Raw genomic sequence first — 54,823 nt, 5'->3', positions numbered from 1 at the left:
CCCATGTTGAAGCTGGAAGAGGGTGTGCCAGCAACGGTTGTAACGCCTAGTGGAAATGTAAGGGCTGAAAAAATAGTTTTGGGCATCAACGCGTGGATGGCGCGTTCATTTCCTCGCTTCGAGCGTACGATCGCTATTGTCTCTAGTGACATGATTATTACTGAGTCCTGTCCAGAAGTTCTGGAAAAAATTGGATTAACAAGTGGGGTGAGCGTCCTGGATTCAAGAACATTTGTTCACTACTATCACAGAACACCAGATGGGAGGATTATGCTAGGAAAGGGGGGTAATACTTTTTCTTATGGAGGAAAGGTTTCTCCAGTTTTCGATAAGCCCTCTCCCTATAGAAATTATCTCCATAAAAGTCTTGTAAGCTTTTTCCCTGAGCTGAGTGGGGTAGAGATTGAAGCGTCTTGGAATGGTGCTTCAGATCGTTCAGTAACTGGGTTGCCATTCTTTGGAAAGCTAAATAATAGCAGTAATATTTTTTATGGATTTGGTTATTCTGGAAATGGAGTTGGACCATGCCATATGGGCGGTCAAATCCTATCGTCTTTAGTTTTAGGTTTGGATAATGATTGGGTGAAATCACCACTTGCTAGAGGACCTTTGGGTTACTTTCCGCCAGAACCTTTCCGTTATTTTGGATCATTGATGGTCCGAAATGCAATTAGGCGTAAAGAATACGCGGAAGATGTAGAGAGAAAGCCAAAATTCTATGATATACGATTATCAAAACTCGCCGCGGCAGCAGGTAAGTCGGATAAAAGTTAAAAAACTATTTATTAGAACAGGGGCTTGCAGCCCCTTTTTTATTTTTTTGGTTTGTCTTTAGATTTTTAATGAGAGCTCTCTTTTTCAAGAGGTGTAAGATGTCTTTAACTGCAATTATTATTGTTGTTATTTCCGCTGCACTTCATGCTGGGTGGAACGCTGTAGGAAAGTTTTATCAAGCATCTGGTACTGCTTTTCTACTCTCTGCAACCACAGCTGCTTCAGTGTTGCTTACACCTTATATAGTATGGTTTGGCACAAGGTTCCCTGTAGAAGAGATTTCCATCCAGTTTTGGTGGATTTTGGTTGTTAGTGGGCTGTGCCAAATGGTGTACTTAACGGGGCTTGTGTACGCTTATAAAAATGCAGATGTGGGTATTGTCTATCCTCTGGCGCGTGGCTTTCCAGTTTTACTAGTTGGAGCTGCGATATTTCTTATGGGGTATTCTGTCAGCAGTAACCAGTGGATAGGTTTTTTTGTATTATTTATTGGCTGTATTTTTCTTCCTGTGACCAGTTTAAAGGAGTTAAGGTTTAGAGACTATTTACAGCCAGGGATCCTTTGGGCTAGTATTGCAGCACTTGGCACAGCAGGATATTCAGTTCTCGATAAAGAAGCTTTGAATGTTTTAACTCATGCTATGGGACTGTATGTTTCGAATGAATATTCTGCCATTTACTATCTGGCATTGCAGTATTGGGCCATGTCAGTTCCGATTGCCTTATGGATGATTTGCACTCGTCAATACCAACAATTTGAAACAGCCTGGTCAATAAAAGGAGTTGCTTCAATAGCTGGAATCATGATGTCAACTACTTATGGGCTTGTATTAGTGGCAATGAGCTTTACTGAAAATGTTAGCTTGGTTGTTGCTCTACGGCAAGTTAGTATTATATTTGGACTTGTTATAGGTGTTTTTTGGCTAGGGGAGAGGTTTTATATCCCCAGATTTTTTGGTGCTTTATTTATTATTGTTGGGCTAATGGTTGCGCTAACTTGACTTTCTTAGGAGTTGAAAGCCCCCTGCTTTCATCATGTTATATTGCTATGAAAAATTAAGAGGGCTTGCAGATAATCGGGTTTAAGATGGAGGATGTCAGAGCTAACTATTTCGTACCCAAGTATGATTCCGTTGAAGTCACGGTGCCATAGCCGAACTCAAATGCCGCCATCGTTGCCGCTTGCACCTGCGCCGCAGGTACAGTCACGCCGTTGAAATCTAGGTCCAGCGTAGTGCAAGCGTCGTGTAGCACTGTGACTGGGTAACCCATATCAACTGCAGCGCGCACGCAGGCATCGATACACATGTGACTCATAGCACCCACAATGACTAGTTCTTCAACACCGTGAGCATCGAGCTGCTGCTTGAGGTCTGTACCGCGAAATGCGTTGATGTGGTTTTTGACGATGACTGTCTCATTATCGGCTGGAAGAAGATTAGGTTGTATTTCTACGCCCTCTGTGCCTGGTACAAATGCCGGCGCTTCACCATTGGCGAATTCATGTCGAATGTGAATAATGGGGATGTTTTTATCTCTAGCATCGAAAAGAACCTTGGCTGCGTTGTCTGCTACAGTCTCGATGTTATTCAGGGGTAGCTTACCAGTTGGAAGATACTCTTTCTGCAGGTCAATGATGATCAAACCAAGATTTTTCAAGGTGCAACTCCATCGATGGATTGGGAGATGTTATGTTTGCCTATGTGTGGCATGAGGGGAAGTGGCGGAAACGACATTTTTGGTGTCAATGACGCCATCAGTTGTTGCCAAACTGAAGTGGAATAGACCTGGTTTTTATTATTCGCTCTGAATTTTTGTGAAAAAGCGTTGCCGATACGCACTAGGTGACAGGCCTACAATGCGTGTAAAGATCTTACGGAAGGCACCAGTATCGTTATAACCGACTTGCCATGCTATTTTTTCAATAGTTGTTTTTTCGAATTGTAATAACTCACGGGCTTGGCCTATGCGTAGTTGTTGGCAGTACTCTGTCGTTGTCATGCCTGTGGCCTTTCGGAAGCGGCGCATGAAGGTGCGCTCTTCCAAGCCTGCCCGTGCTGCCAAGGAGGGTAATACCACGCTCTTGGCTTGGGTTGCCTGTAGCCAGTGTTGCACTTTGAGTATCGCACTATCTCCATGGGTCAAACGAGGCGAAAAGGCGCTATAGTAGCGCTGCTCCCGACCGGGAGGGTCTACAACTAACATACGCGACATCTCGACCATTACAGTTGGACCCAGTAAGCGATCCACCAGCTTTAATCCTAAGTCTGTCCAAGCCATAAGGCCACCAGCAGTAATGACGTCCCCGTCATCAATAAGTAACTGGTCGGCGTCTACATGTATATTGGTGTGGCGAAGCTGAAGTAAATCGGCATAAGTCCAGTGGGTTGTCATTCTGCGGCCGGCCATTATACCTGTTGCGGCTAGCGGGAAGGCTCCGGCGCACACGGACCCCAGTACGGCTCCGTCTGCATGCCGTTGGTGAAGCCACTTCGAAAGAGCCGACGCTTTATCCTCTTTGTGTGGCTCGTTCAGGGTGGGTGGTAGGATTAACGCTGATAACACGGAGGGCGCGCCTGGGGCGCTATTAAAAATGCACACGGGTGGAGTATCTGCAGCACTTTGTTGCCAATGTGTGACCAGTAATGGGGGAGCGGGGCTCTGAAGACGCGATGATGCCATACGGCTAGCGACACAAAAGAGGTCGGTCAGGCCTAACACAGCTGCTTGTTGCACTCCAGGATATAGCACCAAACCTATTTCGAGCGTCTGCGCTTTATCCATTTGGCTCAACGCCCCTTTTCGAAGAAGATAACGGCATTTTCATTTTTTCTGGGTTGTATAAAGCTAAACTCGCAGAAGTGAATTAATAATGACTTAGTCCTCCACATCCTCAAGGCACTTATAGTAACTTCGAGGATGGAGTAGTGTCATGGTTTCTGCTTGTTACTGGTCTCCTCTACCGGGGTAAAGTCGCCCAGCACCATCATGTGCCCCAGCTTGCCGGCCTTGGTGGAGAGGTAGTGCTCGTTGTGGGGGTTGAGGCCGGTGGTCAGCGGCACCCGCTCCGCGACGTTGATGCCGGCCTGGCTCAGGGCGTCTACCTTGCGCGGGTTGTTGGTCATCAGGCGCAGGGCCGCGATGCCCAGATGCTCGAGCATCGGCACGCAGAGGTCATAGCGGCGCAGGTCGGCGGCAAACCCCAGTCGCTCGTTGGCCTCCACGGTATCGGCGCCCTGGTCCTGGAGGTGGTAGGCGCGAATCTTGTTGAGCAGCCCGATGCCGCGCCCCTCCTGGCGCAGATAGAACAGCACCCCGCGGCCCTCCTCGGCGATGCGCTTGAGTGCCTCCTGCAGCTGGTAGCCGCAGTCGCAGCGCATCGAGAAGAGCGCATCGCCGGTCAGACACTCTGAGTGCACCCGACCCAGCACCGGCTGGCCATCGGCCACGTCGCCCAGGGTCAGGGCGATATGATCCTTGCCGGTGGCCTCGTCTTCGAAACCGTGCATGGTGAAGGTCGCCCAGGGGGTGGGCAGCCGGGAGGCGGCGATAAAGCGAATCGTCACGGGTTACCTCGTTATCAGGCCGCGGGCGGCGCCGCTGGAGTAGGACGCCATTCTATCAGGAAGGCGAGCGAGGCTCACGACCGGGGCGCAGGGATCGGGTACAATGCAGAATACATTTCATCGTGGATGACCTTCTGCATGGAACTCAAGAACGATCGCTTTCTGCGCGCCCTGGCGCGTCAGCCGGTGGACCGCACTCCGGTCTGGATGATGCGTCAGGCAGGTCGCTATCTGCCGGAGTATCGCGCCGCCCGCGCCGACGCCGGCAGCTTCATGGATCTGTGTCGCAATCAGGACCTGGCCTGTGAGGTCACCCTGCAGCCGCTGGAGCGCTTCCCGCTGGATGCCGCGATCCTCTTCTCGGACATTCTCACGATTCCCGATGCCATGGGGCTGGGGCTCTACTTCGAGACGGGCGAGGGGCCCAAGTTCCGCAAGCCGATACGCACCGCCGAAGAGGTGGCGGCGCTCAGCGCGCCCGACGCCGAGCGCGATCTCGACTACGTGATGCGGGCGGTCTCCACCATCCGTCGCGAGCTGAACGGGCGGGTACCGCTGATCGGCTTCTCCGGCAGTCCCTGGACGCTGGCGACCTATATGGTCGAAGGCAGCTCCAGCAAGGACTTCCGCCACGTCAAGACCATGCTCTATGACACGCCCAGCGTGATGCATGATCTGCTCGACACCCTGGCCACGGCCGTGACCGACTACCTCAACGCTCAGATCCGCGCGGGTGCACAGGCGGTGCAGATCTTCGATACCTGGGGGGGTGTCCTCACTACGCCGGCCTATCTGGAGTTCTCGCTGCGCTACATGGAGCAGATCGTCGCCGGACTGATCCGTGAGCATGAGGGGCGTCGGGTACCGGTGATCCTGTTTACCAAGAACGGCGGCCACTGGCTCGAGGAGATCGTTCAGGCCGGTTCCGATGCGGTGGGTCTGGACTGGAGCACCGAACTCTCCAGTGCCCGCGCTCGGGTGGGCGACAAGGTGGCCCTGCAGGGCAATCTCGACCCCAACGTGCTGTTCGCTCGCCCGTCGGCGATTCGTGCCGAAGTCGGCCGCATCCTTGAAAGCTACGGGGAAGGGCCTGGGCATGTCTTCAACCTGGGGCACGGTATCAGTCAGTTCACCAACCCTGATAACGTCACCGCCTTCATGGAGGCGTTGCACGACCTGAGCCCGGCCTATCACCGCAATATCTCCCATGGCTGAATGGGCAGGGCTTGCTGGCCTGAGACGACTGCACGACCGGCGCCGCCTATGGGCGGCGCTGGCCGTTGTGGCGGCGCTGATTATCGTCATCGGTAGTCTGACACCGGGCAACGAGATGCCAAGGCAGTTGCCCTGGGACAAGCTCAATCACTTCATCGGATATGCGGGTCTGGCGGGGCTGCTCGGCCTGGCCGGCGTGCGCCTGCCAGTTACCCTGCTGCTCGTCGTCGGCTTCGGAGGCATTATCGAGTTCGCCCAGCTTCTGGTACCGGGGCGTAGCGGCGGCGACTGGGCCGATATCCTGGCCAACGGCCTCGGTGCCGCAACGGCCGTGCTACTGTTGGCCGGCTTGCGCCGGCTGTTGTGTGCCGCACGACCAGAGTGAAGAGAGGGTGACGGGATGTCGGCCAAGCATGACGGATCGAAGGATCAGCGGCGCGTTGCTCCACCCGGGGGCTCGTCATAAGGGGCGTCAACGGAGTCCGGCGTGGGCTTGCGGCCGCTGCGGGAGCGTAGCGGCTCGGCGGGTCGGGTTACCCGGGGGCTGCCCACCGCATCGTCCGTGGCGGTCAGTGGACGCGCCTCGCTGGTCCAGGCGGACTGAGGGTCATGCACCGCCGGACGGCGCTCCCAGGAGCGGGTGATGACCGGACCGGCGCGGAGCTGGCCGGCCAGATGGTGGGGCAGCAGCGAGAGCTCGGCCACCAGGCGCAGCAGCATGGCGGCCAGCAGCCACAGGCCGGCGCCCATTGCCAGGACGGGCCAGCCTTCCTGCCAGGTCGTGGCGGCCAGCCAAGGGGTGCGGGGGGCGAGCCACAGCCCTGCACCGAGGGCGAGGCCGCCCTGCAGCAGCAGATGACAGGCGAGCAGGGTGCCGCGGGATAACGGGCGGCGGGGGAACAGTAGCTGACGCATCGGGGCCTCCCGGGCCACATCGTGGCGATAGGTGTGCCGGCATCCCTGCCGGTCAGTGGAAATGCTACCCCAGAACAGACACCGCTGCAGTTGTCGCCATTTACCGTCGGTGCGGGTTGACCCGCGTCAAGGCGCTTGCCATTGTTGAACCATAGCGGTCGGCGTGGCGCCGGCCGTCGTTCCACCGGTATCAAGGAGTGACTATGACAACTTATATCGTGGTGGCGGATGCGGCGCGGGCACGGATCTTCACTCGTGACGCGCTCAAGCTGGTCGAGCAGGAGAGCCTGGTGCATGCGGCGAATCGGCTGCATGAGGGTGACCTGGTCACGGATCGCGGTTCCGACGTACATGAGTCGACGTCAACCAGTTCGCGCTCTTCCGGTGGCGAGAGCACGGCGCGTACCCATGAAGAGCAGGTGTTCGCCAAGCAGGTTGCCGAACGGCTCTATCGGGCACGCGTCGACAACAGCCTGGAGAAGCTGATTCTGGTGGCCCCGGCCCGCTTTCTCGGTCAATTACGTGACAAGCTCGACGCTCCCACCGCGAAGTTGGTGATTCACTCCCTGACCAAGGATTTTACCAAGGCGGGTCTCGAAGAGATTCAAGAAGCGGTCAGCGATATGCGCTGATCACTCGACTGATCCTCGGGTGTATTCATCGGGCCCGGCACTGCCGGGCCCGATGTTGTTGAAATGCAGCGTTCAGGGCACCTTCGGCAGGTCAATCTGGTCGCTGCGGGTGGCGCCCTCGGTCATCTGTCGGCATAGCTTGAGAAACTCACGCATGCCGGAGTCGAGATACTTGTGGCGGTGCCAGATGAAGGTGAACTGACGGCTAAGGTCCAGCTCCGGCGTGGCGATGGGCACCAGGCTGCCGCGCCGGAAGGCATCACGTAGCGCGAGCCGGGAGACACAGCCGATGCCCAGGCCTGACTCCACCGCGCGCTTGATCCCCTCGGTGTGCTCAAGTTCCAGCAGCACATTGAAGCGACTGCGCCGATGACGGGCCGCCTGCTCCAGGGTCAGACGCGTCCCCGACCCCTCTTCGCGCATGATCCAGGCCTCGTGCAGTAGTCGCCCCAGTTCCACCTCTCCGGCCGTTGCGAGGGGATGACGGGGCGAACAGAACACCACCAGTTCATCCTCCACCCAGGGTTGGGAGATCACGTCCTCCTCCTCGCACTGGCCCTCGATCAAGCCCAGGTCCAACCGATGGTGGCGCACGCTATCGACGATGGTGCGGGTGTTGCGCACCGCCAGGCGGACCCGACTACCGGGATGGCGCTGCATGAAGTCGCTGATCAGCAGGGTGGCCAGGTAGTTGCCGATGGTCAGGGTGGCACCCACATCGAGCACACCAATGCCCTGCTGACCATGGAGCAGCTCCTCGACCTCCTCGGCGCGATCCAGCAGCGCTACCGCCTTGGGCAGCAGCTGAAAGCCCAGGGCGTTGAGGCGCAGGCGCTTACCGTGGCGATCCAGCAACTGGCAGTCGAATTGCTTTTCCAGCTCGGCGAGGGCGCTGCTGGCGGCAGACTGGGAGAGCGCCAGGGCACGAGCCGCTCGGGACACGCTCTCGTGCTGGGCCACCGCGACGAAAACCTCCAGCTGGCGAAGGGTAAAACGCATGGACAAGCTCCGATGACCTATATCAATGCTGTCAATAAAGGTTATTTATACAATCCATTTAACAGATAACGCCTCCTGCCTTAGAATTCAAACCAAATCTTTATCCAATATCTATTCTTTTTTGGAATATGAAAGGTGCCGGTATGAGCAAGTTTGCCCTCGAAGAGGTTCTCAGCGTCCATCACTGGAACGATACCCTGTTCAGCTTTCGCACCACTCGCGAGCGCAGCCTGCGTTTCAAGAATGGTCAGTTTGTGATGATCGGGCTGGAAGTGAGCGGCAAACCTCTTATGCGCGCCTACTCGATCGCCAGCCCCAATTATGAGGATCACCTCGAGTTCTTCAGCATCAAGGTGCCCGATGGCCCCCTGACCTCACGACTCCAGCACCTCGCCGTGGGCGACCAGATCATGGTGAGCCGCAAGCCCACCGGCACCCTGGTCACCGATGACCTGCTGCCCGGGCGCAATCTCTACCTGCTCTCCACCGGCACTGGCCTGGCTCCGTTCATGAGTCTGATTCAGGACCCCGAGGTCTATGAACGCTTCGAGAAGGTGGTGCTGGTGCATGGCGTGCGCAACGTCAGCGAGCTGGCCTATGCCGACTTTATCCAGCAGGAGCTGCCGGCCCATGAATATCTGGGCGAGGAGATCAGCGAAAAGCTTGTCTACTATCCGACGGTGACCCGTGAAACCTTCCATACCATGGGCCGGCTGACCGATCATATCCGCAGTGGCAAGCTCGCCGAGGACACCGGCCTGCCGGCACTGGATCCCAAGCAAGATCGCGCCATGATCTGCGGCAGCCCCTCTATGCTGGAGAGCACCAGCGAGCTGCTCGACGAGCTGGGCTTCAAGATCTCGCCACGCATGGGAGAGCCCGGTGACTACGTGATCGAGCGGGCGTTTGTCGAGAAGTAAGCCGAAAGCTGGAAGAGCGGCGCTTCGCGCCTGGAAGCTGGAAGAAAAGCCGCCCCCGTGGCTCTTGCCACGGGGGCGGTGTCGTTAAGTCTGGCTTCGAGCTTCGAGCCTAGACCGCGTCCTTGCCGGTTTCGCAGGTGCGGATCCGGATCACCTGCTCCAGCGGTGTCACGAAGATCTTGCCGTCACCGAGCTTGCTGAAGATATAAGCGCCACGCTGGTGATGGCCTTAGACGGCGTCTTTGCCGGTTTCGCCGGTGCGGATCCGGATCACCTGCTCCAGCGGTGTCACGAAGATCTTGCCGTCACCGATCTTGCCGGTATTCGCCACGCTGGTGATGGCGTCGATCACCTTCTCGGCCATCTCGTCATCCACGGCGACCTCGAGCTTGACCTTGGGCAGGAAGTCCACCACGTACTCGGCGCCACGGTAGAGTTCGGTATGACCCTTCTGACGGCCGAAGCCCTTCACCTCGGTGACGGTGATGCCCTGTACGCCGATCTCCGAGAGGGACTCCCTGACGTCGTCGAGCTTGAAGGGTTTGATGATGGCGGTCACCAGTTTCATGATTGGTTCCTCGTCGGTTCCTGGGCGGACGTGCCGCCGTCGATAGGCGGGTTGCTTCTAGGATACACGCCGCCGGCGGGGAAGAAAAAAAGCCCCCATTCGGGGGCAAGTGGAGCACGCCTGCTCACTTCGGTGCATGGCCTTCACTGCTTGGCCACGCTGAACTCGGGGTAGGCCTCCATGCCGCATTCGGCCAGGTCGACACCCGCATACTCCTCCTCCTCGCTGACCCGGATGCCGATCAGCGCCTTGAGGAGGCTCCAGACCCCCAGGCTGGTCAGGAAGACCCAGGCGAAGATCCCGACGATGCCGAGCAGCTGGGCGCCGATGCTGGCCCCGCCATTGCTGAGCGGCACCGCCAGCAGGCCCCAGATGCCGACCACCCCATGCACCGAGATGGCACCGACCGGGTCATCTATCTTCAGCTTGTCGAGGGCCACGATGGCGGCGATCACGATGGCCCCACCCACGGCGCCGATCAGGGCGGCGCCCGGTGCGGTGGGAGCCAGCGGTTCGGCGGTGATGGCCACCAGGCCGGCCAGGGCACCATTGAGGGTCATGGTCAGGTCGGCCTTGCGGAACCATAGCTTGGCCACGATCAGGGCGGCGATGACCCCGCCGGCAGCGGCGGCGTTGGTGTTGACCAGCACCTGGGCGACGTTGTTGGCGGAGGCCACGTCGGAGATCTTCAGCTCCGAGCCACCGTTGAAGCCGAACCAGCCCATCCACAGGATGAAGGTACCCAGGGTGGCCAGCGGCAGGTTGGCGCCGGGAATGGCGTAGACGCTGCCGTCCTTGCCGTACTTGCCTTTGCGCGGGCCGAGCACCAGAACACCGGCCAGGGCCGCCGCCGCACCGGCCATATGCACGATGCCGGAGCCGGCGTAGTCGGAGAAGCCGGCGGCGGAGAGCCAGCCACCGCCCCAGGTCCAGTAGCCCGAGACCGGATAGATCAGGCCGGTCATCACCACGGCGAAGGCCAGGAAGGCCCATAGCTTCATGCGCTCGGCCACGGCGCCGGAGACGATCGACATGGCGGTGGCCACGAATACCACCTGGAAGAAATAGTCGGCGCGCATGGCGTAGTAGGGGGCGTCATCGCCGCCGGTCAGCACGGCATCCACGCCGTTCTCACTGCCCAGCAGTCCACCGATGCTGGGAAGAATGCCGCCATCGGGGCTTGCGTACATGATGTGATAGCCCACCAGCAGATACAGGGTGCAGGCGATGGCAAACAGGGCGATGTTCTTGGTAAGGATCTCGGCGGTGTTCTTGGCGCGCACAAGACCCGCCTCGAGCATGGCGAAACCGGCGGCCATCCACATCACCAGCACGCCGCAGATCAGGAAGTAGAAGGTATCGAGCGCATAGCTCAGTTCGATCAGGTCACTCATGGGGCTTTCTCCAGACAGTTAAGCCGCAGGCGCCTCCAGGCAGGTAAGTGGCAGGCGACTTCAGGTGGGTCGCGGCGATCAGACGGCATCGGTGCCGCGTTCGCCGGTGCGGATGCGGATCACCTCCTCGAGGGCGGTGACGAACACCTTGCCGTCGCCGATCTTGCCGCTGCCGGCGGCGGTACAGATGGCGTCGAGCACGTCCTCCAGACGCTCGTCTTCCACGGCGATCTCGAGCTTCACCTTGGGCAGGAAGTCGACAACATACTCGGCGCCGCGATAGAGCTCGGTATGCCCCTTCTGGCGTCCGAAGCCCTTGACCTCGGTAACGGTGATGCCCTGCACGCCGTTGTCGGCGAGTGCTTCGCGGACGTCGTCCAGCTTGAAGGGCTTGATGATCGCGCTGATCAGCTTCATGGCCTGTCTCCTCGTTGGCGATGAGAGGCGACCCGATGGGGTGGCTGATCAGCACCATGCGCATGGCATGCCAGCGAACAGAAAGTCCATCCAATATCAGCATGTTGCGTAACCGCTCTCGGCCAAGAGCGGCTCCTTGTCAGGCCGTCTAACAGGCCCATGCTCTGTGATGGTGCCGAGGCTCATGCCATATGCCCTGCAAGAGGGCATGCGTCCCGGAGGTGCCACGCGTATCCTGTAGGCCATCATTCCCAATCAGGAGAATCACCATGGTGACCCACGACAGAATCGGCCGGCTGGCCCAGCAGATTGGCGAGCGTCTTCAGGGGGCTTCCCAGGCGCCCGAAGAGGTGCAGAAAGGTGTCCAGCAGGTGGTGAGGGGCGCCTTCGACCGCCTGGAGCTGGTCTCACGCGAGGACTTCGATATCCTGATGGACGTGCTGCAGCGCACCCGAGCCAGGGTCGAGTCGCTGGAGCAGCAGGTGGCGGCCCTGGAGGCACTGGTGGAGGCCCAGGCCGGCGGTGATACCGTCTCCCGTGATGCCGGCTCCGCCGACAAGCCCCAGCCCACTGCTACGGACAAGGCGTCGACCCCTCCTGAAGAAGGCGCCGGCGAAGCGGGACGCTGAGACGCGCGTTCCCTCGCTGGCCCTCGCTGGCTAGGCTAGCCTGAAGGCATTCCATTCGCGAGGGAGCGCCCATGACGCTGGCGATCGTGCACACCCGGGCCGGCCTCGGTCTTGAGGCACCCGAGGTGCAGGTGGAAGTGCACCTCTCCAACGGCCTGCCCAGCATGACGCTGGTCGGCCTGCCGGAGACGGCGGTGAAGGAGAGCCGGGAGCGGGTGCGCAGCGCCCTGGTCAATGCCGGTTTCGAATACCCGCTGCGGCGTATCACCCTCAACCTGGCTCCCGCCGACCTGCCCAAGGAGGGTGGTCGCTTCGATCTGCCCATCGCCCTGGGGCTGCTGCTCGCCTCGGGACAGCTGCCTCCCGCCTGTCTGGAGAACACCGAGAGCGTCGGCGAGCTGGCGCTGGACGGTGCACTTCGCCGTGTGGAGGGGGTGTTGCCGCTGGCCCTGGCGGCGCGTCGTGCGGGGCGGAGGCTGATCGTGCCATGGGCCAATGCCGATGAGGCGGCGCTGGCCGGTGAGCTTGAGGTACTGCCCGCCGATCATCTGCTCGAGGTGGTGGCCCACCTGCTGGGCCAGACTCCGATCACGCCCCATCGCTTGATGCGCCCGCCCGAGGCGACACGGCCGCTGCCCGACCTGGCCGAGGTACGCGGACAGTTTCAGGCCCGCCGCGCCCTGGAGGTGGCCGCCGCCGGCGGCCACAACCTGCTCTTCGCCGGCCCGCCCGGCACCGGCAAGACCATGCTGGCCAGTCGCCTGCCGGGCATCCTGCCGCCGCTGACCGACGAGGAGGCGCTGGAGGTGGCGGCGGTACGCTCGGTCAGCGGGCTGCCTCTGCGCGCCGAGTGGGGCCGTCGGCCCTTCCGCTCGCCGCATCATACCGCCAGCGCCGTGGCGCTGGTGGGCGGCGGTACGAGGCCGCGCCCCGGCGAGATCTCCCTGGCCCACCACGGCGTGCTGTTCCTCGATGAGCTACCGGAGTTTCCGCGTCATGTGCTGGAGGTGATGCGCGAACCCATGGAGTCGGGGCGTATCCATATCGCTCGGGCCAGCCACGAGCGCCGCTATCCGGCGCGCTTCCAGCTGGTGGCGGCGATGAATCCCTGCCCCTGTGGTCACCTGGGCGATCCGCGCCAGGCCTGTCACTGCACGGCGGCACAGATCCAGCGCTACCAGTCGCGCCTCTCGGGTCCACTGCTCGATCGTATCGACCTACAGGTGGAGGTGCCGGCGCTGCCGCCGGAGCAGTTGACCGCCAACCAGGCCGGCGAGGACTCCGCGACGGTCCGCCGGCGGGTGCTGGCCGCGCGCGAATGCCAGCTGGCGCGGGGTGCGCTCAATGCTCATCTGGCCGGGCGTGAACTGGAGGCGGCCTGTGGCCTCTCGGCGGCCGATCGCGCCTGGCTGGCCGAGGTGCTGGAACGGCTACGGCTCTCGGCGCGGGCCTACCATCGTGTGTTGCGGGTGGCCCTGACCCTGGCCGACCTGGCGGGGGCGTCAGCGCCGGAGCGTGAGCAGCTGATCGAGGCGGTGGGGTATCGCCAGCTCGACCGATTGCTGAAGGGGTGAGTTATAGCGCCGTGGCGTCCAGGGCCCCCTGGAGGCTGGCTTGCCAGCGAGCCGCTTCCTCGCCGGGGCGGCGCAGTGTCAGCTTCAGGCGGTAGGGCAGAAGCTCCCGGTCGGAGAGGGTGAGGCGTGGGCCGTCCGCCTCGAGGTGGCTCTCGAGCTGCCACTGATTATCACCGCCCTCGCTCAGGCCATCGCCCCAGTCGAGCACCTGAGGACCGTCGCTGACCGCCAGCAGGGCGCGAACCAGGCTCTCCTGGAAGCGTTCGTCCTCGATGCCGAGGCTGTCGTCGACTTCGGAGGGGGAGAGCAGCAGCACCTGGTCGCTCGGAGGGCGAGGGAGTTCCGGCGCGGCCATTACCCGCGTCGCGGCGCGCTCGCCAAGGTTGAACAGCGCCTGACGAATGGTGCTGTCGGGTCGCTCCGGGGCGCCGGCGCAGCCGGTGAGCAGCGCCAGCAGTGCCAGCAGGGTCAGGCGTGAGGGGGGGGTCATGGTGGCGTGTTCTCCGCTGCGGGGCTGGGGGCCAGGGCGTCGATGAAACGATCCAGATTGTCGAAGAGCGCCTGGCGGATGGGCTCCGCCTCATTGACCAGGTGGTGGCGTGCCTCGGGGTGTAGATGGACCTCGGCATTGGGGAATTTCTCCTTGAGTACCTCCAGGTTCCATACCCAGTCCACGGTCAGGTCCTGCTCTCCCTGCAGGATCAGGGTCGGCACCGGGGTGGGGGGCAGTGCCAGCAGGCGAGGCATCCAGCGACGCATGGCGCTGACCCAGTCCACCGCCAGGCGATCGGCCTGCAGCGGATCCTGCTCGCGAAGGAAGGTCGCGAATTCGGCATCGGTGGAGTTGTCGCGGAACTTGCGCGGGATGGAGCGCACGAAGGGTCCCACCAGCAGGTGAAGCCAGCTCGACTGCCGCCAGCCCCAGGGCCGCACCAGGGGGGCCAGCAGGGCCAGACCGGCCCAGTGGCTGTCCGTGCCGCGGGTCAGGGCGTCGGTGGCGAGTATTGCCGCCCCGGTGCTCTGGCCGATGCCCAGCCAGGGGTGGGGCGCCAGCCCTTCACGCTGCAGATGGTCCTGGAGGGCGCGCAGGCAGGCACCATAGTCGTCGAAGTCCTCGATGGAGGCGCGCCGGCCACTGGAGAGTCCGTGGCCGGGCAGATCCCAAAGCACCACCCGCCAGCCTCGATCGAGCAGTCTCTCCAGCAGGTGACGATAGAGTCCCAGGTGGTCGAAGTAGCCGTGAACCACGAAGACCGTGCCGATGGGCTCGGCGGGGCTCCATAGCGAGGCCCACAGGCGGAAGCCATCGGCGTCCAGGAAGCCCAGGTGCAACCCCACGTGTCTGGCGAGCAGCGGTGCCAGACCGTAGTGGCCCAGATAACGCTCCAGATGATCGCCACCAGGCAGCTCGGCCGAGGGGTCGACCTTGCGAAATGGGCCTAGCGCCTGCAGGGGGGTAAAGTCACTCATCAGATTCTCCACGGTGTTCCACCATGCTAGCGCCAAGCGCGAGGTGTCACCATGCGTGCCGGATGGGTCGGTCTTGCAGCATTATCTTTTGGTCGAGTCTCGCCGGGGAGGAGGCTCTCTTCGCTTTACATGTGGAAGTATTTTCCACAAACTGGTAGCTACGCAGTCACCCAACCCTGTTGATGGCAGCGCGGTGTGCACCCGCCGTCTGCCCCGTGTGAGGAGATTCACCATGACCCAGCGTGTCACACGCCACCGTCTCCAGGTGGCCGCCGAACTGGACCGCTTTATCAACGAGCAGGCGCTTCCGGGCACGGGCATCGATGCCGAGGCCTTCTGGGCCGGCGTCGACGCCCTCTTTCATGATCTGACCCCGAAGAACCGAGAACTGCTCGCCGAGCGCGACCGTCTTCAGGAGAAACTGGACGTCTGGCACCGTGAGAACCCGGGCCCGGTGCGTGATATGGCTGCCTATCGCGGCTTCCTCGAGGAGATCGGCTACCTGGTGGCATCTCCGGCTCAGGTTGAGGTGAGTACTGCCAACGTCGACCGCGAAGTCGCCGTCCAGGCAGGCCCTCAGCTGGTGGTGCCGGTCGACAATCCGCGTTACGCGCTGAACGCCGCCAACGCTCGCTGGGGCAGCCTCTACGACGCCCTCTATGGCACCGACGCCATCTCCGAGGACGATGGTGCCGAGAAGGGAAGCAGCTTCAACCCCAAGCGCGGCGAGAAGGTCATCGCCTACGCCCGAGGTGTGCTCGACCGTGCCGCGCCGCTGGCGACCGGCTCTCATCGCGACGCCACTCGGTATGCCCTGCGTGATGGCCATCTGGTGGTCACCCTGGAGGGAGGCCGCGAGACCGGGCTCAAGGACGCCGGCAAGCTGGTGGGCTTCAACGGCCCGGCGGAGAGCCCCGAGGCGATCCTGCTGAGCAATCACGGCCTGCATCTGGAGATCCAGATCGACCCGACCCACCCGATCGGCAAGACCGACCCGGCCGGCGTCAAGGACGTGATGGTCGAGGCTGCCCTGACCGCGATCATGGACTGTGAAGACTCCGTGGCGGCCGTGGATGCCGAGGACAAGGTCAGCGTCTACTCCAGCTGGCTGGGCCTGATGAAGGGCGATCTGCAGCAGGAGATGGAGAAGGGCGGCAAGACCTTTACCCGTCGCCTCAATGCCGACCGCACCTGGCAGAATACCGACGGTGACAGCATCACCCTGCCGGGTCGCTCGCTGATGTTCGTGCGTAACGTCGGCCATCTGATGACGACCCCCGCGGTACTCGACGCCGAAGGCAACGAGCTGCCTGAAGGCATCCTCGATGGCATCGTCACCAGCCTGGCGGCCCTGCACGATCTCAAGAAGGGCGAGGGCGACCTGCGCAACTCGCGTGAGGGCTCGGTCTATATCGTCAAGCCCAAGATGCATGGCCCCAGGGAAGTGGCGTTCTCCAACGAGCTGTTCGGCCGTATCGAGGACCTGCTGGGCATGGAGCGCGATACCCTCAAGATGGGCATCATGGACGAGGAGCGCCGCACATCGGTCAACCTCAAGGCCTGTATTGCCGAGGCGTCCTCCCGTGTCGTGTTCATCAATACCGGCTTCCTCGACCGCACCGGCGACGAGATGCACACCGCCATGGAAGCGGGCCCGATGATCCGCAAGGGTGACATGAAGGGCGCCGCCTGGATCCAGGCCTACGAGAAGAACAACGTTCAGGTGGGTCTGGCCTGTGGCCTGCGTGGCCGTGCCCAGATCGGCAAGGGCATGTGGGCGATGCCTGACCTGATGGCCGCCATGCTCGAACAGAAGATCGGTCACCCCAAGGCGGGTGCCAACACCGCCTGGGTACCGTCGCCCACCGCTGCGGCACTGCACGCCCTGCACTACCACCAGGTGGACGTCAGCGCGATTCAGCGCGAGATGGAAGCGCAGGGCGAGGCCGACTGTCTCGATGATCTGCTCACCGTGCCGGTCGCCGAAAACACCGACTGGAGCGATGAGGAGCTGCAGCAGGAGCTCGACAACAACTGCCAGGGCATCCTCGGTTACGTGGTGCGCTGGGTCGAGCACGGTGTGGGCTGCTCCAAGGTGCCGGACATCCACGATGTGGGCTTGATGGAGGACCGTGCCACGCTGCGCATCTCCAGCCAGCACATCGCCAACTGGCTGCACCATGGTGTGGTCGACGCCGCCCGCGTTGAGGAGACCCTAAAGCGCATGGCCAAGGTGGTCGACGAGCAGAATGCCGGTGACCCGGACTACACGCCGATGAGCGCGGACTTCGAGGGCTCCAGCGCCTTCCAGGCCGCCAGCGATCTGGTCTTCAAGGGCCGCGTACAGCCCTCCGGCTACACCGAGCCGCTGCTGCACCACTGGCGCGCCGTGGACAAGGCGAAGTAAGCAATCGGGACCTTGGCGTCTTCGGTCGAGGTTTCGATCGAGCGCCCCCGCGGTCATCATGCCGCGGGGGCGCTTTCGTTGATGAGTGTAGGGGGTGGCACTGTCGGCGTCGCGGCCAGTCGGCTAAGGTGGTGCCTGATGCACTCACCATCGTCACTCGCTACCGCAGGGAGGCCCCACCATGCCCGTGATGACAGCTGCCGCCATCGAAGACTTCCTCGACGAGGTTTTTCCCCAGCGAATCGGCACCATCGAGGCCGTCGATCATATGAAGGCCACCATGAGCCTGGCCATCGATGACGAGCATCTGCGTCCCGGTGCCAGCGTCTCCGGCCCTACCCTGATGGGCCTGGCCGACGTCTGCCTCTATGTGGCGATCCTCGCCGAGATCGGCCCCGAGCCCATGGCGGTGACCAGCGATCTGCATTGTCGCTTCCTGCGCCGCCCACGGGGCGATCGCGATATCATCGCCACCGCTCGCCTCCTCAAGCTGGGTCGTCGCCTGGCGGTGGGCGAGGTTCAGCTCTTCTCCGCCGGCCAGGAGGAGCCGGTGGCCCTGGTCACCGCCACCTATGCCCTGCCGGATCGTGACTGATGGGCCTCAGCCACGGGGCGGTGCGCGCAGAATCGCGGCCGCCAATGCCAGCCAACCACCGATCATCAGGGTGCCCCCGATCGGCGTGATGATCCCCAGCCGTGTCACACCGCTGAGTGCCATGGCGTAGAGCGAGCCGGAGAAGAGCGCGATGCCGGCCGCCCATAGCCCCATGGCCAGCCGTTGTCCGGGCAGGCGAGCGCTGCTGCGCCAGGCAAGCACCGCCAGCAGTGCCAGGGTATGCCACGCCTGGTAGCGCACCCCGGTCTCGAAGGCCGCCGACAGTCGTGGGGTCAGCTGCCCCTCCAGGGCGTGGGCGGCGAAGGCGCCGGCGATCACCACCAGGGCGCCGGAGAGCACCGCGGTCAGCCACCATCTCCTGTCCTGCATGGGGAGTCCTCGTTATCCATATAGAATCGGTCGCTACCGTACCCCGGACGAGAGTTAGCCGCTACAATACGCGCCCCCGATTTATCCAAGCCCAGAAAATCCGCCCAGAAGATTCCGTTCAGAGAGCAGTCCCGCGCCATGACCGACCCCCACCATGATGACAAGACGACCGGCCCGGAGGGAGCGGATGCCCCGCTGCATCGCCGCGGCATCAAGAGCTATGTCCTGCGCGCCGGGCGCATGACCCAGGCCCAGACCCGCGGGCTCGAGGAAGTATGGCCGCGACTCGGCCTGACCCTGGCCGACGGCCGCCAGGACCTCGATGTCCTGTTCGGCCGCGAAGCCCCTCGTGTGGTGGAGATCGGCTTCGGCATGGGGGCCTCGCTGGTGGAGCAGGCCGAGACTCATCCCGATACCGACTTCATCGGTATCGAGGTGCATGCGCCGGGTGTTGGCAAGCTGCTCGACGAGGTCGACAAGCGTGGCCTCACCAACCTGCGTGTCTACCGTGAGGATGCCCTGGCGGTGCTGGAGCAGTGCCTTCCCGAGGCGAGCCTGGATACCGTGCAGCTGTTCTTCCCGGATCCCTGGCCCAAGAAGAAGCACCACAAGCGGCGCATCGTTCAGCCCGCCTTTGTCGAACTGGTACGTACGCGGCTGAAGGCCGGTGGTACCTTCCACCTCGCCACCGACTGGGAAGCCTATGCCGAGTGGATGGCCGAAGTGATGGATGCCGCCGATGGCTTCGCCAATACCGCCGATGCCGATATCTCACCCTATGTGCCACGTCCGGCGTTTCGACCGCTGACCAAGTTCGAGGCCCGCGGCGAGAAACTGGGCCACGGGGTCTGGGATCTTATCTATCGTCGAGTTGGATGAAGCTGACGCTACTTCGCGGGGCCAGGCTGTCAAATGAAAATAGGTCATGATGCACCTCAGGTTTCACCAGATATGGGGCTTGCTGACCGGATATGGACTATATATGGTAGTCTGGCCGCGGGTAAGGATGAGGCCTGCCACCGACATGATGCATGTCAGTGCAGCCCCGGGAGCAGCGGCCTAGGATGAACGGTTCGGCGGCCTGGGGGCCTGTCGGATTTGACCGATCGCAACGAGAGATTCGGATTTCGGAGTAGATCAGCGTCAAGTCCGGCAGGCTCTTGGTCGCATGGTTCCCCTTCAGGAGAGTTGTCATGTCCCTGCCGTTGTTGCCTTTACCGTTACATGCCCTGCCGCATCCTCCCGCACCCGCCCAACTGATTCGCGCCATCGATCCGCGCGTGCCGGTCGGCATTAAGCGCCGTCTGGTGGAGCCGTTGCTCAATCGCACCTTCGCCGAGCCTCTGGCCGAGGGGGAGTTCGACGCCCTGGAGGGGCGCCGTATCACCCTGGCCATCGAGGACATCGGCATGTCGTTGACGCTCACCCAGGAGAACGAGCGCCTGCTGGTGTGTCATGAGCCCGGTGAGGCCACCATTCGCGGTGGCTGGCGAGAATTCCTCTGCCTGGCGACCCGGCGAGAGGATCCCGACGCGCTGTTCTTCCAGCGCCGGCTGCTGATCGAGGGCGACACCGAACTGGGCCTGATGGTCAAGAACCTGCTCGACGGACGCGAGGAGGGCTTGGCCCAGGGGCCCTTCGGCGAATTGCTGGTCCGCCTGGAGCGACTGGCAAGACGCACGAGCTGACATTTTTCGATTAACGTATTTCTTCCGGAGCCATCCGAATGAGCACTTCCACCAAGGCAGTGAAGTCATCCAACGAGGTGCCCCTGCAGGGGCCGTCCCGTGATATCTGGGACTCCAAGTACCGCCTCAAGGACCGTCACGGCAAGCCCGTGGACCAGGACGTGGCCGCCACCTGGGACCGCGTGGCCCGGGCACTCGCCGCGGTGGAAGGCAAACAGGCCGATGCCTGGCTGCCGAAGTTTCGCTGGGCGCTGGAGAATGGCGCCATTCCTGCCGGCCGCATCATGTCCAACGCCGGTGCCGAGGCCTACAAGCCGGCGGTAAGCCTGATCAACTGCACGGTATCGCGCACCATCCGCGACTCCATGCACGATATCCTCGGCTCGGTGGTGGATGCCGGCATGACCCTCAAGGCGGGCTGCGGTATCGGCTATGACTTCTCCACCCTGCGTCACAAGGGTGCCTTCGTGTTCGGCGCCGGGGCGGGCACCAACGGCCCCCTGGCGTTCATGGATATCTACGACAAGATGTGCTTCACGGTGGCCTCCGCCGGCGGTCGCCGCGGCGCCCAGATGGGCACCTTCGATGTCGGCCATCCCGATGTGCGCCAGTTCATCGAGGCCAAGCGCGAGGCGGGCCGCCTGCGCCAGTTCAACCTCAGCCTGCTGATCACCGATGAGTTCATGGAAGCGGTGAAGAACGACAGCGACTGGCCGCTGGCCTTCCCGCTGCATGCCGGCGAGAAGGATGACGTCGACGAGAGCGAGCTGATCTACCGGGACTGGCCGGTGGTGGAAGAGGGCTATACCGTCGATGCCGAGGGTCGTGTGGCCTGCCGTATCGTCGAGGTGATCAAGGCTCGCGAGCTGTGGGACACCATCATGAGCTCCACCTACGACTACGCCGAGCCGGGCTTCATCCTGATCGACCAGGTCAATCGCATGAACAACAACTGGTTCTGCGAGGAGATCCGCGCCACCAATCCCTGCGGCGAGCAGCCGCTGCCGCCGGAGGGCGCCTGCCTGCTGGGCTCGGTCAACCTGACCCGCTTCGTCATCGACCCCTTCGGCAAGAAGCCGCGCTTCGACTGGGCGCGCTACCGTGAGGTGGTGGCGATCTTTACCCGCATGCTGGACAACGTGGTGGAGATCAGTGGGCTGCCGCTCGAGGGGCAGCGCCGCGAGATCGAGGCCAAGCGTCGTCACGGCATGGGCTTTCTGGGCCTGGGCTCCACCCTGACCATGCTCAAGATTCCCTATGGTTCACCGGAGTCGCTCGCGTTCACCGAAGAGGTGAGCCGCAACCTGGCCATCGAGGGCTGGAAGCAGGCGCTCGAGCTCTCCCGCGAGAAGGGCATGGCACCCGCGCTCGCCGAGGATTACGAGATCACGCCGAAGATGCTGCGTGAGCGCCCCGAGCTCAAGAAGGACGGCTACGAGGTCGGCGACAAGGTCCCCGGTCGCATCCTGCATGCGCGCTACAGCCGCTACATGCAGAAGGTCGCCGAAGTGGAACCGGAACTGGTCGGCCAGCTGGCCGAGCACGGTGCGCGTTTCACCCACCACAGCTCCATCGCGCCGACCGGCACCATCTCGCTGTCGCTGGGCAACAATGCCTCCAACGGCATCGAACCATCGTTCTCGCACCGCTACTTCCGCAACGTCATCCAGGCGGGCAAGAAGACCAAGGAGCAGGTCGAGGTTGTTTCCTTCGAGCTGGCGGCCTATCGTCACTTCATCGCCGCCGATGCCGTGGAGAGTGACCTGCCGGACTACTTCATTACCGCCGATGCCGTCTCGCCGAAGCAGCACGTCGCGGTGCAGGCCGCCGCTCAGACGTGGGTCGATTCGGCGATCTCCAAGACGGTGAACGTGCCCACCGAGTTCCCCTTCGAGGAGTTCAAGGATCTCTACCTCGACGCCTACGCCAGCAAGCTGAAGGGCTGTACCACCTTCCGCTTCAACCCGGAAGCCTTCCAGGGGGTGCTGGTGCGCGAGGACGACCTCAAGAACACCACCTATGTGTTCGAGCTGGAGAACGGCGAGAGCGTCGAGCTGGCGGGTGACGAGAAGGTCATCTATGACGGTGAGGAGCACAATGCGGCCAACCTCTATGACGCGTTGAAGGAAGGCACCTATGGCAAGTGGTAAGCCGAGCCTTTCAGCTGCCGCGTGCCAACTGACAATTTATCGGAGGAGCCCCTGATGGCCGTCGAGATCAATTCCAAGATCGTTTCCTACAGCGTCAAGAAGGCGGTGGAAGAGCCACCGCTGGCCGAGGAGAACCCGCTCACGGTCCGCATTCCCTCGCGTCCCGAGGGGACCCTGGAGGCCGTGTCGGAGAAGATCTCCTATGTCGGCGCCGAAGGCCGCAAGAAGGTCTACCTGCTGGTGTCGTTCATGCCCGTCGAGGGCGTGCTCAACGGCAAGCGCGTGGTGATCGAGCGTCCGGTGGAGTTCTTCTTCCCCTCTGGCCAGCTCTCCAGCGAGCACCAGTGGATCACCGCTACCATGCGCAGCCTGTCGCTGGCGGCCCGTGGCGGCTATGTCACCCAGGCGGTGGCCGACCTGCGCAAGGTGGCCTGGGACAAGGGCCTGGTGCGCTGCGGCATGAACCGCTGGGGCAAGCCGATGTTCCACGACTCCGAGGTCGCGGCCATCGCCTGGTCGATCCAGCAGATCCTCTATCGGCGTGGTTTCCTCGACCAGGACGGCAACCAGGTCCCGGTGGAGGAGCTGGTGACGCGCTACGCCCAGCGTCAGGCCAGCGGCCACCTCTGGGTGCCGCCTACCGCGGAGGAGATCGAACAGGCCGAACGCAAGACCCAGGAGGCCGCCAAGGCCAAGGGCGATGGCCCCACCGTGGTCGGCCACTGCCCCGAGTGCAATGGTGAGCTGGTGATGATGGATGGCTGCCCCACCTGCTACTCCGGCTGCGGCTGGTCCAAGTGCGGATAACAGCAGTGCGGCCAGGCTGACCGCCAGCCTCGCACCCTCCACCACCCCGGGTCACGAGAGTGACCCGGGGTGGTGCGTTTGGGGGCGTCAGCCGCGTAGCTCGACCCGTTCGAAATGAGGGCGCAGCCGCCTGACCAAGGTTTCCAGCGCCTCGCGGGGCGGGGCATCCTCCACCGCACCACGATAGGCCGGATCCAGGCAGCGTTCCAGGCGGGCGAGCTGGATGGCGTAGCGACGCACCCCGCAGTCGGCCAGGGTCATGGCCAGCTGCTCGAGGGCATCGAGGCTGAAGTCGCGCCAGTGCAGCGTGGTGCGGCACTCGAAGGGCCCCCCGGCCTCCAGCAGCAGCGCCAGGCTGAGCGCGTGCCGGCGCCAGATACCCGCTCGACCTGCGATGCGGTCGAAGTCGGCCCCGCGCCCCTTGGTATCCAGGGCCACCCAGTCGAGATGCGGCAGCAGCCGTTCCAGGCGCTCGGGGTAGGCGCCGGCGGTGTGCAGCCCCACCGCCAGCCCCAGTGCCCGGCAGGCCTCGGCGGCGGCGGGCAGGTCCGGGTGCAGGGTGGGTTCGCCACCGCTGAATACCACGCCATCGAGATCGCCGACCCGGGTGGCCAGCAGCCCCTCGATGGCATCCCACTCCCCCGCGGCGGCTCGCCGTGCCGGCCCCATGCTGCTCGCCGTCTCGCAGTAGCCACACTGCAGGGGACACCCCTGCAGGTAGACCACCGCCGCCCGGCGCCCCGGGAAGGCGTGGTCATCGCGCGCCTCGAAACCCGCGATGGGTAGCCGAACAGGGGCCTGCGGGGCGGGCGCCAGGGGGATCTGCATGGTGCCTACCCGAGACCGGCGGCCCGGCTGTGATCCATGCCGGGGCGGGCGTGCCAGTAGCCGTCGCAGATCTCGGCGTCGACCAGGCTGAGCGGGTCGGGAGCAGGCAGTTCACCCCGGCGCGCGGCATCGAAGGCCGTGACCACCTCTGCCATGCCCTTCGGGCGTGGGCTCAGGCGTGCCACGCCGATACCCATCTCGGCCATGCCCGATACCTCGTGGCGCAGGTCCTGACAGGCTCCGGAGAGGGTCTGGATGCCGTTGAGGGTAAACACCTGATGGGACGCCTCTTGAGTGCGCAGTGCCAACCCCTCGGGGTGTTTCTGGCAGACGAACTGGCAGCGGTCCTTGGGCTTCTGGTAGCGCCGTGCCGTGAAGCAGCGCGACGACCAGGCCAGCGGCAGATGGCCATAGGCGAACACCTCACAAGGGGCGTCGAGGCCCTGCTGGCGGCAGTCGTCGAGCAGCCGGGCCAGGTCGTCCCGGGACATCTCCACCGGGGCCTGCCAGCGCCGCATGCCGGCGCGGGAGAGTACCGCCAGGGTCGCGGGGTTGTAGAGGTTGAGGGCGGCGCCGGCCACGAAGGGCCGGTTCGCCGCCGACAGGCGTTGCAGGGCACTCTGGTCGTTGGCCTCGACCAGGAACTCGCCGTTGTCGCACAGCTTGCGCAGATCGCGCAGGTCGGCCTCGGACTCGATCAGGGTCTGGCTCGAGAGCACCACCTGCTTGCCGCTCTGGGCGAGTTCACGGCCTATGCCTAGCCAGTCGTCGAGCTTCATGTCGCGGCGCCGCGAGCAGACCGACTCACCGAGATGAACGATCTCCACCGGCCAGTCGGCGGCCTCGCGATAGAAGTCGGCATAGTGCTCGCGGGTCCAGTAGAAGAGCACCGGGCCGAGCGACAGCTGAAGCGTGGGGGTAGCGGGCATGGGGCTCTCCTATTTCCAGCGGCGCTCGTAGGCGCCCAGAGTGGTCGTGCTGCCTTCCGAGACCTCGCCCAGACCGGTCATCCAGGCGGGCTCGGTGTGGAAGCGTCCCGGGGCTCGTGCCAGGCGATCCAGGGCCTGACGCCAGATGCCGGCCACCTTCGAGACATAGGCCGGGCTGCGCTGGCGCCCCTCGATCTTCACCGCGGCGATACCGAGCTCCGCAAGCTCCGGCAGCAGCTCCAGGGTGTTGAGGCTGGTGGGTTCCTCGATGGCGTGATAGGTCTCGCCCTCTACCTCGAAGCGCCCCTTGCACAGGGTGGGGTAGCCGGCGTTCTCGCCTTCGCCGTAGCGGTCGATCAGCACGCCGTTCAAGCGCGACTCGAGGCCCCCCGGTGTCTCCTCCCAGCGTACATGGGCCGCCGGGGAGCAGACGCCGCGGGTGTTGGGTGACTCGCCGGTCAGGTAGGAGGAGAGATAGCAGCGCCCCTCGGCCATGATGCACAGGCTGCCGAAGGCGAATACCTCGAGCTCCACCGGGCTCTGCTTCGCCAGGTCGCGTACCTGGGTCATGGAGAGCACCCGGGGCAGCACGGCGCGCTTGATGCCGAACTGGTCGTGGTAGAAGCGCAGCGCCTCATGACTGGTGGCCGAGCCCTGCACCGAGAGGTGGCGGGCGAGATTCGGGTGGCGGCGGGCGGCATAGTCGAGCAGCCCCATGTCGGCCATGATCAGGGCGTCGACGCCGAGATCCGCGGCCTGGTCCACGGCACGGGTCCACATCGCCCAGCCGTCCGGCTGCGGATAGGTATTGATGGCGCAGAAGACCCGCTTGCCGCGGGCGTGGGCGTAGTCGATGCCCTCCCTGGCACGCTTGTCGGTGAAGTTGAGGCCGGCGAACTGGCGGGCGTTGGTGGTGTTCTGAAAGCCGAAATAGACGGCATCGGCCCCTTCATCCACGGCGCGCTTGAGGGCGGGCAGGTTGCCGGCGGGGCAGACGAGCTCCATGGTGAGCCTCCTGTGGTGGGAATTCCGACCATGCTAGTCGACTATCCCGCGCGGCCTTTTGACTCGGATCATAAGGAGGCGTAGTCGGGTCTGGCGTCGCAGAGCGGGCAGAAGTCGGCCTGCTCGCCGTGCCCCAGGCGCAGGCCGGTGTGATGGTCGGCGATCTGGCGGTAGAGCCGCTGGAAGCCGGTGCTGCCCTCTGCTGGGCTTGCCAGGGAGAGGTGGGGTACCAGGCTGTCGAGCTCAGCGGCAGGGATGCAGCGCTCGATCAGCGGATAGACGTGCCGCTCCTCGCTGTAGAGGTGGTGGCGGTAGAGCTCGCTGAAGGCGAGGGCGAGGTTGAGTCGGTTGAGATCGAGCTCGGCCTGAGGGGCATCGCTGGCCTGGCGATGGAAGGTCGTCTCGAGCTCCTTGCCGTTACGGGAGATCCGCCGGTGCTCCTCGGTAAGCACGGCAAGCAGCTCGGCGCTCTGCGTATCGCAGCCGGCCAGGCGCGCGAAGAGGGCATCCTCGACCGGATGGTGCCACTCCTCGGGCTGATGGGTCAGGTAGTGGCAGAGCCCGGCCAACAGGCGGTAGTCGGGGATCTCGTCGCAGGTGGCGATATGCAGCTGGCGGTCAAGGATGCACAGCAGTGCTGCATAGCGCCGATGGTCGGCATGCAGGCGTTCCAAAATGATGGCTTTCATGGTGGCCTCCCGGGTGCGGCCGGTCTAGCCGGCCCGTTCGAAGAGCAGGTTGTTCTCCAGGTGGATGTGCTGCATCAGGTCGTCGCGGAACTCCCGAAGACCGGTGTAGAGGGCGCGCCAGGTGGTACAGGCCCCCCGGGGTGGGGTGATGTCGTCGGTCAGCGCGGCCAGCTGCTCCAGGTGCTCGCCGTGGTCATCGTGCTCATGACGCATCACCGCGATAGGGCCCTGGGCCTGGGCGGCCATGCCTCGACGCAGCATCGGGAAGAGGATCTGTTCCTCCTTCTGCATATGGCTCTCCATCTCCTGGTGGAGGGTGGTGAGCAGGTCGGCCAGGCCGTTGGGGCAGGTGTCTCGCTCGCCATGGACCTGTTCGACGCGACGGGCCATGCGCACAAGCTCGGGCAGTTGCTGGCGATGGACATCGTGGTAGCGGGTCAGGATATGCTCGACCAGCTCGTCGTTGCTGGCCGACTGCCAGTCGCGTGCGTCGCTTTCGCCGGCGGGCAGCGCCTCGAGCTCGCTCACCAGCGCCTCGGGTGCCAGGCCGATACGTTCGGCGGCCTCGCGCAGGCTGATGCGGCCGCCGCAGCAGAAGTCGATATTGTGGTCGCGAAACACCCGCGTGGCGCCGGGCAGGGTCAGGGCGGTGCGGCCGACGGTCTGTTCGATCAGGCTCATGGGAGAAGCTCCTGGGGCAGATGGGAAAGGGTAAAAGGGAAATAGAGCTGATTGGCATTTCTTATCAAGCAAACCTCGTGCCAGATTCCAGAGGCCGCTGCCATGGGGTTGTTGAAGTGGCAGTGGTGAAAAGTACCCGGGTCGATTAGGGTTGTTTAAACCCGTTGAGGTAATTATCACCATGCTTGACGACACCCTGCTGGCCGACCTGGTCGCCGACCTGCCCAGTGCGGTGCGCCTGCAGCGTCTGGTGCGCACCCTGCGCGAGAGCTTTCGATGCGGTGCCGTCTGCCTGCTGCGCCTGGAGGAGGGCTGCCTGGTGCCGCTGGCGCTGGACGGTCTGGTACGAGAGGCCCTGGGACGGCGCTTCGAGGTGGCCCAGCATCCCCGGCTGGCCACCATCCTCGCCAGTCGCTCTACCACCCTCTTTCTCCCCGATGCCAACCTTCCGGACCCCTATGATGGCCTGGTGGAGCAGCAGCCCGGCCAGCCCCTGCATGTCCACGACTGCATGGGCATCAGTCTGCATGTGGAGGGCGAGCCCTGGGGAGCACTGACCCTGGATGCACTGGAGGCGGGGACCTTCGATGCCGTCGACTGTGCCGCCCTGGAGCGCTATGCGCTGCTGATCGAGGCCGCGGTAAGGGTCAGTCGTCTGGAGCGCGATCTGCGCGCCCTGCGCATGGCTCAGCAGGAGAGTGGTCTGCCGCTGGCGGCCCCCGAGGCTCGGGATATCCTCGGGCATAGTGAGGTGCTTCAGCGGCTGCTGCGTGAACTCGATGTCGTGGCGAGAGCGGATCTGTCGGTACTGCTCAGTGGCGAGACCGGAGTCGGCAAGGAACTGTTTGCCCGTCGCCTGCATCGCCGCTCGGCACGACACGCCGCACCGCTGGTGCAGGTGAACTGTGCGGCGCTGCCCGAATCACTGGCCGAGAGTGAGCTCTTCGGCCATGTGAAGGGAGCCTTCTCCGGCGCCAGCGCCGAGCGCGCCGGCCGCTTCGAGGCGGCCGACGGCGGTACCCTGTTTCTCGACGAAGTGGGCGAGCTGCCGCTGGCGGTGCAGGCCAAGCTGCTGCGCGCGATTCAGGAAGGCGAAGTTCAGCGGCTGGGCGAGGATCTACCGAGGCGTGTCGATGTGCGCATCATCGCCGCCACCAACCGTCAGCTGGCCGAGGCGGTGCGTGCCGGCAGCTTTCGCGCCGACCTCTATCACCGCCTGTCGGTCTATCCGGTGGCCATTCCGCCGCTGCGCGAGCGGGGCAGCGATGTGTTGGTGCTGGCCGGCCACTTCCTGGAGATCAACCGCACTCGGCTCGGGGTGCGCAGCCTGCGCCTCTCCCCGCAGGCGGAGGAGCGGCTGCTGGCCTATGCCTGGCCGGGTAACGTGCGTGAACTGGAGCATGTGATCAGCCGCGCGTCGATCAAGGCCTTGAGCCACGGGGCACGACGCGACGAGATCATTACCCTGGAGCCGGCCTGGCTCGACCTGCCTCTCCCCGAGGGGAGGGGCGATAGCGTGCCGCAAGGATCGGAGAGCCCGGCGCCGATCGGCGCATCGAGCCTGCGCGAACGGGTGGAGATGAGCCAGCGTCGAGCGATTCGCGAGGCTCTGGACGCCTGTGAGGGTCGCTGGGCGGCGGCGGCGCGCCGCCTGGAGCTGGATCCCAGCAACCTGCACAAGCTGGCCAGGCGGCTGGGGATGAAGTAGGTGTTAGCCGTCCGGCGGCGGGTGCCCCTTGCGTATGCGCAGGCTGTTGGCGAGCACGCACAGACTGCTGAGCGTCATTGCCACGGCGGCGATCACCGGAGCGATCCAGCCGGCGACGGCCAGCGGGATCGCCAGGGTGTTGTAACCGATCGCCCAGCCCAGGTTGCCGCGCATCAGGCGGCGCGCACGCCGGGCCAGGCGCAGGGTATCGGGAATGCGCGTCAGGCCATCCGGCAGCGTCACCGCGGCGGCCTGGCTGGCCGTCGTGGTGGCCGCCCCCACGGCGATACCCAGGCGAGCGCCGGCCAGCGCCAGCCCGTCGTTGACGCCATCACCGATAAAGGCGACGCCCGAACGGCGCTCCAGCGCCGTGACGAAGTCTGACTTCTGCTCGGGTGAGTGGCCCGTCAGTACGCGCTCCGGCGGGATGCCCAGGGTCGCGGCAACTTCCCCGCAGGCCTGGGGAGTATCGCCGCTGAGCAGGTAGATGGGGTAGCCGTCGGCCTGAAGGCGTCGCACCGTGGCCGGCGCCTCGGGGCGCAACGTCTCCCGGAACAGCAGACGCCCCAGGTAGCGGCCGTCCCGTGCCAGGTGGAGCACCATGCCATTGTCTTCACAGGCGGGTACCGCGACGCCTCGCTCGCACAGCCAGCCGCGTCGTCCCGCCAGCGTCAGCGTTGCCCCTCGGTACCAGGTGACGCCAGCACCGGGATGGACCTCGCGCCGCCCCTGGTCGGCGTCCGGCGATGAGAAGGCACTGGCCTCGAGTCCCTTGGCGATCGGATGGGCGACGCCGTGCAGGGCATCGACCGCCAGCTGCGTCAGTGCCATCGAAGATATCGTGCCGGCCGGCTCCACCGACGCCAGGGAGGGTGTGCCGGTGGTCAGGGTCCCCGTCTTGTCGAAGACGACGACCTCGGTCGCCGCGGCGGCCTCCAGGGCGGCAGGGTCGCGAAACAGGATGCCCAGCGTCACCAGGCGGGCGTGGCCCAGCACTACCACCAGCGGAATCGCCAGGCTAAGCGCACAGGGGCAGGCGATGATCAGCACCGCCAGGCCGTCGACGACGAGTTGGTCGAGTGGCTGCCCCTGTGCAATACCTAGCCCTACGGCCAGGGTTGCGGCCACGAATATCAGCGGCAGCAACCATCGGGCAAGGCGGTCGGCGAGGTGCTGCATGGCGCTCTTGCGACTGAGCAGGGCGCGAACCGAACGCGCGATGGCGTCGAGCCGGCGCGCGCCGACCCCGGCAGTGACGCATAGCTCCAGGTCACCGGTGAGCAGCCGGCAGCCCGCCTCCAGCCGATCGTTCTGGCCGACGGGGCGCGGTGCGGTTTCGCCGCTGAGCGGCGAGAGGTCCATCTCGCCTGTGCCCGCCACCACGCGGCCATCTAGCGCCAGCTCCTCGCCGGCCTGCAGACGCAGGCGCTGGCCGACCGTGACTTGGCCAGTCGCCATCGGCCGCCAGCCACCACCCTGCCAGATTTTCACCTCTTCCGGTGTCAAGCTCAGGTAGCCGCGAATGATCGCCGAGGCGCGCCGACGCACCCCGCTGTCGATCAGGCGTGCCAGCAGCTGGAAGGTGATCAGCATCACCGCGGCGTCGAAGTAGACATCCGCAGAGCCGTGCAGCAGGTGCCAGATCGAGACCAGACTGGCCGCCATCACCGCCGTGCCGATCAGGGTGTCGAGACCGGGCGCGCCGGCCCGCAGGGTGCGCCAGCCGACGCGGTAAAAATGGCTGCCCGAATAGAGAATCACCGGCGTGGCAAGCACCCCGGCGGCGATGGCCAGGGGCCAGGTGACGCCGGGTTCCACCAGGCCCAGGGGAGCGAGATAGATCAGCAGCGACGGCATCATGCTCCACATACCGAAGAAGATGGCGACCGCCAGTCGCCACTGCAGCGAACGCCGCACGGGATCGATATCGTCGTCTGCCTCTGCGTTGGCGTCAGGGTCGCACAACCGATAGCCGAGCCTGGCCACGACGCGCTGCAGTCGAACAAAGGAGGTCGTGGCTGACTCCCAACGCAGCACGGCGGAGTCGGCAGTGAAGTTGACGGCCGCCTCGATCACGCCGGGCTGGCGGCGTAGTCGCGCCTCTACGGCAGCCGCACAGGCGGCACAGTGCATCCCTTCGACCGTCAGCACTCGTTCGATCACGGTGAGTGGTGCGTCATTCGCCATGCCAGTGGGCGAGTTCGACATGACACTGCTCATTCGGGGAGTGAAAAGCGCTCACCGAGCGTCTCTACGCTCCAGGCGTCGTGGTCGCCGTAGCGCTCCCGGTGCTCCTTCACCAGCGCCGGCTCGATCGCCGCGGCGTCGTTGTCCCAGGCGCCGCGGACATAGCTCAGCACCGCGGCCAGCTCCTCGGCGGAGAGCTTGTCGCCGAAGGCCGGCATGTTGCCCTGGTACTCCTCGCCGTCCACCGTGATCGGTCCGCTCAGGCCATCGTTGACGATCGCTATCGGCAGGCTGGGGTCGCTCAGCAGCCAGCGGCTGCCGACCAGCGGGGGAAAGGTGCCGGCCACACCCTGGCCGGTCGGTTGATGGCAGGCGACACAGTGGGTGGTGAAAAGCTTCTCGCCGTTCACACCACTACTGGCTGGCTCCTGCACCACGGCGGTGCGGCTGTCACCGCCCGTCAGCGGGGCACCGATGTTCCAGGTGTAGTAGCCGACGCCCCACAGCAGGAGCACGCCGATCCACAGCACTATCAGGCGTGGAACCGGACGCTGCCCCTCGCTGGGCTCGGGGTTTTCGCGCCGCTGGGCGCGCTGCGTATCACGAGAACTCATTGGCCTTCTCCTTGCGCCTGGCTCGTCTCCGCCTGGGGCAGAGTCGAGGCGGGATAGGTGCGGTCCAGGGCCAGCAGGTAGGAGGTCAGCTCCAGCGCCTCGCGCGTCGCCACCACGGTGCCCGACTCGGGACCGTAGGGCTCGGGAATCTTGACCACATGGTCTCCCTCGGCGGGGGTATCGACCACCCGGAACAGGAAGCGGTAGGCGGGCATGATGCTGTCCTCGACCACCGCGCGTGGGTTGTAGAGGTGCAGCAGGTGCCAGTCCACGCTTGGCTGGCGCGCCCCGATATTGAACAGGTCGGGCCCGGTACGCATGGTGCCCATCAGGTGGGGTTGGTCGAAGGTGTAGTCGCCGGGCACCGAGGGCCGTCCCCAGCCGCGCTCGCCGTCGGCGCTGGAGAAGCCGGGGTCGCGGGGCTGCTGGCTGTGGCAGTAGACGCAGCCGTTGGCGATGTAGAGATCCCGGCCGCGCTGCTGAGCCGTGGTGTAGGGCTCGAGCTGTTCGGGGACGGCCTCCGAAGAGAGCTGAATATAGGGCATGGCCACCAGGGTGAGCATGGCCAGCAGCAGGATGAGTGCCGCCCCGACCATGATCGCTAAGGCACGCTTCATTGCTGGGCCTCCACGCTGCTGTGCTTGTGCTGGCGCTCACCGGCGCGGAACAGCGTCGGCTGGCGCCGGTCCTTGCCGCGACGGGTCAGCATGGCCACGAAGTGTACGGCGAATATCAGGTGACCCAGGGCCATCATGGTGCCGCCCAGGGTGCGCGCCTCCAGGTAGGGCAGGGTGAGGCGCACGATGTCCATGAATGGCGTGTCGGCGTCGAGCAGCGCCAGGCCCTGTAGCCAGCCGCCGACGGAGAGCGCCACGACGTAGATCAGGATGCCGATCGAGACCAGCCAGAAGTGCAGGGTGATGAGGGGCCGCCAGGGCCACTCCCAGTTCAGCAGGCGGGGCATGATGAAGTAGATGGCGCCGAACAGGATCATGCTGAGGAAGGCGTACATCCCCAGGTGAGCGTGACCCACGGTGTAGTGGGTGAAGTGGGTGATGACATTGACGCTACGTAGCGCCTCCATGGAGCCCTGCAGCGACGAGACGGTGTACATCAGCGCTCCGATCCAGACGAAGCGCAGGGTGGGCGAGCGCCGCAGCATGCCGAAGTGGCCCCACATGGTGCCGTGGTGGTTGATGGCGACGGTGATCACTGGTATCGACATCATCACGCTGTGCACGATGGAGAGTGTGACCAGCCAGGTCGGCACCGGCCCGCCCACCAGATGATGGATGCCCACCTGGCTGTAGAACAGCGCCAGCGACCAGAAGCCGATCAGCGACAGCTGATAGGAGATGATCGGCCGGCCCAGGATCTTGGGAATCATGTAGTAGGCGATGCCGACCCCGATGGGGGTCACCCAGAGCCCCAGCACGTTATGGGCGAACCACCAGTTGACGGTGGCACCGGAGGCGCCGGGGAAGAGGCCGGGCAGGTTGGCCAGCAGGAAGAGGATGGGAAACCATACCAGAGCGGCCAGCAGGTACCAGCTGGTGACATAGAGGTGCGAGACACGCCGATTGGCGGCCGTCAGCACCAGAGGAATGGCACACAGGCCGCCGCCGATCACGAACAGGATGTCGACCTGCCAGGGGAATTCCAGCCACTCCTCTCCGTCGGAAAGCCCCAGGTTGATCGCCACCAGACCCAGAATCATGCCGAGGTTCCAGAGGCCGGCCCCCGACAAGGCGTATCTGCCGCCCACCAGTGCCGTCTTGAACAGTCGCGGAATCAAAAAGATCGCGACCCCGACGCCGGCCATGGACGCCCAGCCGTAGGCAACGGCATTGAGGTGCATGGGGCGAACCCGACCGAAGGTGAGCCATTCGCTGTCGGCCAGCAGCTCGGGCCAATGGAACTTCCCGGAGGTCAGCAGGCCGTAGGCGGAGCCCACCAGGAGCCAGAAGACCGCCGAACCCAGCCAGGCGAGTGCTGCCTGGCGGGATGACTGGTCGGCAACTTCACGAGTCTGGAGCTCCTCGTGGCTGATGTCGGCATCGGCCTGGTCCGACCCTGCGTCGCTGGCGGGGTCCTCGCCGTGCCCCTCCTCGCCCTCGAGGAAGATGGTGCGGGCGGCGAGGCGGCCGTGACCGAACTGATTGGTGGCGATGGACCAGATCAGCAGGAGCAGGCCCGCTGCCGACACCACAAACGTGATGATAAGCAGGATAGCAATGGTGGGGGTCATGGAGTGCCTTCGATACTGTCCGGCCCTGCCGCCGCCTTGCATGGGCCGGGCAGGGCTGGTTTTTGTCAGGGGGAGGCGGTGCGTCACCCCCTCAATCTAGAGCGATCATATGTTGATGTATAATGAATAGTTTGCCGGTTTTTCATCAAAGATATTGATCCAGGGGGCGTATGGATATCGAGCTTGCCAGGACATTCCTGGGAATCCTGCGCTACGGCAGCTTCAGTGAGGCGGCCGAGTCGCTGCATGTCACGCAGACCACGGTCACCATGCGGATGCGCAAGCTGGAAGAGCGTTTCGGTTGCCGGTTGCTGGAGCGCAATCGCGGTGGAGTGGCGATGACCGCCGATGGCGAGCGCTTTGCCGAGCATGCCGCACGACTGGTGCAGGTATGGGAGGCCGCGCAGCGCGAACTGCCCCTGCCCCAGGGCATTCGGCGAGTGCTCTCGCTGGGAGGCGAAACCAGCCTGTGGGACCCGCTGCTGACAGGCTGGCTGAATGCCCTGCGGGAGTCACAGCCTCAACTGGCGGTACGCATCGAGGTGGGTGCCCGCCGCGAGCTTCAGGAGAAGCTCACCCAAGGCATGCTGGATGCGGCTCTGGTGCATCAGGTGGACTACTGGCCCAGCATGCAGGTTGAACTCCTTCAGGAGGAGAAGTTGGTGTTGGTGCGCACGCCGGGAGCCGATGCCACCAGCCCCTATCTTTACGTGGACTGGGGAGAGCCTTTCCGTCGTGAGCATGATGCGGCTCTACCTCAGTTTGCCAGCCCGGTGATCGAGGTAAATCTGGGACCGCTGGCCCTGCACTACCTGCTCAGCCATTCGGGAATGGGCTACTTCCGGCTGGGCGTCGTTCAACCCTACCTCGACCAGGGAGTACTCGAACGAGCCCCTGGCATGCCGGAGTTTTCCTACCCCGTCTATCTGCTCCATCCGCGCGAGCGCAGGCCGGCGGGACTCGATGACGCTCTCACGCTTCTGTATCGACAAGTGGGTAGGGTGGAATGACGGGCGACCGATGTAGGATGTCGCCAGTCGCCATCGTGATGGCGAAGTATCCCGGAAAGAGCCCTGCCTCGGCGCGGTCGAGCAGCATGGCACTGCGCCTGAGCAGGGCCGGCATCAGCTCCCCGGCTCCGGGTCCAGCGCCTGGTGCAGGTCGGCAAGCAGGTCCTCGACATCCTCCAGGCCGACAGAGAGGCGCAGCATGCCGTCGCTGATGCCGCGTCGTGTGCGCTCCTCGGCCGAGAGGTCCGCATGGGAGGTGGTACAGGGCTGGGTCACCAGGCTCTCGGCACCCCCGAGGCTCGGGGCCAGGGCGAAGAGTGTCAGCCGGTCGGCCACGGCGGTGGCCGCATCGCGCCCGCCGGCAATCTCCAGGGTGAGCATGCCGCCGAAACCACGCATCTGTCGCCTTGCCAGCGAATGCCCGGGGTGTGAGGGCAGGCCGGGATAGAGCACCCGGTCGATGGCGGGATGATCCAGCAGTGCCTCGGCGATGGCCTGGGCGGAAGCCTCATGGCGCTGCATGCGCAGCGGCAGGGTACGCAGGCTTCTCGACAGCAGCGAGGCTATCTGGGGGGAAAGGGCGCTGCCCAGGTTCTGACGCCATCGCCACATCGGCTCGAGCAGTCTGGCCGGCCCCATGGCGGCACCGGCGGTCAGGTCGCTGTGCCCGCCCAGGTACTTGGTGGCGCTGTGCACCACGATATCGGCGCCCAGCGCCAGCGGCTGCTGGTTGATGGGGGTAGCGAAGGTGGCATCCACCGCCACCAGAGCGCCGTGGAGGTGGGCCTGCTCGGCCACCGCCGCGATATCGATCAGTTGCAGCGTCGGATTGGTCGGTGTTTCCAGGTAGATCAGCCCCGTACCCGACGCCAGCAGACGTTCCAGCGTATCGGGGTCATGCCCTTCCGGCATGACGTGCGTCTCGATGCCCAGTTCGGGAAGCTGCTGCTCGAGCAGGCCCAGGGTGCCACCATACACCTCGCCCAGGCAGACGATGCCGCGCCGACCATGACTCAGGAACAGGGTGCTGATGGCGGCCATGCCGGATGAGAAGGCCCATGCCGCCTCGGCTCCCTCCAGCGCGGCCAGTGTCTCCTCCAGGGCAAAGAGAGTGGGGTTGAGGCCATAGCGGGAGTAGAGAGGGCCGCGGCGGCGGCCTTCGGTCACCTCCAGCAGCGCGGCGGTGTCCGGATAGGCGAAGGTGGTGGTGTCGTAGATCGGCATGTGCGGGCTGCCGAAGGCATCACGCTGCCGTTGGCCATGGATGGCCCGGGTGGCGGGCCCGAGGTGGGACGAGCGAGTCTGTGGCATCCTGATTCTCCGACGAGTCTTTCCTGAATCTAGCCCTGTTTTCCCATGCTATCCATTTGCTTTCAATAAGTTAGGTTTGTTTTGAAAGGCAGGATCCATGGGATTCAGTGACTTTCCCGCATAAATTGACCGTGGTCAGAGGTGTGACAACGAGGCCTGGCAGAGCGACAGGCGATCGCTTAAGTTAGTAATCGATTACTATCTTTGGAGGCTCCAACATGCCTCAACGTCAGCACCTCCCCGCCGACGAGCGACGGGAGCGCACCGTGGAAGCGGTGATCGAGCTATGCGGCCATGAGGAGCCCGCCACCCTGACGACCGGGTGCATCGCTCGGCACATGGGCGTGACCCAGGGGGCCCTGTTTCGCCACTTTCCCAACAAGGAGGCGATCTGGGAGGCCGCCGTGGCCTGGATCGCCGAGCGGGTCATGGCACGGGTCGCCGCCGCTGCCGAGGGCATCGAGGACCCCCTGGCGGCCCTCGAGGCAATGTTTCTGGCTCATGTGGCCTTTATCGGTGAGCACCCCGGGGTTCCGCGACTGCTGATGAGTCAGTTGCAGTACCCACGGCCTACCGCTGCCAGACGCCTGGTGCGTGGCCTGATGGAGCGCTATCGCTCTCGCCTGCTGCACCTGCTCGAGAAGGCCAGGCGGCAGGGTCAGCTGCGCCCCGGGCTCGATCTGGACGCCGCGGCTGGCCAGTTTATCGGCTGCGTCCAGGGGCTGGTGTTGCAGTCGCTGATCGCCGATGACGTGGCCGGTATCGTCGATCGAGCACCGGCGGCCTTCGATCTCTATCGACACGGCATTCGCGCCGAGGCGGGAGGTGGTGCATGAGGTCCTGGGTACGGCGTTTGGGAAGGGGGTTGACGGTGCTGATCGGCGTCGTCTTGGGAGTGGCGCTGCTGATGTTCTTCGTGGCCAATCGCCAGGCTCCCGAGCGCCAGGAAATGGCGGTATCCGCCACCCCGGTCAGGACCATCGAGGTCCGGCCCCTGGAGTTTCGCCTGGAGGCACGTGGCCACGGCGTGGCGCGGCCCGCCGAGATTTGGCAGGCGGTTGCCAACGTGGCGGGGCGCGTGGTGGAGCGACACCCTGGGCTCGCGAGCGGTACCCTGCTGCCCAAGGGCACGCTGCTGGTGGCGCTGGATCCCAGTCGCTATGAGCTGGCCATCGCCGAGGCGGAGGCGGAGCTTTCACGCCTGGACGGCGAGCTGTCGCAGATCGAGGCCGAGGAGAAGAACACCAGCCGCCTGCTGGCGCTGGAGCAGCAGGCGCTTGCCCTGGCCGAGCAGGAGCTGTCGCGCATCGAGCGTCTGGCAGCCAGCGGCTCGGTCTCCACCTCGCGGCGTGACGAGCAGCGGCGCAGCACCGTGGGGCAGCGTCGGGCGGTGGCCTCACTGGAGAACACGCTGGCGCTGATGCCCGCCCGGCGCGAGGTGCTCCGGGCCCAGCGTGAGCGGGCCGAGGTGCGCCTGGCCCAGGCCCGGGAGGACCTGTCGGATACCCGCTTCGAGGCGCCCTATGATCTGCGCCTGAGCGACGTCGAGGTGGAACGGCACCAGTTCGTGGCCAGTGGGCAGCGACTGTTCCAGGCCGAGAGCCTGGCCGCCGCCGAGGTGGAGGCGCATATTCCCATCGGCATGATGCGGCGTCTGCTGGGCGCGGTTCTGCCCGACGAGCCCTTCGGCCAGGGGTTGGATCTGGGCGAGCGGCTGGATTTCTCGGCGGTCGATGCCGAGCTGCTTCTGGTCGGTGCCGAGGGAGTCGGTTGGTCGGGCGAGCTGGTGCGAGTGGCCAGCGGGCTGGACCCCGCCACTCGCACGGTGCGTGCCGTGGTGCGGGTCGATCACCCCTACCGAGGTGCCCGACCGCCGGATCGCCCACCGCTGCAGCGCGATATGTACGTAAGGGTGCGGCTCTCGGCAACCAGCCAGGCGCCACGGCTGGCGATACCGGCCGGTGCGGTGCACCGGGGCGAGGTGTGGCTGGTGGATGACGAGGCGCACCTCGAGCGGCGGGTGGTGAGCGTGGCCTTCGAGCAGGGGGATCTGGCGGTGATCTCGACCGGCCTGGCTCCCGGCGAGAGGGTGGTGGTCGATGACCTCTCCACGGCGATCGCCGGGATGGCCGTTGTTGGGCAGCGTGACCGGAACCTGGAGGCGCGGATTGCCGGCCAGGCGCTGGGTGAAGAGCATGAGGAAGCGCAGCCATGATCCGCTGGTTTGCCGCTCACCCCACCGCCGCCAATCTGCTGCTGGTGCTGCTGCTCGCCGCCGGGCTCTTTACGGCCCCAACGCTCAAGCGAGAGACCTTTCCCGATTATCGCCCGGTGGAGGTGAGCGTCGAGGTGGTCTACCGCGGAGCCAGCGCGGCCGATGTGGAGGATGCCGTGTGCCGGCGCCTGCATGAGGCGGTCAAGGGGGTGGAGTACCTCGACGAGTTCGTCTGCGTGGCCCAGGACAACCTGGCCAGTGCCACCGCCACCATGCAGGCCGGCGGCGATTCCCTGCGTTTTCTCGGCGAGATCGACACCGAGGTCGGGGCCATCAGCGAGTTCCCGGTCCGGGCCGACCCGCCGGTGGTGCGCGAGCTGCACCGCAGCGATCTGGTGGCGGCAGTCGCGGTCTCTTCCGATATGCCGGCCTCACAGCTCGAGGAGTACGCCCTGCGCCTGGAGGAGCGCATCATGGCCCTGCCGGGGGTGGCCAAGGTGGCGATTCACGGGATGTCCCAGCGCCAGTGGCAGGTGGAGGTGCCCGGCGAGGTGCTGGGGCAGCATGGACTCTCGGCCCGCGACCTGGCGCGTCGGGTCTCCGCCCAGAGCCTGGATCTGCCGCTGGGCACCCTGGTTACCCCAGAGCGCGATATCCTGCTGCGCTTTACCGACCAGCGCCGCTCGCTGCGTGAGCTGGAGAGCCTGGTGGTGGTCTCCGACCCGGCCGGCGGTGAGCTGACGCTGGGCGATATCGCCACCCTTACCGAAACCGGTGAGCGCGATGAGGAGAAGATTGTCTTCAACGGCGAGCCGTCGCTGGTGCTGGAGGTAAGCAAGAGCCTGCGCGATGATGCCCTGACGGTAAAGGAGCAGCTTGAGGCGCTGATCGAAGCGGAGCGTCGCCGCTTCGAGGGTGGCGTAACGCTGACCCTGACTCAGGACATGACGGGCATCGTCCGCGATCGCCTGCAGATGCTGGTGGCCAACGGCCTGATGGGGCTTGCGCTGGTGGTGCTGGTGATGAGCCTGTTCTTTCGGCCACGCCTGGCGCTGTGGGCGGTGCTGGGGTTGCCCGCCGCCTTCATGGGTGCCTTCCTGGTGATGGGACTCAGCGGGCTCACCCTGAACATGATCACCCTGGTGGGGCTGCTGATGGCGATCGGTATCGTCATGGACGACGCCATCGTTATCACCGACAGCATCGCCGCCCACGTGGGGGAGAGTGCCTCGCCGCTGGCAGCGGTGGTCTCGGGGACTCGCCAGGTGCTGCCCGGGGTGCTGTCGTCGTTTCTGACCACCGCCTCGGTCTTCGTTCCGCTCTCCTTCCTGGCCGGCGAGATGGGCGCGGTGCTCGAGGTGCTGCCGGTGGTGTTGATCGCCGCCCTGGCGGCGAGCCTGGTCGAGGCGTTCTGGATTCTGCCTCATCACCTCAAGGGGAGCGTAACGCATCTGCAGCAGGGCCATGATTCTCGCTTTCGCCGCGCCTTCGATCGCGGCTTCGAGCGCTTTCGCGAGGGCGTGGGAGGGCTGGCCGACCGGGCGATCCGTTTCCGCCATGGGGTGCTCGGCGCGATGTTTGCCGTGATTCTGGGGTCGGTCGGCTTCATGGCCGGTGGTCATCTTGGCAGCGAGGCGATGCCCGATATCGACGGCGACGTGCTGGAGGCGCGTATCCTGATGCCCCAGGGCACGCCGCTCGAGCGCACCGAGGCGGTGGCCGAGCGGGTGGCAGCGGCCATGAAGGAGCTCGATGCCCGCTATTCGCCCGAGCAGCCGGAAGGCGCGGCGCTGGTCGAGGCGATGCAGGTGCGCTTCAACCATAACCTCAGCGCGCGTGAGGCAGGCCCCCATGTGGCGACGGTGAGCGTCGATCTGCTGACCGCCGAGACACGCTCGGTGACGCTGGACACCCTGACAGCGGAGTGGCGCAAGGCGATCGGCGAGATCGCGGGGGTGCAGCGCCTGATCATCCAGGAGCCGGGCTTCGGCCCCGCCGGGGTGCCGATAGAGGTGCGCCTTGCCGGCGAGGATCTCGAGGCCATGAAGGCGGCGGCGCTGGAGCTGGCCGCGCATCTCGAGGGCTACTCGGCGGTCTACAACGTCATGGATGATCAGCGTCTGGGCAAGCCCCAGCGCGCCTACTCCATGGCGCCCGGGGCTCATGGCCTGGGGTTGACCGCCGAGGAGGTGGCCAGCCAGCTGCGCGCGGCCCTGCTCGGCGAGATCGCCGATACCCAGCGTATCGGCGAACAGGAGATAGAGGTGCTGGTGCGCCAGGCCGAGGCCGACCGCGATGGCCTCGATGACCTGGCCGACCAGACCCTGCTGCTGCCCGGCGGCAGCCGGGTGCCCCTCTCGGTGGTGACCGATGTGGCCGAGCGCCGCGAGTGGGCGCGCATCACCCGTATCGATGGTCGGCGTACGGTCACCGTGGAGGCCAATGTCGATGCCCGCCGGGCCAGCGCCCAGGCGATCGTCGACGACCTGGTGAATAGTGGCTGGCTGGCCGACTTCGAGGCGTGCCACCCCGAGGTAGCCGTCACCTTCGAGGGGCAGGTGGCCAGCTCCGCGGAGACCGGCGGCTCCATCGCGCGTGGCCTGCTGATCGGCCTGGTGGGAATCTTCGTGATCCTCTCCTTCCAGTTCCGCAGCTATATGGAGCCGCTGATCGTCATGCTCTCCATTCCGCTAGCCTTTATCGGGGCCATCTGGGGGCATGTGCTGATGGGTTACTACCTCTCCATGCCCTCGCTGATCGGTGCCGCCTCGCTGGCCGGAATCGTGGTCAACAATGCCATCCTGCTGATCCACTTCATCAAGACGCACCGCGAGCGCGGCCTGGACGCGGTGGCGGCCGCCGGCCAGGCCAGCCGCGATCGGCTGCGTGCCATCCTGATCTCCTCCACGACCACCATCGCCGGCCTGGCGCCGCTGCTGGCCGAGACCAGCACCCAGGCGGATGCCATCAAGCCGCTGGTGGTCGCCGTGGTGTTCGGTCTGCTCAGTGCGACCCTGCTGGTGCTGCTGGTGATTCCGGCACTCTATGTGCTGCTCGACGACTGGGGCTGGACCCGCGGAGGGGCGAATCAGGGGGTGACCCAGGAGGTAAGCGAAACAGGGTGACGCGCCCGCGTGATTGCCTTGACGGTCGCGTATCCTCGACTAGCTTTAAAGATGTATCTTTGTAGAATCTTTTTTGGCTAACGTGCCAGTGGTCAAACAGGAGACCAGCATGCGCACTTTCCATCACGCACGACGCTCAGGAATCCGTTCCGCCGCTGTGCTGTTGCTGGCGACACTGCTGGTGATGGGCGGCGCTGCCGCCGCGGATAGCCACGAGACGATGTCGGGCGGCGACACCTGGCTGCCGAGCCTGATCACCGAGACGCCTCAGCAGGGCTTTGCCCTGGCGGTAACCCTCTCCCAGAAGGGCGTGGCAACTACCCAGCCGGATGCCGAGGTGCGCAGGGCCGAGCGACCCGAGTATGCCGAGGAGGCGGATAGCCTGATCGCGGTCTCCCACGTCATCGCCACCCACTTCCAGACCGTTGCCGCGGCCAACGATTACTGGCGGGAGTAAATACGTCCCGCCAGGGGAGAGCGACCATGCTCAGTGTGCGTCTCTATCGCTATCACCCGGAGCAGGATGCGCTGCCGAGAATGGAAACTCGCGAGGTGGATGAGCGCTTCCGCAAGACCATGGTGCTCGACGTGCTCGAGGAGCTGAAGCAGCAGGACGCTACCCTGACCTATCGGCGCTCCTGTCGGGAGGGGGTGTGCGGCTCCGATGGCATGAACATCAACGGCAAGAATGGCCTGGCCTGCATCACGTCGGTGGAGGAGGTGCTGGGCAGGGGGGATACCCTGATCCTGCGTCCGCTTCCCGGAATGCCGGTGATTCGTGACCTGGTCGTCGACCAGACACTGTTCTTCCGCCAGTTCGAGAAGATCCGCCCCTGGCTGATCAACGATACGCCGCCGACCGCCCGGGAGCGCCTGCAGAGCCCCGAAGAGCGCGAGAAGCTAGATGGCCTCTATGAATGCATCCTGTGTGCCTGCTGCAGTTCGGCCTGTCCCTCCTGGTGGTGGAATCCGGACAAGTATATCGGCCCGGCTGGCCTGATTCAGGCCTATCGCTTCCTGATCGACAGCCGTGATACCGCCACCGAGGAGCGCCTGGCCGAACTCGACGATCCCTTCAGCGTGTTTCGCTGCCGACAGATCGCCAATTGCACCTGGGTGTGTCCCAAGGGACTCAATCCGATGCGCGCCATCGGTCATATCAAGGCGATGCTGATGACCCGTGGCAGTTGATGGCTGGCCTGCTACCACACAGTGCTTGAACAGCGTGCCTGCGACGACACCCCGGCCAGAACGGGGCGTCGCTGTTATGTGTATACAGGTGTGAGCGGCTTCAGGCGGCGCCGAGGGGCTGCGAGGGGCCGAAGTGCTCGTAATGGCGGCGCTCATCGGGCACTCCCAGCTCGGCCAGCGCCCTGTCCACGGCGGTCATGAAGCCCTGGGGGCCGACGAAGTAGCAGCGGCCGCCTTTCGGCAGGTAGCTTGCCAGCAGGTCACGATCGATTCGCCCGCTATGGTCGGCGGCACTGCCCGACTCGTGGATGCTGATGGCGTGTAGTCGCTCGGGGTGCTCCGCGGCCAGGGCTGCGACCTCGTCACGGAAGGCGTGGTGCTCGGCGTCCAGGGCGGCGTGCAGATAAACCACCTGGCGACCCTTGGCCAGTGCCTGGTGCGCCATGGGCAGCAGTGGAGTCTGGCCGACCCCGCCGCTGGCCAGAAGAAGAGGCTCGTCACCCTCGGCCAGGGTCAGGTCACCGGCCGGTGGCAGCAGCGCCAGGGTATCACCCACCCCCATGACGTCATGCAGATGGCGGCTGGCTCGGCCCTTTGGCTCGCGCTTGACCGAGATCCGGTAGCTCTGGCCGTTGGGCAGGGCCGACAGGCTGTAGTGTCGATAGACCGGCTCACCGTCGAGGGTCAGGCGTACGCCGATGTACTGGCCTGGCACATGGTCGGCGACGGGGCCAGCGTCCACCGGCTCGAGCACGAAGGAGCGGATCACCGCACTCTCCTGGCGAACGGCGGCGATGCGGAACTCACGAGGCCCGCGCCAGCCGCCGGGGCACTGCTCGAATTCGCGATAGCGGTACTCCTCCAGCTCGATAAGCAGGCCGGCCAGCTCCTCGTAGACGCCCTGCCAGGCGGCCGCGACCTCCGGCGTCACGGCGTCGCCCAGCACCTCGCCGATGGCGGCCATCAGGCATTCGCCGACCAGGGGGTAGTGCTCGGGTCGGATATCCAGGGAGACGTGCTTGCCGACGACGGTGGCCAGGGTCGCGCGTACCTTTTCACGATCATGGCGCAGCTGCACATAGGCGAGCACGGCGGCGGCCAGGGCCCGTGGCTGGCCGCCATCGGCCTGATGAGCCTGGTTGAACAGCGGCTTCACTTGTGGGTAGCGCTGGAACAGCAGCGGGTAGAAGCGTTGGGTGATGGCGTCGAGGTGTTCGGCGACCACCGGGGCGGTGGCGGCGATCAGGTGTTCCTGCTCCTGGGTCAGCATCGAGGGGGCTCCGTCGTGGGGGATGTTTTTAAGATGCGTGCAAAATACATCTTTCTTCCCCTCGACACCACCCCGCGACATTGCGCCGCAGCAAGGCTCCTGGCTCAAACGCTCCTGGCTCAGTAGGCCCAGACGATGGCCATCAGCAGGCCCCAGGCCAGTACACCGGCGGCCATGATGGTGTAGGTGGCCGACATGGTGTTGATATCGTTATCGCGGCGCTCGCACTGTGCCTGAAGCCCGTGATAGACGAGGCTGCAGGAGATGCCCAGGGCCACCAGCACCGCCAGGGCATTGAGCAGCAGGCTGGGAATCAGCAGCACGATCGCCGATGACCACAGCGGCAGTGGTGCAAGGGCCGCCAGCAGGTAGGCATCGTGATAGTCGATCGAGAGTTCGCGGGTGCCATTGACGACGGCGTGGATGAGCCAGCCCATCACGAAGAAGGTCAGCAGCTCGGCCAGAAACAGGATGGTGGTGATAAAGCGCCACTCCCTGTCGGCAAAGCCCATGACGAAGTCATCCCCATAGTGGGTACCGGCGTAGTAGAGCAACACCGGTGGCAGCAGCGACATGGGCAGCACCAGGCACCAGCCCAGGGCAGGAATCGACGGCTTGCGACCCTGCAGCGTCTTCCAGCCTGCCTGGCGGGTAAAGGGCAGTCGAATCACGGTCAGCGGGTTCATTGCGGTATCCTCGGCGGTGGAAAAATATCATTATATGATATTATTGATTAACACTTAGGCAGCAACCCTGTTGCTGTCAAGCGGCTGAGACATTGACCATGCCCATGCTGGATGCCCCTTATGAGCGATGACGCCCTGACCAAGCAGGACTTTCAGCGTCTTTCTCACTTTCGCTACCAGCTGCGCTGCTTTCTGCGCCAGAGCGAGGATATCTGCCGCGAGCACGGCCTGACGCCGCTGCAATACCAGCTGCTGCTTCATCTGTTGGGGTTCGAGAGGCGGGAGTGGGCGTCCATCGGCGAGCTGGCAGAGCGGCTCCAGGCCAAGCACCACGGTACGGTGGCGCTGGTCGACCGTTGCGAGCAGCTGGGCCTGGTGGAGCGCCGCGCGAGTCGTGGCGACCGCCGGCGTATCGAGGTGCACCTGCTGGACCGTGGCGCCGAACTGGCTCGGCGAATTGCCGAGCTGCATCAGCCGGAACTGCGTCACCTGCATGAGGAGTTCCACCTTCCCGGCTGGCCCGAGCTGCCCTGAGTGGCGAAGGGGCCGGCTGACCTGAATCAATGCACATCGGGTCGTCTTCTGGTCTCCTTGCTGCGTTTCTCACCCCATCCGAGGAGATGACATGAGCGATACACGCCAGCAGGACTGGGACCCGCGCGCCGAGGATGTCCTCGACGACCAGATCGTCGCCTATGACAGGATGCGCGGCCGCTGCCCGGTGGCCTTCAGCGACTATCTGCAGTGGTCGCTGTTTCGCCATGCAGACGTGATGCGCGTTCTCGAGGACCATGACACCTTCAGCAATGCGGCCAGCCGTCACCTCTCGGTGCCCAATGCCATGGACCCGCCCGATCACACGCACTTTCGGCGCATCATCGAGCCCTACTTCGGACCCGAGGCCATGGCCGAGTTTGCCCCGCAGTGCCGTGCTATCGCCGAGGGGGTGGTGGCACGACTTCCCGCCGACGGTGAGGTGGAGGCGATGGCCGAGATGGGACAGGACTTCGCCCTGGAGATCCAGTGTGCCTTCATGGGCTGGCCGACCACGCTTCACGAGCCGCTGCGGGCCTGGGTGAAGCGTCAGCAGGCCGCTACCCTGGCCCAGGATCGCGAGGCGTTGGGGGAGCTGGCGCTGGAGTTCGACGGCGTGATCCGCGAGCAGCTGGCCAGTCGACGCGCGGCCGGCGATGATGCCCCGGATGACGTCACCACTCGCATCATGAACGAGACCGTCGAAGGCCGTGCGCTGACCGACGAGGAGATCGTCAGCATCCTGCGCAACTGGACGGTGGGAGAGCTCGGCACCATCTCGGCGAGCATCGGTATCCTGATGCGCTACCTGGCCGCCGACCCCGAGCTGCAGGGGCGGTTGCGTGCCGATCGGAGACTGCTACCGGCGGCCATCGACGAGATCCTGCGCCTCGACGCGCCGCTGATGTCCAATCGCCGCATCGCCACCCGTGCGGTGGAGATCGGCGGCCGCCGCCTCGAGGCCGGCGAACGCCTGACGATCCTGTGGGGCTCGGCCAATCGCGACGAGACGGTATTCGAGGCTCCCGACGAGGTCCGCCTGGATCGTGACCCCGCAGACAATCTGCTCTACGGGGCGGGAATCCATGTCTGTCCCGGAGCGCCGCTGGCGCGCATGGAACTCGAGGACTTCATGGACGCCTTGCTCGACGCCACGGTCGATATCGCCCCGCTGCCGGGTCGCCCCGCGATGCGTGCCCTCTATCCTGCCGGCGGCTACTCCGAGGTGCCCCTGCACGTGCGTCGCTGAGGGTCATTTTGCCCATGCCATAATGAGGGAAGGCGCCGACCAGGCGCCTTCCCTCTTTCACTTACCATCAGGGGCTGCCCCCGGCCGAGCCATCGGGTCAGTGTTTAAGCTCTTTGCCAGCATCGGCACCACTGCCGGGAACAGTCCCTTCTCGCTACTCTCTTCAGAGCCCAATACGGTGCGCCCGGTCGGTAAAGAAGATACCGCTGGGCGACTCGCTGTCGAGCCTGGCGACCTCCTCCAGTGTATGGGTGTCGTAGACCACCACCCGGTCGCTGTCGCGGGCCGAGACCCAGGCGTGCTCCCCCTTGGGGGTGAACTCCATATGCAGCACCGCTTCGCCGGGCGCCAGGGTGGCGACTACCTCGCGGCTCTCGGTGTCGATGACCTGTACCACGTCGTTGTCGGGATGGGCGAAGTTGACCCAGACCTGGCGCTCGTCGGGGCGACGCATCACGAAGATCGGCTGACCGTGGACCGGAATACGATCGACCAGTGTCCAGTCGTCGCCGTCGGCGACCAGTACCTCGTGGCGGCCCACCGCCGGCAGCCACGCCTCGTCGCCGGCCAGGGTCCAGCCCTCCAGGTGGGGCATCTTGTAGACCGGCAGGCGCTCCTCGCGGCGGCCGTAGTCGGGCAGGATGCGGCGAACACCCTGCTCCGGGTGCCACAGATCGAGCAGCGCCAGGCCATCCTCGCCGAATAGCCCGGCGATGTAGTAGCGGCCACTGGGGCCGATCAGGGCGTCGTAGGGCTGCTTGCCGATATCGGTGAAGCGCGTCACCTCGGGGGTGTCGCCATGCATGTCGACCAGATGAATCTCCCCGGCCTCGAACAGGCTGTAGACGAAGCGATTGCCGGGGGCATCCACCAGGCCCACCACCTTGGAGCGCTGCTGTTCACCGCTGTCATCGACCCAGGTCGCCGGGATATCGGCGACCTCCTCCAGGCTCTCGCTGGCGAAGATCTTCACGCCACCCGGCTCGTAGTTGGCCACCGCCACCAGTGAGCCATCCTGGGAGACGGCACCGCCGATGCTGTTGCCGGACTGGATCACCCTGTGGGTGATCTCGCCGGTCAGCAGATCGACGCGACTCAGCCCACCGTCACGTCCGAACACGAAGGCATGGCGAGCATCGCGAGAGAACTTCACCGAGGCGTGGGAGAGATCCCCGAGCCCCTCCACGCGCTCGAGGATGCGTCGCTCGCTGGTGTCGACCACCGCCAGGCTGCCTGTCGCACGCTCCACGACCACACCGAGATCGCCGGTGCCGCGTAGCTCGGCGGTGGGCGTGGCCTGACAGCCGGCCAGCAGGGCAAGCAGTGAGAGGGCGGCGAGGGGCTTGCGAAGTGATGGGGGCATCGTGGGCATGAAGGGGTCACTCATCCAGGGGGTTGTCATTCTGCAGATGATCGGCGATCCACAAGGCCTCCTGCTCGGTCAGCAGATCGGCCCAGCCGGGCATGGCGGTGCCCTTCACGCCGTGGAGGATCAGCGCGGCCAGGCCCTCGCGGCTATAGGCGTTCATGCGTGACGCGGGCAGCGCCGGTCCCAGCCCACCGCGCAGGGTCATGCCGTGGCAGGAGCCGCAATCCTGATAGAGCAGTGTCTCGAGCTCGGCCTCGCGCTCGACGGTGAGCGATGACTCGGCATGTCCGACAAGTGGTAGCGCACAGGCCACGGCCAGCAGCGTCAGGCGAAGAAAAGGATGCGGCGACATGGCGACTCCTGATATGAGGACTGACACGAGTGTCTCTGCTCGGGCGTCGGTGCGCATTGACTGGCGTCAACCAAAGCCTCCTGCCCCAAGGCATATCAGCAAAATCCGAGCGGCTCAATTTCCCTTTGGGGGTAGCCCTCACGTGCTTTGATATACGTCAAGGTCTTTCCTAAAAGAGGACGGTGAGCCGTTAAGAAGCATGAAGTATACGCGTTATTGAGCCACTCTCTTCCCAGGAAGGTCATCGGCCCATTGATACCGGCTGGCCATCCGTCGAATGACAATAACGACACGTCCATGTCCTGGCGACAGCGCATTCAAGGATCATGACAGAGGTGGATCGATGATGAAGAAAGACTGGTATCTCAAGCCACTGGCGGTGGCGGTCACTACCGTCGCACTGGGCATCACCGCGGCTTACGCCCAGGATGACAAGAAGGAGCTCGACGAGACTCAGGCGGCCTATCAGGGCACCGAGTCCGCGGTGGATCCAGGCTCGGCCAGGGTGGTGCGCACCCCCGGGGCGCCGGATCTGACCGATGCGGAGTTCGAGCAGGCCAAGGAGATCTACTTCCAGCGCTGCGCCGGTTGCCATGGCGTGCTTCGCAAGGGGGCCACCGGCAAGCCGTTGACCACCGAGATCACCCAGGAGCGCGGCCTGGAGTATCTCAAGGCCTTCATCCACTACGGCTCTCCGGCCGGCATGCCCAACTGGGGGACCTCGGGCGATCTGACCGAGAGTGAAGTGGAGTTGATGGCCAAGTACATCATGCATGAGCCGCCGCAGCCTCCCGAATTCGGCATGGCCGACATGAAGGAGACCTGGGAGGTGCTGGTCGCCCCTGAGGACCGTCCGACCGAACAGATGAACGACCTGGATATCGAGAATCTGTTCTCGGTCACCCTGCGTGATGCCGGTCAGATCGCTCTGATCGACGGCGAATCCAAGGAGATCGTCAAGGTTCTCGACACCGGCTATGCGGTGCATATCTCGCGCATGTCCGCCTCCGGTCGCTACCTGTTCGTTATCGGTCGCGACGCCAAGATCGACATGATCGATCTGTGGATGGAAGACCCGAGCATCGTCGCCACCATCAAGATCGGCATGGAGGCCCGCTCCGTCGAGACCTCCAAGTTCGAGGGCTACGAGGATGACCTGGCCATCGCCGGGGCCTACTGGCCGCCACAGTACGTGATCATGGATGGCGAGACCCTGGAGCCCAAGAAGATCGTGGCGACCCGAGGCATGACCGTCGGTGAGCAGGAGTACCATCCGGAGCCCCGGGTGGCGGCTATCGTGGCCTCCCACCAGCATCCGGAGTTCATCGTCAACATCAAGGAGACCGGCAAGGTCCGCCTGGTCAACTACGAGAATCTGGATGCACTCTCCACCGTCGAGATCGACACCTCCCGCTTCCTTCACGATGGTGGCTGGGACGCCTCGGGTCGCTACTTCCTGACGGCGGCCAACGAGTCCAACCAGATCGTGGTCATCGATGCTCAGGAGCGTGAGCTCGAGGCCATCGTCGACGTGGGCAAGATCCCGCACCCGGGTCGCGGTGCCAACTTCGAGGACCCTGAGCATGGTCCGGTGTGGGGTACCAGCCACCTGGGCGATGCCACCATCCAGCTGATCGGCACCGACCCGGAAGGGCATCCGGACAGCGCCTGGCAGGTAGTGCGCACCCTGGAAGGGCAGGGCGGCGGCTCGCTGTTCATCAAGACCCACCCGGAGTCCGACAACCTCTACGTCGACACCGCCCTCAACCCCAATGAGGCCATCAGCCAGAGTGTGGCGGTCTACGACATCAATGACCTGGAGGCGGGCTTCGAGGTCCTGCCGATCGCCGAGTGGGCCGATGTCGGCGAGGGACCCAAGCGCGTGGTGCAGCCCGAGTACAACCAGGCCGGTGACGAGGTGTGGTTCTCGGTGTGGAACACCATGGACGATACCTCCGCGATCGTGGTCGTCGATGACAAGACCCGCGAGTTGAAGCACGTGATCAAGGATGAACGTCTGGTCACCCCGACCGGCAAGTTCAACGTTATCAACACCCAGAAAGATATCTACTGACCGGGATCGGCGGCGGGCCCTGCCCGCCGCCACCCGCCGCAAGTGAGCTGTGCCGATGCATTGCCAAGCCCCGTCTATTAAAGCCGAAGACCTCGATGCGCTGGACCGTCGCCTGATCGACAGCTACCAGCGTGGCCTGCCGGTCTGTACCCGCCCCTTCCACACCATCGCCGAGCGCCTGGGCAGCAGTGAGGAGGAGGTTCTCGCACGACTCGAGCGCCTTCAGACCATGGGGGTGCTGAGCCGAGTGGGGCCAGTGTTCGACCACGCCCGAGCCGGCGCCAGCCTGCTCGCCGCGGTGGCCGTGCCCGAGGCCGAACGCGATGCCTTCGCAGAGCTCATCAACGCCGCTCCCGGCGTCAATCACAACTATGCTCGTGAAGAACAGGCTCGTGAAGAGCCGGCCCGAGAACACGGCTACAACCTCTGGTTCGTGATGACCGCACCGGACGAGCCCGAGCTCGAGGCGCGTCTCGATGACCTGGAGAGGCGCCTGGGGGTGCCGATCCTGCGTCTGCCGATGCTGGAGGGGTACCACATCGATCTCTCCTTCCCCATTCCCTGGGCCGAGCTGGAGCGCGCATGAAGACGACCGACGACCTGAGCCTCGCCGCCACCGGCGCTACCCTCTCCACACCCTCGAGCGAAGCCGAACGCCGCCTGCGCGGCCTGCTTGAACAGGGGCTGCCGATCACGTCGCGCCCCTGGCGAACCCTGGCGGAGCAGGCTGGGATGGCCGAGGGGCAGGTAATGGCCTGCGTACGCCGCTGGCAGGCCGATGGCATGATCAAGCGCCTGGGACTGGTGGTGAAGCATCGCCGGCTTGGCATCCAGGCCAATGCCATGGTGGTCTGGGATGTGCCCGACGAACGCGTCGCCGAGGTGGGGCGCCGTCTGGCTCGCGAGATGGCGGTAACGCTCTGCTATCGCCGCCCGCGCCGCCTGCCAGACTGGCCCTACAATCTGTTCAGCATGATTCATGGTACCCACCGCCAGCGGGTGCTGAGCGAGCTCGATGCCATCGTCCAGCGCCAGGGGCTGGAGGCGCTGGAGCATCGGGCGCTGTTCAGCACCCATGCCTATCGCCAGTGCGGCGGCCGCTATGTGCGCGAGGAGGCGTCATGACCCTCGAGGATCTGGATGCCGTCGACCGACGTCTGATCAATCACCTGCAGGATGGCCTGCCGCTGGTGGCACGCCCCTATGCGGTCGTTGCCACGCAGCTGGGCATCGGCGAGGGAGAGCTGCTGTATCGTCTGGAGCGGCTGCGCGATGGTGGGGTGCTGAGTCGCTTCGGCCCCATGTACCACGCCGAACGGCTGGGAGGCGGTCTGACCCTGGCCGCGCTCGCGGTACCCGAGGCGGACTATGACGAGGTCGCCGGGAGGGTCAATGCCTTCCCCGAGGTGGCCCATAACTATCGTCGTGAGCATGCGCTCAACATGTGGTTCGTACTCGCCACCGAGACCCCGGCACGCATCGCCGAGACCGTGGCCGAGATCGAGGCGGCCACCGGTCTGCCGGTCTTCAACATGCCCAAGGAGGAGGAGTTCCATGTCCGTCTCCACCTGTCCGTCTAGCACGCCCATCGTCGATGATGCCCAGCGGTGCGATGCCCGAGGGCTCGATGCCGTCGATCGAGCCATCGTGCTGGCGACCCAGGCCGGCCTGCCACTGGTTCCCGACCCCTGGGGGGCGGTGGGCCGCGAGGTAGGCATCAGCGGTGCGGAGGTGCTCGAGCGCATGCAGGCCATGCAGGCGAACGGGGTGATCCGCCGGGTCGCGGCGGTGCCCAATCACTACCGGCTCGGCTATGTGGCCAACGGCATGACGGTGTGGGACGTCGACGATATGCAGATCGAGCGTCTGGGCCGCGAGGTGGCCGCCATCGAGGGTGTCAGCCACTGCTACCGCCGCCCGCGGCACCTGCCGCACTGGCCCTACAATCTATTCGCCATGCTGCATGGTCGCAGCCGGGAGGAGGTCGAGCGCCAGGCAGAGGTGCTGCGCAGGCGCCTGGGTGATGCCTGCCGCGACCACCGCATCCTCTACAGCTCGCGCATCCTCAAGAAGACCGGGTTGCGCCTGGCCGGCAAGCGGCCGAACGATGCCGCCACGAACGCCGATCGTCGAAGCTGAGTCGCGCCTGTCACGGCGACCCGGCACAGCATTTCTCAGCAGGAGAACGCCATGTTCCGCGTCACCCGCTATATCAAGAGCCTGATGGAACCGGGTTCCCCGGGTCATGAAACGAGAGGACCGGCGCGCAAGCCGCCCGGCCCGGTGGTGATCTGGAACCTGATTCGTCGCTGCAACCTGACCTGCAAGCACTGCTATACCACCTCGGCGGATATCGACTTCGCCGGTGAGCTCTCCACCGCCGAGGCCCATGCGGTGCTCGACGACCTGAGCGCCTTCCGGGTGCCGGCGCTGATCCTCTCCGGCGGTGAGCCGCTGATGCGCCCCGACATCTTCGAGCTGTCGCGTCGCTCCCGGGAGCTGGGAATCTACACCGGGCTCTCCACCAACGGCACCCTGATCACCGAGGAGAATATCGACACCATTGCCGAGGTGGGCTACGACTACGTGGGCATCAGTATCGACGGACTGGAGGAGACTCACGACGTCATCCGCCAGCGCCAGGGCGCCTTTCGCGAATCCATGCATGCGGTCAGGCTGTGCAAGGCGCGGGGCATCAAGGTGGGGCTGCGCTTTACCCTGACCCGCGAGAACTACGAGCAGCTCGGCGATATCCTGGCGCTGCTCGACGAGCACGATGTCGACAAGTTCTACCTCTCGCACCTCAACTATGGCGGGCGTGGCCGGCGCCACAGCAAGCAGGACGCCTGGTATCGCATGACCCGCGACGCCATGACCCGACTGTTCGACCACTGCCGCGATGAACTCGAGCGCGGCGTCGAGCGCGAGTATGTCACCGGCAATAACGATGCCGATGGCCCCTTCCTGCTGATGTGGGCCCGGGAACACTTCCCCGACCAGGCCGCGGCCCTGGAGCAGCGGCTGCTCAACTGGGGAGGCAACGCCTCCGGCGAGAATATCGCCAATATCGACAACCTGGGGCATGTGCACCCCGATACCTTCTGGTGGGACCACGACCTGGGTAGTGTCCGGGAGCGCCCCTTCTCCGCGATCTGGCGCGATACCCAGGACCCGCTGATGGTCGGCTTCCGCCAGCGCCCGCGACCGCTCAAGGGGCGCTGTGCCGAGTGCCGCTATTTGTCGATATGCAACGGCAATACACGGGTGCGCGCCTGGAAGGTCACCGGTGACCCCTGGGAGGAGGATCCCGGCTGCTATCTGACCAATGCCGAGATCGGTGTTGCCGAGGAGGGCGAGCGCCGAGTGGTGGCGCCCCATCTCGCTACCCCCTATCAGGCCATCCAGGCCGTCGAGATCACCTGAGGCTTGCGAGGAGTATCGCCATGCCGTCACACCGTGTTTCCTACGATCTGGCCGAGGCGCCGCTGGCGTCCGGCGAAGTGGCCATCATCGGCGCCGGCCCCGGTGACCCGGGCCTGCTGACCCTGCGGGCGCTGTCGCTGATCGAGCAGGCCGACTGCCTGGTCTACGATCGGCTCGTCTCCCGCGAGGTACTGGCGCTGGCGAGCCCCAGGGCTCGGCGCTTCTATGTGGGCAAGGCCTCGCGCTGCCATGCCCTGACCCAGGACGAGACCAATGCCCTGCTGGTGCGCCTTTCCCACGAGGGCAGGCGGGTGGTGCGCCTCAAGGGTGGCGACCCCTATATCTTCGGCCGCGGCGGCGAGGAGGCCGAGGTGCTGATCGAGCACGGCGTTGGCTTTCGCGTGGTGCCGGGCATCACCTCTGCCCAGGGGTGCGCCGCCTACGGCGGCTTCCCGCTGACCCACCGCGACCATGCCCAGAGCGTCACCTTCGTTACCGGTCACTTCAAGGGCGACGGCGACCTGGCCCTGAACTGGGCCTCGCTGGCCGCCCCGAACCAGACCACGGTGTTCTACATGGGGCTGGCCAATGCCGAACTGATCCGCGGCGAACTGCAGCGCCATGGCCTGCCGGCCTCGCATCCCGTGGCCCTGGTGGAGCGCGGCACCACCCCGGAGCAGCGCCGAGTGATCACCTGCCTGGGGGAGCTGGTCGAGACCATCGAGAGTGAGGGGCTGAAGCCACCCACCCTGATCGTGGTCGGAGAGGTGGTGCGTCTGGCCGATACCCTCTTCCAGCCGGTGCCGGAGCAGGCGGCCTTTATCGAGGGTGCCGTCCTGGAGCGGGTTGCCCTGTGATGACCGACACACGAAGTGCCGTGATCTCGCGACTCCTGCCCCTGCTGACGGCGGCGCTACTCCTGCCCCCGGCGACTGCCTCGGCCGAGGACGAGCTCGAACTCAAGCCTCAGGCCGGGGCGCTCTACCAGACCCACTGCGCTTCGTGTCACGGTGAA

The 54,823-nt window shown here is 64.7% G+C and carries 56 protein-coding genes (2 of these 56 cut by a window edge); 31 read left to right on the top strand and 25 right to left on the bottom strand.

Going from position 1 to position 54,823, the window contains the following annotated elements; genetic code table 11:
* Positions 1-774: the 3' portion of an FAD-dependent oxidoreductase gene (locus tag E0702_RS04600; protein ID WP_132041789.1), read on the top strand. It extends 618 nt beyond the left edge of the window; only the last 774 of its 1,392 coding nucleotides appear in the window; its start codon lies off the left edge, out of view; its stop codon occupies positions 772-774.
* 98 nt (positions 775-872) lie between these two features.
* Positions 873-1,775, top strand: coding sequence for an EamA family transporter (locus tag E0702_RS04595; RefSeq protein ID WP_132041788.1), 903 nt, complete (start codon positions 873-875; stop codon positions 1,773-1,775).
* Positions 1,776-1,881: 106 nt separating this feature from the next.
* On the opposite strand, the gene E0702_RS04590 is transcribed toward E0702_RS04595, so the two are convergent.
* The 3 genes from E0702_RS04590 to ribA form a co-directional block, all read right to left on the bottom strand.
* Positions 1,882-2,433, bottom strand: coding sequence for a cysteine hydrolase family protein (locus E0702_RS04590; protein ID WP_132041787.1), 552 nt, complete (start codon positions 2,431-2,433; stop codon positions 1,882-1,884).
* A gap of 138 nt (positions 2,434-2,571) precedes the next feature.
* The gene (locus tag E0702_RS04585; protein WP_240721669.1) at positions 2,572-3,456 is read right to left on the bottom strand and encodes a GlxA family transcriptional regulator; all 885 of its coding nucleotides are present in this window, start codon (positions 3,454-3,456) and stop codon (positions 2,572-2,574) included.
* Between the two features lie 248 nt (positions 3,457-3,704).
* A complete protein-coding gene (gene ribA / locus E0702_RS04580) occupies positions 3,705-4,340 on the bottom strand; it encodes a GTP cyclohydrolase II (RefSeq protein ID WP_132041785.1) in 636 nt (211 codons plus the stop codon).
* A 138-nt stretch (positions 4,341-4,478) separates the two neighbouring features.
* Between ribA and hemE the strand changes: the two genes are divergently transcribed.
* Together hemE and E0702_RS04570 are read left to right on the top strand one after the other, a co-directional pair.
* Positions 4,479-5,555 (top strand): uroporphyrinogen decarboxylase, encoded by a 1,077-nt coding sequence (gene hemE / locus E0702_RS04575; RefSeq protein ID WP_132041784.1) that lies wholly within the window; start codon positions 4,479-4,481, stop codon positions 5,553-5,555.
* The gene (locus E0702_RS04570; protein ID WP_132041783.1) at positions 5,548-5,940 is read left to right on the top strand and encodes a VanZ family protein; all 393 of its coding nucleotides are present in this window, start codon (positions 5,548-5,550) and stop codon (positions 5,938-5,940) included. Before hemE ends, E0702_RS04570 begins: the two co-directional genes overlap by 8 nt.
* A 44-nt stretch (positions 5,941-5,984) precedes the next feature.
* On the opposite strand, the gene E0702_RS04565 is transcribed toward E0702_RS04570, so the two are convergent.
* Entirely contained in the window at positions 5,985-6,470 is a 486-nt protein-coding gene (locus E0702_RS04565; RefSeq protein ID WP_132041782.1) for a hypothetical protein, read from the bottom strand.
* A 203-nt stretch (positions 6,471-6,673) separates the two neighbouring features.
* Between E0702_RS04565 and E0702_RS04560 the strand changes: the two genes are divergently transcribed.
* Positions 6,674-7,102 (top strand): host attachment protein, encoded by a 429-nt coding sequence (locus E0702_RS04560; protein WP_132041781.1) that lies wholly within the window; start codon positions 6,674-6,676, stop codon positions 7,100-7,102.
* A 72-nt stretch (positions 7,103-7,174) separates the two neighbouring features.
* Here the strand turns inward: E0702_RS04560 and E0702_RS04555 are convergent, their stop codons facing one another.
* A complete protein-coding gene (locus tag E0702_RS04555; RefSeq protein WP_132041780.1) occupies positions 7,175-8,101 on the bottom strand; it encodes a LysR family transcriptional regulator in 927 nt (308 codons plus the stop codon).
* Between the two features lie 143 nt (positions 8,102-8,244).
* Between E0702_RS04555 and E0702_RS04550 the strand changes: the two genes are divergently transcribed.
* Entirely contained in the window at positions 8,245-9,021 is a 777-nt protein-coding gene (locus E0702_RS04550; RefSeq protein ID WP_132041779.1) for a ferredoxin--NADP reductase, read from the top strand.
* A gap of 229 nt (positions 9,022-9,250) precedes the next feature.
* Here E0702_RS04550 and glnK read toward each other — a convergent pair whose 3' ends face one another.
* The 3 genes from glnK to E0702_RS04530 form a co-directional block, all read right to left on the bottom strand.
* The gene (gene glnK, locus E0702_RS04540) at positions 9,251-9,589 is read right to left on the bottom strand and encodes a P-II family nitrogen regulator (RefSeq protein ID WP_023004277.1); all 339 of its coding nucleotides are present in this window, start codon (positions 9,587-9,589) and stop codon (positions 9,251-9,253) included.
* A gap of 143 nt (positions 9,590-9,732) precedes the next feature.
* On the bottom strand, positions 9,733-10,983 hold the full coding sequence (locus E0702_RS04535) for an ammonium transporter (protein ID WP_132041778.1): 1,251 nt from the start codon (positions 10,981-10,983) through the stop codon (positions 9,733-9,735).
* A 78-nt stretch (positions 10,984-11,061) separates the two neighbouring features.
* Entirely contained in the window at positions 11,062-11,400 is a 339-nt protein-coding gene (locus tag E0702_RS04530; protein WP_132041777.1) for a P-II family nitrogen regulator, read from the bottom strand.
* A gap of 269 nt (positions 11,401-11,669) precedes the next feature.
* Between E0702_RS04530 and E0702_RS04525 the strand changes: the two genes are divergently transcribed.
* Both E0702_RS04525 and E0702_RS04520 read left to right on the top strand, forming a co-directional pair.
* On the top strand, positions 11,670-12,029 hold the full coding sequence (locus tag E0702_RS04525; protein WP_132041776.1) for an accessory factor UbiK family protein: 360 nt from the start codon (positions 11,670-11,672) through the stop codon (positions 12,027-12,029).
* A 71-nt stretch (positions 12,030-12,100) separates the two neighbouring features.
* Positions 12,101-13,603 carry a YifB family Mg chelatase-like AAA ATPase gene (locus E0702_RS04520; protein ID WP_132041775.1) on the top strand — a complete coding sequence of 501 codons (1,503 nt, stop codon included), beginning with the start codon at positions 12,101-12,103 and terminating at the stop codon, positions 13,601-13,603.
* A gap of 1 nt (position 13,604) precedes the next feature.
* On the opposite strand, the gene E0702_RS04515 is transcribed toward E0702_RS04520, so the two are convergent.
* Both E0702_RS04515 and E0702_RS04510 read right to left on the bottom strand, forming a co-directional pair.
* Positions 13,605-14,093, bottom strand: a complete 489-nt coding sequence (locus tag E0702_RS04515; protein WP_132041774.1) for a hypothetical protein — start codon at positions 14,091-14,093, stop codon at positions 13,605-13,607.
* Entirely contained in the window at positions 14,090-15,073 is a 984-nt protein-coding gene (locus E0702_RS04510; protein WP_132041773.1) for an alpha/beta hydrolase, read from the bottom strand. The genes E0702_RS04515 and E0702_RS04510 overlap by 4 nt, the downstream gene beginning before the upstream one ends.
* Positions 15,074-15,305: 232 nt before the next feature.
* Between E0702_RS04510 and E0702_RS04505 the strand changes: the two genes are divergently transcribed.
* Positions 15,306-17,480, top strand: a complete 2,175-nt coding sequence (locus E0702_RS04505) for a malate synthase G (protein WP_132041772.1) — start codon at positions 15,306-15,308, stop codon at positions 17,478-17,480.
* 181 nt (positions 17,481-17,661) lie between these two features.
* The gene (locus tag E0702_RS04500; RefSeq protein WP_132041771.1) at positions 17,662-18,075 is read left to right on the top strand and encodes a PaaI family thioesterase; all 414 of its coding nucleotides are present in this window, start codon (positions 17,662-17,664) and stop codon (positions 18,073-18,075) included.
* Between the two features lie 6 nt (positions 18,076-18,081).
* On the opposite strand, the gene E0702_RS04495 is transcribed toward E0702_RS04500, so the two are convergent.
* Positions 18,082-18,465, bottom strand: coding sequence for a DUF423 domain-containing protein (locus E0702_RS04495; protein WP_132041770.1), 384 nt, complete (start codon positions 18,463-18,465; stop codon positions 18,082-18,084).
* Between the two features lie 138 nt (positions 18,466-18,603).
* Between E0702_RS04495 and trmB the strand changes: the two genes are divergently transcribed.
* The 4 genes from trmB to E0702_RS04475 all read left to right on the top strand — a co-directional run bounded on the left by trmB (position 18,604) and on the right by E0702_RS04475 (position 23,110).
* Positions 18,604-19,344 carry a tRNA (guanosine(46)-N7)-methyltransferase TrmB gene (gene trmB, locus E0702_RS04490; protein WP_132041769.1) on the top strand — a complete coding sequence of 247 codons (741 nt, stop codon included), beginning with the start codon at positions 18,604-18,606 and terminating at the stop codon, positions 19,342-19,344.
* A gap of 314 nt (positions 19,345-19,658) precedes the next feature.
* On the top strand, positions 19,659-20,153 hold the full coding sequence (gene ubiT / locus E0702_RS04485; RefSeq protein WP_132041768.1) for a ubiquinone anaerobic biosynthesis accessory factor UbiT: 495 nt from the start codon (positions 19,659-19,661) through the stop codon (positions 20,151-20,153).
* Between the two features lie 38 nt (positions 20,154-20,191).
* Entirely contained in the window at positions 20,192-22,303 is a 2,112-nt protein-coding gene (locus E0702_RS04480; RefSeq protein WP_132041767.1) for an adenosylcobalamin-dependent ribonucleoside-diphosphate reductase, read from the top strand.
* A 54-nt stretch (positions 22,304-22,357) separates the two neighbouring features.
* On the top strand, positions 22,358-23,110 hold the full coding sequence (locus tag E0702_RS04475; RefSeq protein ID WP_132041766.1) for a ribonucleoside-diphosphate reductase: 753 nt from the start codon (positions 22,358-22,360) through the stop codon (positions 23,108-23,110).
* An 87-nt stretch (positions 23,111-23,197) separates the two neighbouring features.
* Here the strand turns inward: E0702_RS04475 and E0702_RS04470 are convergent, their stop codons facing one another.
* The 5 genes from E0702_RS04470 to ytfE all read right to left on the bottom strand — a co-directional run bounded on the left by E0702_RS04470 (position 23,198) and on the right by ytfE (position 27,242).
* Complete coding sequence (locus E0702_RS04470; RefSeq protein ID WP_132041765.1) at positions 23,198-23,938, bottom strand: anaerobic ribonucleoside-triphosphate reductase activating protein; 741 nt, start codon at positions 23,936-23,938, stop codon at positions 23,198-23,200.
* Between the two features lie 5 nt (positions 23,939-23,943).
* Entirely contained in the window at positions 23,944-24,867 is a 924-nt protein-coding gene (locus E0702_RS04465; RefSeq protein WP_132041764.1) for a U32 family peptidase, read from the bottom strand.
* Positions 24,868-24,876: 9 nt separating this feature from the next.
* A complete protein-coding gene (gene ubiU / locus E0702_RS04460; RefSeq protein ID WP_132041763.1) occupies positions 24,877-25,872 on the bottom strand; it encodes a ubiquinone anaerobic biosynthesis protein UbiU in 996 nt (331 codons plus the stop codon).
* A 68-nt stretch (positions 25,873-25,940) separates the two neighbouring features.
* Positions 25,941-26,561 carry a hemerythrin domain-containing protein gene (locus tag E0702_RS04455; RefSeq protein WP_132041762.1) on the bottom strand — a complete coding sequence of 207 codons (621 nt, stop codon included), beginning with the start codon at positions 26,559-26,561 and terminating at the stop codon, positions 25,941-25,943.
* Between the two features lie 24 nt (positions 26,562-26,585).
* Entirely contained in the window at positions 26,586-27,242 is a 657-nt protein-coding gene (gene ytfE / locus E0702_RS04450; RefSeq protein WP_132041761.1) for an iron-sulfur cluster repair protein YtfE, read from the bottom strand.
* 181 nt (positions 27,243-27,423) lie between these two features.
* On the opposite strand from ytfE, the gene norR reads away from it, so the two are divergent.
* Positions 27,424-28,950 carry a nitric oxide reductase transcriptional regulator NorR gene (norR, locus tag E0702_RS04445; protein ID WP_132041760.1) on the top strand — a complete coding sequence of 509 codons (1,527 nt, stop codon included), beginning with the start codon at positions 27,424-27,426 and terminating at the stop codon, positions 28,948-28,950.
* Between the two features lie 3 nt (positions 28,951-28,953).
* Here norR and E0702_RS04440 read toward each other — a convergent pair whose 3' ends face one another.
* The 4 genes from E0702_RS04440 to E0702_RS04425 are packed head-to-tail and all read right to left on the bottom strand — an operon-like array spanning position 28,954 to position 33,999.
* Entirely contained in the window at positions 28,954-31,158 is a 2,205-nt protein-coding gene (locus E0702_RS04440; RefSeq protein WP_240721665.1) for a heavy metal translocating P-type ATPase, read from the bottom strand.
* An 8-nt stretch (positions 31,159-31,166) separates the two neighbouring features.
* Entirely contained in the window at positions 31,167-31,751 is a 585-nt protein-coding gene (locus E0702_RS04435; protein WP_132041759.1) for a c-type cytochrome, read from the bottom strand.
* Positions 31,748-32,368, bottom strand: coding sequence for a cbb3-type cytochrome c oxidase subunit II (locus E0702_RS04430; RefSeq protein ID WP_132041758.1), 621 nt, complete (start codon positions 32,366-32,368; stop codon positions 31,748-31,750). The genes E0702_RS04435 and E0702_RS04430 overlap by 4 nt, the downstream gene beginning before the upstream one ends.
* Positions 32,365-33,999, bottom strand: coding sequence for a cbb3-type cytochrome c oxidase subunit I (locus E0702_RS04425; protein ID WP_132041757.1), 1,635 nt, complete (start codon positions 33,997-33,999; stop codon positions 32,365-32,367). Before E0702_RS04425 ends, E0702_RS04430 begins: the two co-directional genes overlap by 4 nt.
* A 170-nt stretch (positions 34,000-34,169) precedes the next feature.
* Between E0702_RS04425 and E0702_RS04420 the strand changes: the two genes are divergently transcribed.
* Positions 34,170-35,009 carry a LysR family transcriptional regulator gene (locus E0702_RS04420; protein ID WP_132041756.1) on the top strand — a complete coding sequence of 280 codons (840 nt, stop codon included), beginning with the start codon at positions 34,170-34,172 and terminating at the stop codon, positions 35,007-35,009.
* 114 nt (positions 35,010-35,123) lie between these two features.
* Here E0702_RS04420 and E0702_RS04415 read toward each other — a convergent pair whose 3' ends face one another.
* Positions 35,124-36,320 carry a trans-sulfuration enzyme family protein gene (locus E0702_RS04415; RefSeq protein ID WP_132041755.1) on the bottom strand — a complete coding sequence of 399 codons (1,197 nt, stop codon included), beginning with the start codon at positions 36,318-36,320 and terminating at the stop codon, positions 35,124-35,126.
* 218 nt (positions 36,321-36,538) lie between these two features.
* Between E0702_RS04415 and E0702_RS04410 the strand changes: the two genes are divergently transcribed.
* From E0702_RS04410 to E0702_RS04390, 5 genes are all read left to right on the top strand, one after another.
* Positions 36,539-37,156 carry a TetR/AcrR family transcriptional regulator gene (locus E0702_RS04410; protein ID WP_132041754.1) on the top strand — a complete coding sequence of 206 codons (618 nt, stop codon included), beginning with the start codon at positions 36,539-36,541 and terminating at the stop codon, positions 37,154-37,156.
* The gene (locus E0702_RS04405; RefSeq protein ID WP_132041753.1) at positions 37,153-38,535 is read left to right on the top strand and encodes an efflux RND transporter periplasmic adaptor subunit; all 1,383 of its coding nucleotides are present in this window, start codon (positions 37,153-37,155) and stop codon (positions 38,533-38,535) included. Before E0702_RS04410 ends, E0702_RS04405 begins: the two co-directional genes overlap by 4 nt.
* Positions 38,532-41,660: an efflux RND transporter permease subunit gene (locus tag E0702_RS04400; protein ID WP_132041752.1), complete on the top strand. Its 3,129-nt coding sequence runs from the start codon at positions 38,532-38,534 to the stop codon at positions 41,658-41,660. The genes E0702_RS04405 and E0702_RS04400 overlap by 4 nt, the downstream gene beginning before the upstream one ends.
* A 109-nt stretch (positions 41,661-41,769) precedes the next feature.
* Positions 41,770-42,117 carry a hexameric tyrosine-coordinated heme protein gene (locus E0702_RS04395; protein WP_205741877.1) on the top strand — a complete coding sequence of 116 codons (348 nt, stop codon included), beginning with the start codon at positions 41,770-41,772 and terminating at the stop codon, positions 42,115-42,117.
* A 26-nt stretch (positions 42,118-42,143) separates the two neighbouring features.
* On the top strand, positions 42,144-42,851 hold the full coding sequence (locus E0702_RS04390) for a succinate dehydrogenase iron-sulfur subunit (RefSeq protein WP_132041751.1): 708 nt from the start codon (positions 42,144-42,146) through the stop codon (positions 42,849-42,851).
* Between the two features lie 100 nt (positions 42,852-42,951).
* Here the strand turns inward: E0702_RS04390 and hmpA are convergent, their stop codons facing one another.
* Together hmpA and E0702_RS04380 are read right to left on the bottom strand one after the other, a co-directional pair.
* Positions 42,952-44,121, bottom strand: coding sequence for an NO-inducible flavohemoprotein (gene hmpA / locus E0702_RS04385; protein ID WP_132041750.1), 1,170 nt, complete (start codon positions 44,119-44,121; stop codon positions 42,952-42,954).
* A 119-nt stretch (positions 44,122-44,240) separates the two neighbouring features.
* A complete protein-coding gene (locus E0702_RS04380) occupies positions 44,241-44,807 on the bottom strand; it encodes a YIP1 family protein (protein ID WP_132041749.1) in 567 nt (188 codons plus the stop codon).
* A 120-nt stretch (positions 44,808-44,927) separates the two neighbouring features.
* On the opposite strand from E0702_RS04380, the gene E0702_RS04375 reads away from it, so the two are divergent.
* Both E0702_RS04375 and E0702_RS04370 read left to right on the top strand, forming a co-directional pair.
* Positions 44,928-45,341 carry a MarR family winged helix-turn-helix transcriptional regulator gene (locus tag E0702_RS04375; protein ID WP_132041748.1) on the top strand — a complete coding sequence of 138 codons (414 nt, stop codon included), beginning with the start codon at positions 44,928-44,930 and terminating at the stop codon, positions 45,339-45,341.
* Between the two features lie 91 nt (positions 45,342-45,432).
* Positions 45,433-46,590 (top strand): cytochrome P450, encoded by a 1,158-nt coding sequence (locus E0702_RS04370; RefSeq protein WP_132041747.1) that lies wholly within the window; start codon positions 45,433-45,435, stop codon positions 46,588-46,590.
* Positions 46,591-46,753: 163 nt separating this feature from the next.
* On the opposite strand, the gene E0702_RS04365 is transcribed toward E0702_RS04370, so the two are convergent.
* Positions 46,754-47,962, bottom strand: a complete 1,209-nt coding sequence (locus E0702_RS04365) for a cytochrome D1 domain-containing protein (RefSeq protein ID WP_306766901.1) — start codon at positions 47,960-47,962, stop codon at positions 46,754-46,756.
* 7 nt (positions 47,963-47,969) lie between these two features.
* Positions 47,970-48,311: a c-type cytochrome gene (locus E0702_RS04360; protein WP_132041746.1), complete on the bottom strand. Its 342-nt coding sequence runs from the start codon at positions 48,309-48,311 to the stop codon at positions 47,970-47,972.
* A 343-nt stretch (positions 48,312-48,654) separates the two neighbouring features.
* On the opposite strand from E0702_RS04360, the gene E0702_RS04355 reads away from it, so the two are divergent.
* The 8 genes in view from E0702_RS04355 to E0702_RS04320 are tightly spaced (at most 55 nt apart) and all read left to right on the top strand, a layout consistent with a single transcriptional unit that may run on beyond the window.
* Positions 48,655-50,385, top strand: a complete 1,731-nt coding sequence (locus tag E0702_RS04355) for a nitrite reductase (RefSeq protein ID WP_132041745.1) — start codon at positions 48,655-48,657, stop codon at positions 50,383-50,385.
* Positions 50,386-50,440: 55 nt separating this feature from the next.
* Positions 50,441-50,971, top strand: a complete 531-nt coding sequence (locus E0702_RS04350) for an Lrp/AsnC family transcriptional regulator (protein WP_132041744.1) — start codon at positions 50,441-50,443, stop codon at positions 50,969-50,971.
* Complete coding sequence (gene ahbB / locus E0702_RS04345; protein ID WP_161422881.1) at positions 50,968-51,510, top strand: siroheme decarboxylase subunit beta; 543 nt, start codon at positions 50,968-50,970, stop codon at positions 51,508-51,510. The genes E0702_RS04350 and ahbB (E0702_RS04345) overlap by 4 nt, the downstream gene beginning before the upstream one ends.
* Complete coding sequence (locus tag E0702_RS04340) at positions 51,507-51,965, top strand: Lrp/AsnC family transcriptional regulator (RefSeq protein WP_202597170.1); 459 nt, start codon at positions 51,507-51,509, stop codon at positions 51,963-51,965. The genes ahbB (E0702_RS04345) and E0702_RS04340 overlap by 4 nt, the downstream gene beginning before the upstream one ends.
* Positions 51,940-52,524: a siroheme decarboxylase subunit beta gene (gene ahbB / locus E0702_RS04335; RefSeq protein WP_165927477.1), complete on the top strand. Its 585-nt coding sequence runs from the start codon at positions 51,940-51,942 to the stop codon at positions 52,522-52,524. Before E0702_RS04340 ends, ahbB (E0702_RS04335) begins: the two co-directional genes overlap by 26 nt.
* A 51-nt stretch (positions 52,525-52,575) precedes the next feature.
* Positions 52,576-53,808, top strand: coding sequence for a heme d1 biosynthesis radical SAM protein NirJ (gene nirJ, locus E0702_RS04330; protein ID WP_132041743.1), 1,233 nt, complete (start codon positions 52,576-52,578; stop codon positions 53,806-53,808).
* A 20-nt stretch (positions 53,809-53,828) separates the two neighbouring features.
* Positions 53,829-54,665: a uroporphyrinogen-III C-methyltransferase gene (gene cobA / locus E0702_RS04325; protein WP_132041742.1), complete on the top strand. Its 837-nt coding sequence runs from the start codon at positions 53,829-53,831 to the stop codon at positions 54,663-54,665.
* Positions 54,665-54,823, top strand: partial view of a nitrite reductase gene (locus E0702_RS04320; RefSeq protein WP_132041741.1) — the 5' portion only. The gene runs 1,449 nt beyond the window's last position; the window shows 159 of its 1,608 coding nt (coding positions 1-159); the start codon lies at positions 54,665-54,667; its stop codon lies beyond the right edge, outside the window. The genes cobA and E0702_RS04320 overlap by 1 nt, the downstream gene beginning before the upstream one ends.

This window comes from Halomonas marinisediminis (genome assembly GCF_004347715.1).
Classification (GTDB): Bacteria; Pseudomonadota; Gammaproteobacteria; order Pseudomonadales; family Halomonadaceae; genus Halomonas; species Halomonas icarae.
This window is presented reverse-complemented; position numbering and strand designations above follow the sequence as displayed.

Coding starts and splice junctions, on each gene's coding strand:
- E0702_RS04475 (WP_132041766.1), top strand. CDS start 22,358: ATGGCCGTCGAGATCAATTCCAAGATCGTTTCCTACAGCGTCAAGAAG.
- E0702_RS04585 (WP_240721669.1), bottom strand. CDS start 3,456: ATGGCATCATCGCGTCTTCAGAGCCCCGCTCCCCCATTACTGGTCACA.
- E0702_RS04340 (WP_202597170.1), top strand. CDS start 51,507: ATGACCCTCGAGGATCTGGATGCCGTCGACCGACGTCTGATCAATCAC.
- E0702_RS04495 (WP_132041770.1), bottom strand. CDS start 18,465: ATGCAGGACAGGAGATGGTGGCTGACCGCGGTGCTCTCCGGCGCCCTG.
- norR (WP_132041760.1), top strand. CDS start 27,424: ATGCTTGACGACACCCTGCTGGCCGACCTGGTCGCCGACCTGCCCAGT.
- E0702_RS04415 (WP_132041755.1), bottom strand. CDS start 36,320: ATGCCACAGACTCGCTCGTCCCACCTCGGGCCCGCCACCCGGGCCATC.
- E0702_RS04420 (WP_132041756.1), top strand. CDS start 34,170: ATGGATATCGAGCTTGCCAGGACATTCCTGGGAATCCTGCGCTACGGC.
- ytfE (WP_132041761.1), bottom strand. CDS start 27,242: ATGAGCCTGATCGAACAGACCGTCGGCCGCACCGCCCTGACCCTGCCC.
- ubiT (WP_132041768.1), top strand. CDS start 19,659: ATGTCCCTGCCGTTGTTGCCTTTACCGTTACATGCCCTGCCGCATCCT.
- E0702_RS04525 (WP_132041776.1), top strand. CDS start 11,670: ATGGTGACCCACGACAGAATCGGCCGGCTGGCCCAGCAGATTGGCGAG.
- E0702_RS04410 (WP_132041754.1), top strand. CDS start 36,539: ATGCCTCAACGTCAGCACCTCCCCGCCGACGAGCGACGGGAGCGCACC.
- E0702_RS04515 (WP_132041774.1), bottom strand. CDS start 14,093: ATGACCCCCCCCTCACGCCTGACCCTGCTGGCACTGCTGGCGCTGCTC.
- E0702_RS04400 (WP_132041752.1), top strand. CDS start 38,532: ATGATCCGCTGGTTTGCCGCTCACCCCACCGCCGCCAATCTGCTGCTG.
- E0702_RS04530 (WP_132041777.1), bottom strand. CDS start 11,400: ATGAAGCTGATCAGCGCGATCATCAAGCCCTTCAAGCTGGACGACGTC.
- E0702_RS04370 (WP_132041747.1), top strand. CDS start 45,433: ATGAGCGATACACGCCAGCAGGACTGGGACCCGCGCGCCGAGGATGTC.
- E0702_RS04395 (WP_205741877.1), top strand. CDS start 41,770: ATGCGCACTTTCCATCACGCACGACGCTCAGGAATCCGTTCCGCCGCT.
- E0702_RS04595 (WP_132041788.1), top strand. CDS start 873: ATGTCTTTAACTGCAATTATTATTGTTGTTATTTCCGCTGCACTTCAT.
- E0702_RS04435 (WP_132041759.1), bottom strand. CDS start 31,751: ATGAGTTCTCGTGATACGCAGCGCGCCCAGCGGCGCGAAAACCCCGAG.
- E0702_RS04565 (WP_132041782.1), bottom strand. CDS start 6,470: ATGCGTCAGCTACTGTTCCCCCGCCGCCCGTTATCCCGCGGCACCCTG.
- E0702_RS04405 (WP_132041753.1), top strand. CDS start 37,153: ATGAGGTCCTGGGTACGGCGTTTGGGAAGGGGGTTGACGGTGCTGATC.
- glnK (WP_023004277.1), bottom strand. CDS start 9,589: ATGAAACTGGTGACCGCCATCATCAAACCCTTCAAGCTCGACGACGTC.
- E0702_RS04350 (WP_132041744.1), top strand. CDS start 50,441: ATGCATTGCCAAGCCCCGTCTATTAAAGCCGAAGACCTCGATGCGCTG.
- trmB (WP_132041769.1), top strand. CDS start 18,604: ATGACCGACCCCCACCATGATGACAAGACGACCGGCCCGGAGGGAGCG.
- E0702_RS04535 (WP_132041778.1), bottom strand. CDS start 10,983: ATGAGTGACCTGATCGAACTGAGCTATGCGCTCGATACCTTCTACTTC.
- hmpA (WP_132041750.1), bottom strand. CDS start 44,121: ATGCTGACCCAGGAGCAGGAACACCTGATCGCCGCCACCGCCCCGGTG.
- E0702_RS04425 (WP_132041757.1), bottom strand. CDS start 33,999: ATGACCCCCACCATTGCTATCCTGCTTATCATCACGTTTGTGGTGTCG.
- ubiU (WP_132041763.1), bottom strand. CDS start 25,872: ATGGAGCTCGTCTGCCCCGCCGGCAACCTGCCCGCCCTCAAGCGCGCC.
- ahbB (WP_161422881.1), top strand. CDS start 50,968: ATGAAGACGACCGACGACCTGAGCCTCGCCGCCACCGGCGCTACCCTC.
- nirJ (WP_132041743.1), top strand. CDS start 52,576: ATGTTCCGCGTCACCCGCTATATCAAGAGCCTGATGGAACCGGGTTCC.
- hemE (WP_132041784.1), top strand. CDS start 4,479: ATGGAACTCAAGAACGATCGCTTTCTGCGCGCCCTGGCGCGTCAGCCG.
- E0702_RS04375 (WP_132041748.1), top strand. CDS start 44,928: ATGAGCGATGACGCCCTGACCAAGCAGGACTTTCAGCGTCTTTCTCAC.
- E0702_RS04550 (WP_132041779.1), top strand. CDS start 8,245: ATGAGCAAGTTTGCCCTCGAAGAGGTTCTCAGCGTCCATCACTGGAAC.
- cobA (WP_132041742.1), top strand. CDS start 53,829: ATGCCGTCACACCGTGTTTCCTACGATCTGGCCGAGGCGCCGCTGGCG.
- E0702_RS04455 (WP_132041762.1), bottom strand. CDS start 26,561: ATGAAAGCCATCATTTTGGAACGCCTGCATGCCGACCATCGGCGCTAT.
- E0702_RS04440 (WP_240721665.1), bottom strand. CDS start 31,158: ATGTCGAACTCGCCCACTGGCATGGCGAATGACGCACCACTCACCGTG.
- E0702_RS04470 (WP_132041765.1), bottom strand. CDS start 23,938: ATGCAGATCCCCCTGGCGCCCGCCCCGCAGGCCCCTGTTCGGCTACCC.
- E0702_RS04500 (WP_132041771.1), top strand. CDS start 17,662: ATGCCCGTGATGACAGCTGCCGCCATCGAAGACTTCCTCGACGAGGTT.
- E0702_RS04355 (WP_132041745.1), top strand. CDS start 48,655: ATGATGAAGAAAGACTGGTATCTCAAGCCACTGGCGGTGGCGGTCACT.
- E0702_RS04560 (WP_132041781.1), top strand. CDS start 6,674: ATGACAACTTATATCGTGGTGGCGGATGCGGCGCGGGCACGGATCTTC.
- E0702_RS04360 (WP_132041746.1), bottom strand. CDS start 48,311: ATGTCGCCGCATCCTTTTCTTCGCCTGACGCTGCTGGCCGTGGCCTGT.
- E0702_RS04555 (WP_132041780.1), bottom strand. CDS start 8,101: ATGCGTTTTACCCTTCGCCAGCTGGAGGTTTTCGTCGCGGTGGCCCAG.
- ahbB (WP_165927477.1), top strand. CDS start 51,940: ATGTCCGTCTCCACCTGTCCGTCTAGCACGCCCATCGTCGATGATGCC.
- E0702_RS04465 (WP_132041764.1), bottom strand. CDS start 24,867: ATGCCCGCTACCCCCACGCTTCAGCTGTCGCTCGGCCCGGTGCTCTTC.
- E0702_RS04390 (WP_132041751.1), top strand. CDS start 42,144: ATGCTCAGTGTGCGTCTCTATCGCTATCACCCGGAGCAGGATGCGCTG.
- E0702_RS04510 (WP_132041773.1), bottom strand. CDS start 15,073: ATGAGTGACTTTACCCCCCTGCAGGCGCTAGGCCCATTTCGCAAGGTC.
- E0702_RS04505 (WP_132041772.1), top strand. CDS start 15,306: ATGACCCAGCGTGTCACACGCCACCGTCTCCAGGTGGCCGCCGAACTG.
- E0702_RS04570 (WP_132041783.1), top strand. CDS start 5,548: ATGGCTGAATGGGCAGGGCTTGCTGGCCTGAGACGACTGCACGACCGG.
- E0702_RS04430 (WP_132041758.1), bottom strand. CDS start 32,368: ATGAAGCGTGCCTTAGCGATCATGGTCGGGGCGGCACTCATCCTGCTG.
- E0702_RS04365 (WP_306766901.1), bottom strand. CDS start 47,962: ATGCCCACGATGCCCCCATCACTTCGCAAGCCCCTCGCCGCCCTCTCA.
- E0702_RS04520 (WP_132041775.1), top strand. CDS start 12,101: ATGACGCTGGCGATCGTGCACACCCGGGCCGGCCTCGGTCTTGAGGCA.
- E0702_RS04380 (WP_132041749.1), bottom strand. CDS start 44,807: ATGAACCCGCTGACCGTGATTCGACTGCCCTTTACCCGCCAGGCAGGC.
- E0702_RS04480 (WP_132041767.1), top strand. CDS start 20,192: ATGAGCACTTCCACCAAGGCAGTGAAGTCATCCAACGAGGTGCCCCTG.